Annotated in this window: 50 protein-coding genes and 1 riboswitch (2 of these 51 cut by a window edge); of the genes, 34 read left to right on the top strand and 16 right to left on the bottom strand. The window is 34.7% G+C overall.

All coding sequences use genetic code 11. The features are described 5' to 3' along the window. The 12 genes from EG358_RS00530 to EG358_RS00475 all read left to right on the top strand — a co-directional run. On the top strand, positions 1-2050 hold the 3' portion of the coding sequence (locus EG358_RS00530; protein WP_076562006.1) for a peptidylprolyl isomerase. 92 nt of this gene lie to the left of the window's left edge; 2050 of the gene's 2142 nt are visible here — the last part of the coding sequence; its start codon lies beyond the left edge, outside the window; it ends in the stop codon at positions 2048-2050. 129 nt (positions 2051-2179) lie between these two features. Further along, entirely contained in the window at positions 2180-3130 is a 951-nt protein-coding gene (locus EG358_RS00525; RefSeq protein WP_076562005.1) for an MlaD family protein, read from the top strand. 11 nt (positions 3131-3141) lie between these two features. Continuing rightward, a complete protein-coding gene (locus EG358_RS00520) occupies positions 3142-4473 on the top strand; it encodes a (Fe-S)-binding protein (protein WP_076562004.1) in 1332 nt (443 codons plus the stop codon). 83 nt (positions 4474-4556) lie between these two features. Next, positions 4557-5342, top strand: coding sequence for a (Fe-S)-binding protein (locus EG358_RS00515; protein ID WP_076562003.1), 786 nt, complete (start codon positions 4557-4559; stop codon positions 5340-5342). 33 nt (positions 5343-5375) lie between these two features. Further along, positions 5376-6506 (top strand): hypothetical protein, encoded by a 1131-nt coding sequence (locus EG358_RS00510; protein WP_076562002.1) that lies wholly within the window; start codon positions 5376-5378, stop codon positions 6504-6506. A 24-nt stretch (positions 6507-6530) separates the two neighbouring features. After that, the gene (locus EG358_RS00505; RefSeq protein ID WP_076562001.1) at positions 6531-7019 is read left to right on the top strand and encodes a hypothetical protein; all 489 of its coding nucleotides are present in this window, start codon (positions 6531-6533) and stop codon (positions 7017-7019) included. An 80-nt stretch (positions 7020-7099) separates the two neighbouring features. After that, positions 7100-8242, top strand: coding sequence for a glycosyltransferase (locus tag EG358_RS00500; protein WP_076562000.1), 1143 nt, complete (start codon positions 7100-7102; stop codon positions 8240-8242). Next, a complete protein-coding gene (locus EG358_RS00495) occupies positions 8239-9501 on the top strand; it encodes an MATE family efflux transporter (RefSeq protein ID WP_076561999.1) in 1263 nt (420 codons plus the stop codon). Before EG358_RS00500 ends, EG358_RS00495 begins: the two co-directional genes overlap by 4 nt. 75 nt (positions 9502-9576) lie before the next feature. After that, a complete protein-coding gene (asnB, locus tag EG358_RS00490; RefSeq protein ID WP_076561998.1) occupies positions 9577-11478 on the top strand; it encodes an asparagine synthase (glutamine-hydrolyzing) in 1902 nt (633 codons plus the stop codon). A 34-nt stretch (positions 11479-11512) separates the two neighbouring features. Further along, positions 11513-12019 (top strand): hypothetical protein, encoded by a 507-nt coding sequence (locus EG358_RS00485; protein WP_076561997.1) that lies wholly within the window; start codon positions 11513-11515, stop codon positions 12017-12019. 114 nt (positions 12020-12133) lie between these two features. After that, positions 12134-13402: a serine--tRNA ligase gene (gene serS / locus EG358_RS00480; protein WP_076561996.1), complete on the top strand. Its 1269-nt coding sequence runs from the start codon at positions 12134-12136 to the stop codon at positions 13400-13402. A gap of 134 nt (positions 13403-13536) precedes the next feature. Beyond that, positions 13537-14433 carry a hypothetical protein gene (locus EG358_RS00475; protein ID WP_123889982.1) on the top strand — a complete coding sequence of 299 codons (897 nt, stop codon included), beginning with the start codon at positions 13537-13539 and terminating at the stop codon, positions 14431-14433. 847 nt (positions 14434-15280) lie between these two features. Here the strand turns inward: EG358_RS00475 and EG358_RS19560 are convergent. The 9 genes from EG358_RS19560 to EG358_RS00435 form a co-directional block, all read right to left on the bottom strand. After that, positions 15281-15427, bottom strand: a complete 147-nt coding sequence (locus EG358_RS19560) for a hypothetical protein (protein ID WP_159436394.1) — start codon at positions 15425-15427, stop codon at positions 15281-15283. A gap of 206 nt (positions 15428-15633) precedes the next feature. Beyond that, complete coding sequence (locus EG358_RS00470) at positions 15634-16395, bottom strand: sulfite exporter TauE/SafE family protein (protein WP_076561994.1); 762 nt, start codon at positions 16393-16395, stop codon at positions 15634-15636. Then, positions 16386-16838 (bottom strand): FixH family protein, encoded by a 453-nt coding sequence (locus EG358_RS00465; protein ID WP_076561993.1) that lies wholly within the window; start codon positions 16836-16838, stop codon positions 16386-16388. Before EG358_RS00465 ends, EG358_RS00470 begins: the two co-directional genes overlap by 10 nt. A 10-nt stretch (positions 16839-16848) precedes the next feature. Beyond that, on the bottom strand, positions 16849-18303 hold the full coding sequence (gene ccoG / locus EG358_RS00460) for a cytochrome c oxidase accessory protein CcoG (RefSeq protein WP_076561992.1): 1455 nt from the start codon (positions 18301-18303) through the stop codon (positions 16849-16851). Between the two features lie 94 nt (positions 18304-18397). Continuing rightward, positions 18398-19276 carry a cbb3-type cytochrome c oxidase N-terminal domain-containing protein gene (locus tag EG358_RS00455; RefSeq protein ID WP_076561991.1) on the bottom strand — a complete coding sequence of 293 codons (879 nt, stop codon included), beginning with the start codon at positions 19274-19276 and terminating at the stop codon, positions 18398-18400. Positions 19277-19286: 10 nt separating this feature from the next. Beyond that, positions 19287-19484, bottom strand: coding sequence for a cbb3-type cytochrome oxidase subunit 3 (locus EG358_RS00450; RefSeq protein ID WP_076561990.1), 198 nt, complete (start codon positions 19482-19484; stop codon positions 19287-19289). An 18-nt stretch (positions 19485-19502) separates the two neighbouring features. After that, on the bottom strand, positions 19503-21761 hold the full coding sequence (ccoN, locus tag EG358_RS00445) for a cytochrome-c oxidase, cbb3-type subunit I (RefSeq protein WP_076561989.1): 2259 nt from the start codon (positions 21759-21761) through the stop codon (positions 19503-19505). Positions 21762-21766: 5 nt separating this feature from the next. Continuing rightward, positions 21767-21988 (bottom strand): cbb3-type cytochrome oxidase assembly protein CcoS, encoded by a 222-nt coding sequence (gene ccoS / locus EG358_RS00440; RefSeq protein WP_076561988.1) that lies wholly within the window; start codon positions 21986-21988, stop codon positions 21767-21769. A gap of 109 nt (positions 21989-22097) precedes the next feature. Then, positions 22098-24473: a heavy metal translocating P-type ATPase gene (locus tag EG358_RS00435; RefSeq protein ID WP_174565104.1), complete on the bottom strand. Its 2376-nt coding sequence runs from the start codon at positions 24471-24473 to the stop codon at positions 22098-22100. 90 nt (positions 24474-24563) lie between these two features. On the opposite strand from EG358_RS00435, the gene EG358_RS00430 reads away from it, so the two are divergent. From EG358_RS00430 to EG358_RS00380, 11 genes are all read left to right on the top strand, one after another. Beyond that, a complete protein-coding gene (locus tag EG358_RS00430) occupies positions 24564-25277 on the top strand; it encodes a Crp/Fnr family transcriptional regulator (protein WP_074230373.1) in 714 nt (237 codons plus the stop codon). Between the two features lie 58 nt (positions 25278-25335). Next, positions 25336-26151 (top strand): 3-methyl-2-oxobutanoate hydroxymethyltransferase, encoded by an 816-nt coding sequence (panB, locus tag EG358_RS00425; RefSeq protein WP_076561986.1) that lies wholly within the window; start codon positions 25336-25338, stop codon positions 26149-26151. Further along, positions 26151-26474, top strand: coding sequence for a hypothetical protein (locus EG358_RS00420; protein ID WP_076561985.1), 324 nt, complete (start codon positions 26151-26153; stop codon positions 26472-26474). The genes panB and EG358_RS00420 overlap by 1 nt, the downstream gene beginning before the upstream one ends. 5 nt (positions 26475-26479) lie before the next feature. Then, a complete protein-coding gene (locus tag EG358_RS00415) occupies positions 26480-27157 on the top strand; it encodes an RluA family pseudouridine synthase (protein ID WP_076561984.1) in 678 nt (225 codons plus the stop codon). A gap of 273 nt (positions 27158-27430) precedes the next feature. Continuing rightward, positions 27431-27531, top strand: a riboswitch (TPP riboswitch). A gap of 57 nt (positions 27532-27588) precedes the next feature. Beyond that, on the top strand, positions 27589-27795 hold the full coding sequence (gene thiS, locus EG358_RS00410) for a sulfur carrier protein ThiS (protein ID WP_076561983.1): 207 nt from the start codon (positions 27589-27591) through the stop codon (positions 27793-27795). An 11-nt stretch (positions 27796-27806) separates the two neighbouring features. After that, a complete protein-coding gene (gene thiC, locus EG358_RS00405; protein ID WP_076561982.1) occupies positions 27807-29618 on the top strand; it encodes a phosphomethylpyrimidine synthase ThiC in 1812 nt (603 codons plus the stop codon). Next, on the top strand, positions 29615-30199 hold the full coding sequence (locus tag EG358_RS00400) for a thiamine phosphate synthase (protein ID WP_076561981.1): 585 nt from the start codon (positions 29615-29617) through the stop codon (positions 30197-30199). The genes thiC and EG358_RS00400 overlap by 4 nt, the downstream gene beginning before the upstream one ends. Before the next feature lie 19 nt (positions 30200-30218). Next, positions 30219-30833, top strand: a complete 615-nt coding sequence (gene thiE / locus EG358_RS00395) for a thiamine phosphate synthase (RefSeq protein ID WP_076561980.1) — start codon at positions 30219-30221, stop codon at positions 30831-30833. After that, on the top strand, positions 30830-31606 hold the full coding sequence (locus tag EG358_RS00390) for a thiazole synthase (RefSeq protein WP_076561979.1): 777 nt from the start codon (positions 30830-30832) through the stop codon (positions 31604-31606). Before thiE ends, EG358_RS00390 begins: the two co-directional genes overlap by 4 nt. Positions 31607-31720: 114 nt before the next feature. Continuing rightward, a complete protein-coding gene (gene thiH / locus EG358_RS00385) occupies positions 31721-32839 on the top strand; it encodes a 2-iminoacetate synthase ThiH (protein WP_076561978.1) in 1119 nt (372 codons plus the stop codon). 212 nt (positions 32840-33051) lie between these two features. After that, the gene (locus EG358_RS00380) at positions 33052-33762 is read left to right on the top strand and encodes a HesA/MoeB/ThiF family protein (protein ID WP_076562040.1); all 711 of its coding nucleotides are present in this window, start codon (positions 33052-33054) and stop codon (positions 33760-33762) included. 175 nt (positions 33763-33937) lie between these two features. Here the strand turns inward: EG358_RS00380 and EG358_RS00375 are convergent, their stop codons facing one another. Genes EG358_RS00375 through EG358_RS00365 form a run of 3 tightly spaced genes read right to left on the bottom strand, consistent with a single transcriptional unit; the run spans position 33938 to position 39128 of the window. After that, on the bottom strand, positions 33938-36061 hold the full coding sequence (locus EG358_RS00375; protein WP_076561977.1) for an outer membrane beta-barrel protein: 2124 nt from the start codon (positions 36059-36061) through the stop codon (positions 33938-33940). A gap of 55 nt (positions 36062-36116) precedes the next feature. After that, positions 36117-38243 (bottom strand): TonB-dependent receptor domain-containing protein, encoded by a 2127-nt coding sequence (locus EG358_RS00370; RefSeq protein WP_076561976.1) that lies wholly within the window; start codon positions 38241-38243, stop codon positions 36117-36119. A gap of 36 nt (positions 38244-38279) precedes the next feature. Then, positions 38280-39128: a DUF5694 domain-containing protein gene (locus EG358_RS00365; RefSeq protein WP_076561975.1), complete on the bottom strand. Its 849-nt coding sequence runs from the start codon at positions 39126-39128 to the stop codon at positions 38280-38282. A 169-nt stretch (positions 39129-39297) separates the two neighbouring features. On the opposite strand from EG358_RS00365, the gene EG358_RS00360 reads away from it, so the two are divergent. Genes EG358_RS00360 through EG358_RS00350 form a run of 3 tightly spaced genes read left to right on the top strand, consistent with a single transcriptional unit; the run spans position 39298 to position 41337 of the window. Next, positions 39298-39642 carry a hypothetical protein gene (locus tag EG358_RS00360; protein ID WP_076561974.1) on the top strand — a complete coding sequence of 115 codons (345 nt, stop codon included), beginning with the start codon at positions 39298-39300 and terminating at the stop codon, positions 39640-39642. After that, positions 39639-40667 (top strand): sensor histidine kinase, encoded by a 1029-nt coding sequence (locus EG358_RS00355; protein WP_076561973.1) that lies wholly within the window; start codon positions 39639-39641, stop codon positions 40665-40667. Before EG358_RS00360 ends, EG358_RS00355 begins: the two co-directional genes overlap by 4 nt. Then, positions 40654-41337, top strand: a complete 684-nt coding sequence (locus EG358_RS00350) for a LytR/AlgR family response regulator transcription factor (protein WP_076561972.1) — start codon at positions 40654-40656, stop codon at positions 41335-41337. The genes EG358_RS00355 and EG358_RS00350 overlap by 14 nt, the downstream gene beginning before the upstream one ends. A gap of 49 nt (positions 41338-41386) precedes the next feature. On the opposite strand, the gene EG358_RS00345 is transcribed toward EG358_RS00350, so the two are convergent. Continuing rightward, a complete protein-coding gene (locus EG358_RS00345) occupies positions 41387-43654 on the bottom strand; it encodes an aconitate hydratase (RefSeq protein ID WP_076561971.1) in 2268 nt (755 codons plus the stop codon). Positions 43655-43966: 312 nt separating this feature from the next. Then, positions 43967-46747 carry a bifunctional aconitate hydratase 2/2-methylisocitrate dehydratase gene (locus EG358_RS00340; protein ID WP_076561970.1) on the bottom strand — a complete coding sequence of 927 codons (2781 nt, stop codon included), beginning with the start codon at positions 46745-46747 and terminating at the stop codon, positions 43967-43969. A gap of 349 nt (positions 46748-47096) precedes the next feature. On the opposite strand from EG358_RS00340, the gene EG358_RS00335 reads away from it, so the two are divergent. The 8 genes from EG358_RS00335 to EG358_RS00300 all read left to right on the top strand — a co-directional run bounded on the left by EG358_RS00335 (position 47097) and on the right by EG358_RS00300 (position 56414). Next, on the top strand, positions 47097-47864 hold the full coding sequence (locus EG358_RS00335) for a WG repeat-containing protein (RefSeq protein ID WP_083677083.1): 768 nt from the start codon (positions 47097-47099) through the stop codon (positions 47862-47864). Positions 47865-48133: 269 nt separating this feature from the next. After that, positions 48134-50266, top strand: a complete 2133-nt coding sequence (locus EG358_RS00330; RefSeq protein ID WP_076561969.1) for a TonB-dependent receptor — start codon at positions 48134-48136, stop codon at positions 50264-50266. A gap of 168 nt (positions 50267-50434) precedes the next feature. Next, entirely contained in the window at positions 50435-51199 is a 765-nt protein-coding gene (locus EG358_RS00325; protein WP_076561968.1) for an HU domain-containing protein, read from the top strand. Then, entirely contained in the window at positions 51187-51726 is a 540-nt protein-coding gene (locus tag EG358_RS00320; protein ID WP_076561967.1) for an acyl-CoA thioesterase, read from the top strand. Before EG358_RS00325 ends, EG358_RS00320 begins: the two co-directional genes overlap by 13 nt. A 93-nt stretch (positions 51727-51819) precedes the next feature. Beyond that, entirely contained in the window at positions 51820-52770 is a 951-nt protein-coding gene (locus EG358_RS00315; protein WP_076561966.1) for a 2-hydroxyacid dehydrogenase, read from the top strand. Between the two features lie 128 nt (positions 52771-52898). Beyond that, on the top strand, positions 52899-54161 hold the full coding sequence (locus tag EG358_RS00310) for a serine hydrolase domain-containing protein (protein ID WP_076561965.1): 1263 nt from the start codon (positions 52899-52901) through the stop codon (positions 54159-54161). Positions 54162-54186: 25 nt separating this feature from the next. Then, positions 54187-55956, top strand: coding sequence for an Ig-like domain-containing protein (locus tag EG358_RS00305; protein WP_083677082.1), 1770 nt, complete (start codon positions 54187-54189; stop codon positions 55954-55956). After that, complete coding sequence (locus EG358_RS00300) at positions 55956-56414, top strand: heme-binding domain-containing protein (protein ID WP_076561964.1); 459 nt, start codon at positions 55956-55958, stop codon at positions 56412-56414. The genes EG358_RS00305 and EG358_RS00300 overlap by 1 nt, the downstream gene beginning before the upstream one ends. Before the next feature lie 9 nt (positions 56415-56423). On the opposite strand, the gene EG358_RS00295 is transcribed toward EG358_RS00300, so the two are convergent. Further along, complete coding sequence (locus EG358_RS00295; protein ID WP_076561963.1) at positions 56424-56942, bottom strand: NUDIX hydrolase; 519 nt, start codon at positions 56940-56942, stop codon at positions 56424-56426. Continuing rightward, positions 56942-57671, bottom strand: partial view of a site-specific tyrosine recombinase XerD gene (gene xerD / locus EG358_RS00290; RefSeq protein ID WP_076561962.1) — the 3' portion only. The gene runs 182 nt beyond the window's last position; the window shows 730 of its 912 coding nt (coding positions 183-912); the start codon falls outside the window, past its right edge — the gene reads right to left on this strand; the stop codon is at positions 56942-56944. The genes EG358_RS00295 and xerD overlap by 1 nt, the downstream gene beginning before the upstream one ends.

Raw genomic sequence — 57671 nt, 5'->3', positions numbered from 1 at the left:
CCTTGATAAGGTTTTTGGTAAAAACCCTGATGTTTTAGGAAAAGTAAATGGTGAGAAAATTACTCGTGAAGAATTTAATGACCAGCTTTTCGTATTACAGCAGCAAGCGGATCAACAAGGGCAGCCGAAAAACGGTCTAGAAGAGCAGGCTTGGCAATTATTGGTACAATCGAAGCTGGTAAAACAGCAATTTGAAAAAATGGGCTTTGAAATGACAGATGATCTGTTTTGGAATCAGCTGCAGTTTGATCAAATGTTTGCGCAAAACCAACAGCTTTATGACGAAAAAGGGAATTTCAAGCTTCAGGAATTAAAAAAAGAAATTGAAACCTTACAGAATACAAACCCTGAAGGATACAACCAATGGTTGAAGACTAGAAAAACCATTGAGTACAGAATTATGGCAAGACAGGTATTCACCAATGTTTCTGCCGGAATCACCACAGGTAAAAAAGAAGCTGAAGAATTGATGAAAGAAAGAGATCAGCTTGCTGATATCGATTTTGTAAAAGTAGATTACGCATCATATCTTCAGAAAAATAAAATCAAAGTTACGACTGAAGATTTAGCAAATTATATCAAAGCGCATCCGGTACAGTTTAAAACTGAGCCAAGCAGAAATTTAGGAATTGCATTTTTCCCTTCTCAGCCAAGTCCGGCGGATGAAGCTGCAGTGCAAAAAGAAATTACTAAAATATTCTCAGGCGGTACTGATGCTAGTGATGGAAAAGAAAACTTCCAAAACACAACAAATGATTCTATGTTTGTAATGGCAAATTCAGATATGCCTTACAATAATGCTTATGTTCAGGCAAATCAAATGCCTCAAGCATTACAGGGAAAAATTGAAACTGCTGCAATCGGGCAGGTTTTCGGTCCTTACAAAGAGCAGAATCTTTATGTATTATCTAAATTAATTGATAAAAAACCTTCAGATTCTACATTGTCAAATCATATCTTGATCGCTTACAAAGGTGCTGAAAGATCTACGGCAACCAGAACTAAAGAAGAAGCAAAGAAAATTGCTGACAGCTTACTATCTGTCATTAAAGGTAATCCTGCAAAATTCGCTGAAGGCCTTAAACTTTCTGATGAGCCAGGTGCTGTTGAAAGAAAAGGTAGTGTGGGCTGGACGACTCCTCAAAGTCAGTTTGCTCCAGGATACTTGGCGTTTTTAGCAAATAATCCTAAAGGTTCTACAGGTCTGGCTGAGACTGAATTTGGTTATCATATCATCAATATTGATGATAAAAAAGCCGGAACGATGGGTTACAAAGTTGCTCATATCGTAAAAACAATCAAGCCTTCTGAAGCTACAGAAGCTGAGGTTGATAAAAAAGCAAGAAGATTTATCCAGCAAATTCAAGGGAAATCATTCAATGATTTTGTAAATATTGCTAAAAAATCAAACTATCAATATTCAAATGCTAAATCAGCAAAAAGATTTGACGGTCAGCTTCAAGGTTTAGGAACTGATAAAGACGGTGAAATCATCGCATGGGCTTTTGATAAGAAAAGAGAGAAAGGTGATACAGAGTTTTTCACTGTAGAAGGTACAGGAGATAAAGTAGTTGTTTACTTGAATGGAAAACAAAAAAAAGGTCTTGCTGATCCTGAATCTGTAAGAGATCAGATCGAAACAGTAGTTCAGAATAAATTGGCTGCAAAACAAATTTCTGATAAAATCGGAAAAGCAGGAAGTCTGGATCAGGTTGCTGCAAAATTTGCAACAACAAAACAGTCTGCGCAGGTTAATATGCTTAATCCTTCTGTAGCAGGAGCGATGGAACCTAAAGTTGCAGGTGCTGCGTTTGGTATTGCAAAAGGAAAAGTTTCAAACCCGATCGAAGGTGGTACCGGAGTTTATGTAATCGTTAAAAAGAGTGAAACGATCAATAAGCAACCTGGCGACATAAAACAATTTACAGAGTCTGTTACTCAGAGAAATGCAGGAATGTTTGGTCAGTCTTGGTTAAAGAGCTTACAAGACAATGCAGATATCGATGATTATAGAATTGAGATCTGGGGTAAACTTGGAAATCAACAGTAACATCCTGATTTAAAAAATAAAAAAGCGCCAAAATTATTTTGGCGCTTTTTTTGTATTTGACCCACTGCATTAGAGAGAAACATTAATTTAAAATGTGCTATATTTGCTACATTAGAAAAAATTTAACAAGTGAAATTCAGTAAAGAATTAAAGGCTGGTTTAATCGCACTTTTAGCCATTGTTGGCTTTGTGATTTTATTTCAGTTTATGAAAGGCAGAAGCCTTTTTACTACCGACAATATATTTTACGCAAAATATGATAATGTGGAAGGACTTACACAGTCTTCTCCGGTTTCCATTAATGGTCTCAAAGTAGGGCAGGTTGATAAAATCATCCCTCAGACAGGAAAAGATGGTAAATTGCACTTTGTTGTAAAAATCACCGTAGATGATAATTTTGAATTTTCAAAAAATTCAAATCTTGAGATTTTTGAACCTAGCTTAATGGGCGGTAAAGAAATGAGAGTCAATCTTTTTTACGGTGGTCCTACTGCAAAAGATGGTGATACTTTGAAAGGTGCATTCAAATTAGGAATGATGAACAGTCTTTCATCTCAGGTTGGTCCTGTGAAAGACCAGTTGCAGACTGTTTTGCATAGAGTAGATTCTTTGATGGCAAATGCCAATCAGGTGATGAATGCTCAAAACAGAGAAGAAATAAAAGTATTGCTTCATAATCTAAACAGAACCGTTGGTGCATTAGAAAATACAGCCGGAAGTGTAAACAGATTGGTTGGAAACAACGATCCTAAACTTCAGAAAGTTCTTGACGAAGCAAGTTTAACAATGCAAAGCGGTAAGACAACTTTAGACAAATACGGAAATCTTGCAGAAAGCATTGATACTAAACAATTGAATCAAACAATTGCCAACTTGGATCAAACTGTTGGAAAATTAAACGGTGTGATTTCAGGTATTGACAGAGGTGAAGGTAGCCTAGGGAAGATCATGAAAGATGATCAGTTGTACAACAATCTGAATTCTGCATCTACCAATCTGAATTCTTTGATTGAAGATATGAAGGCTAATCCTAAGAGATATATCAATTTCTCAGTTTTTGGTAAGAACAGTAAAGACTAAACCTCTACACTATGCAGTATCTTGATAATGTATTTTTCCTGATTTTACTTATTGCTGGTTTTGGGCTTTTCGGAAAAAGTCTTTATAAAATCTACAGAAACATCAGATTAGGAAGAGAAATAAACCGAAGTGACAGAAAAGCTGAGCGATGGGAAACTATGGCAAGAGTCGCAATGGGACAGAGCAGAATGGTAAAAAGACCTATTGCGGGCATTTTACACCTTTTTGTATATGTTGGTTTCGTAATTATTAATATTGAATTAATAGAAATTATTGTTGACGGGATCTTTGGAACTCATCGGTTCTTAGCAACAATTTTCGGACATACTTTCTATAATTTTTTCACAGCAACATTAGAAATTCTGGCCATTTTGGTGATCATTGGTGTTGTATTGTTTTTTATTAGAAGAAATTTCTACGGAGTTAAGCGATTAACGATGAAAGAGCTTTTCGGATGGCCAAAAAATGATGCCAACTGGATTTTGATTATTGAGTTTGCTTTAATGGTCGCTTTCTTCACAATGAATTCTTCCGACTTCATTTTACAGCAAAGAGGAGTTTTGGCAGCGCATGGAAGTTTTCCAATTAGTGAAATGACTTTAGTACCATTTTTAGAAATATTCAGCTTTGATACTGTTTTTCTAGAAATCGTTGAAAGAGGAGCTTGGTGGTTTCACTTTATAGGGATTTTGTTCTTTATGAATTACCTTTATTATTCTAAACATTTACATATTATCCTTGCTTTTCCGAGTACCTGGTACGCCAATCTCGATTTGTACGGAAAATTCAATAATCTTGAATCTGTTACCAAAGAAATAAAATTGATGATGGATCCTAATGCAGATCCTTACGCAGCTCCGGCTGAAGGTGCTGAAGAAGCTCCGTCGAAATTTGGTGCGGAAGATGTTTTTGATTTGAATCAGGTTCAGTTATTAAATGCCTATTCTTGTACTGAATGTGGAAGATGTACTTCTGTGTGCCCTGCAAATATTACAGGCAAAAAACTGTCTCCGAGATTGATTTTAATGAAGACCAGAGACCGTTTGGAAGAAGTGGGAAGAAACATCGACAAAAACGGGAAGTTTGAAGATGATGGTAAAAAGTTGTTGAACGATTACATCACAAAAGAAGAACTTTGGGCTTGTACTACTTGCAATGCATGTACTGAGGCTTGTCCGGTGCTTTTAGATCCACTTTCTATTATTTTCGAAATGAGAAGATTCTTGGTGATGGAGCAATCTGCAGCGCCACAGGAATTAAATCTGATGATGACCAATGTAGAAAACAATGCCGCTCCTTGGCAATACAATCAGGCTGACCGTCTGAACTGGGCAAAAGACTAATTAATCTAATAATGTAAAAATGTAACGAGGTAACAATCATTGGTAAACTGTTACACTGTTATATTGATAAATTTGAAACTGATATGGATTTCAATATAAAAACAATGGCGGAATACGCAATGGAAGGCAAATCTCCGGAAGTTCTCTTCTGGGTAGGTTGCGCTGGAAGTTTCGATGACAGAGCCAAAAAGATAACTAAAGCGTTCTGCAAAATTTTAAATAAAATAGGTGTAGAATTCGCTGTTTTAGGACAGGAAGAAAGCTGTACCGGTGATCCTGCTAAACGTGCCGGAAATGAATTTGTTTTCCAGATGATGGCAATGACGAACATTGAAGTTCTGAATGCTTATGAAGTAAAAAAAATCGTTACGGCTTGTCCGCACTGTTTCAATACGCTTAAAAATGAATATCCTAATTTAGGTGGAAACTATGAAGTTATTCATCACACACAGTTCTTAAAAGAGTTGATGAATGAAGGCAGACTGAAGATTGAAGGCGGAAGTTTTAAAGGAAAAAAAATCACATTCCACGATCCTTGTTATTTGGGTAGAGCCAATAATGAGTATGAAGCTCCGAGAATGCTTTTAGAAAAGTTGGATGCCGAATTAGTTGAAATGAAACGTTGCAAAACCAATGGTCTTTGCTGCGGTGCAGGTGGAGCACAGATGTTTAAAGAACCTGAAAAAGGGAAAAAAGATATCAATGTAGAAAGAACAGAAGAAGCGCTTTCTTTCGAGCCGAAGATCATTGCTACAGGTTGCCCGTTCTGTAATACCATGTTGACTGATGGTGTGAAACATTTTAATAAAAATAACGAAGTTGAAGTAAAAGATATCGTAGAACTTTTGGCTGAAGCTGAAGATTTGTAAATATATATTTCCAGAAAGGATAAATCTTGCGTTATGAAATTAAAATGGGGTTTATCCTTTCTTTTTTTTATTATAGGTTTAAGTTTTCTTACTTTTTCCTGCTATCAGAATAGGGTTTACGATTGGGATATGCCTGGATATTTAGGCAGCGTTTATTCCTGGGAATTTCCAGATGATGCAAAAAAAGTACAGGAAAAGGTGTATTCTGATATTGAAAAAGAGGCATCAAAAGCAGAATTTAATGACATCCTGCATTATAATCATGCTAACGAAGTTTTCTACGCAGATTATAAAGCCTTTGGCGAGCAATTGCCTTATTATAAGATTAAAATAGGTTTTAATGCCGCAGTATATGCGTTGTATAAACTAGGGTTTACGGGACCTCACTCGGTTCTTTTAGTCAATATTTTCTCCTACTTTATTTGTGGGTTATTGATGTTTTACGTTTTAAGGCTTTTATTTCCACAAAACTATTTTATTGCACCTTTACTTTCCCTTTTTGTTTTCTGGTTTCCTCCGGTAAGAGACATGGCTCAAAATCCGACACCGGATATGTTCGTTTTTGTCTTTCTAATGCTTTTTATCATTAGTCTGCTGCAAAAAAAATCTGAATTACTACAATTTATTTTCCTTCTTTGCTGTGTTTTGATCAGACCAGATTATGTGCTGTTTGCAATGAGCTATCTTTTTGTAGTTTTCGTTTTTCAATATTTCAAAGAAAATAAACAGATTAATTATAGTTTAATTCTTCAAGGATTTTCCATTGCTGTTATTTATATTGCGATCATTAAATATTACAATTATCCGGGCTGGAAAGACCTTTTCTATGACAGTTTCTTTTACAGAAGACCAGTAATTTCAGCTGAAAAAGCAGAGTTTACCTTTCAGAAGTACTTTGATTTTCTACTATTTAAATTGATCAACTTTAAAAGAATAACTTTGGCTTCAGTGATTTTAGTGGCATCAACTTTCTATTTTTCAAAAGATTGGTGGATCCGGATCTTGTCTTTACTGTTCTTTATCAATATTTATATCAAGTTTGTATTTTTCCCGGACAGTGCCAATTTGAGATTCTTTTTAGGCTTTGTGCTTCTTCTTTTTATTGTATTTCTGTATGCATTGAGCAAAAAATACAATGGTTTCCAACTCAGGAAAAATGCGTAATTTTACTCTTTAAATTTATTCAGAATGAAAATTGAAGAATCTAATATTGTTGAAGCAAACGATTACAGAGTTATTATATATCCCGCATCAAGACCTTTCACTACAAAAGAAGCCAAAGTAATTACAGAGAAATTATACGATTTCTTGGCAGGCTGGGCAGCCCACGGAAAACCGCTTTCGTCATCTTTTAAAATTGAAAAAAATCAGTTTATCGTTATCTGTGTAGACGAAGAAAAAGAAATGGCTTCAGGATGCAGCATCGATGCTTTAGGCAAAATAATGAGAGAGATCGATGAAGAATACCAGTTGGGATTATTCGACAGAATGAAAGCCAGCTTCGTAGAAAACGGAGAAGTAAAAACCTTAAAGCTTATCGATTTTAAAAACAAAATCAGAAGCGGAGAACTTTCAAAAGACATCGAAGTTTTTGATTTCTCAAAAAACACGTATTTAGAATTTTTAGGAAACTTTTTATTGCCTTTCAGCAAAAGTTGGGCAGTTACGATAAAATAATTCCTTAATGAAATAATGAAAATTCCTCTTGGTTTCTGATTCATAGAAACTGATGAGGAATTTTTTGAATACGCACTTCTATGCCAAAAATTCTATTCTTAACCACTGCACATAATTTTGATGATGACAGAATCTTTTTTCATCAGGCAAAAGAATTGGTTATAAATAATTTTGACGTTAAGATTTGTAGTTTAACAAGCTATTTTAAAGGGGAAATTGATGGTATTGAGATTGAGTCTTTTGATATTTTAAACGAATCTGTACAGACAAAAATTCAGAAATTTACGGAAGTCTGCAATTCTTTTCAGCCGGATTGTATCATTTGTTCTGAACCGATTGCCGTAATTGCGGCTAAAAAATTCAGTAAAACGAAAAAAGTAAGTATCGTTTACGATATCACAGAATGGTATCCTGCAATGTCGATGCTTCAGAATTACAATTTTCTGATGAAATGGGTTCATGGATTCAAATTTTTTCTGATTCAGCTGTACGCTGGTTTTTTAAGTACTTATTTTATCTTTGGTGAAGAAACTAAAAAGTTTCCATTGGCTTATTTTTTTCCTTTTAAAAAGAAAATCATCCTGCCGTATTATCCTCACGAACGATTCGTTTCTGAAAACATTAAGGAATTAAAGCCAAATGAAATAACGCTTTGTTACACAGGCGCAATTTCAGAAGATAAAGGAATCGGAAATTTTTTCAATGCAGTTGAAGAACTTCATAAAAGAAATCCTCAGTTAAATATCAAAATTTTGATTGTTGGTTCTACGAGAAAAATAGAGGACGAAATTTATTTCTCGGATATTCTTGCCCAATCTTCAGTCAAAAATATCGAAATCAGAAAACCGACTTCTTTCGAAGAATTTACAAAAGCTTTTGCTGATGCTGATATTTGTTTTGACTTAAGGAATTTTAATTTTGAAAATCATCATTCGCTGCCTATTAAACTTTTCTATTATATCGGAGCGGGAAAACCCATTATCTATTCAGATTTAAAAGGAATCAGAAAGCATATTGATGTTTCTGATTTTGGATATTTGGTGAATCCAAATTATTCTAAAAAGATTGCAGATTATATTGAAGCTTATCTTAACGAACCAAAACTTTATCATCTTCATGCAGCCAATGCCAGAAAAGAGTTTATGCAAAATTACAATTGGAATGTCATCAAGAATTCTTTTGTTAACTTTATCAAAAATTCTTTACCAAAAAACAATCCATGAAGCAGCTTAAAGTTGTTCAGACTTTTATTTCGAGGTTCTTAATTTTGATTTTGAGCTTTGGTCTGGTCATCTTTTCTACCAACATGTGGGGAAGTGAAGGAAAAGGCACGATCTCAATTGTCATTGCCAATGTAGCTCTGGTAAGTTTTTTTAGCAGTATTTTTTCCGGAAGCAGCACATCTTATTTCGCAAGAAAATTTAAGGTAGAGCAGGTTCTGGTTTACTCTTATCTCTGGTCGCTCATTGTAGGAACTGCGGTTCCTTTGATATTCAGTTTTGCGGCCATTCAGAATGAGTTTCTATATTATTTGATTGGTATTTCTGTTTTTTCATCACTTTTATCAACCAATATTAGTCTGTTTATTGGGACGCAGAATATTCGGTTTTTCAATATTTATACTGTTTTACAGCAGTTTTTTCATGTTTTATTTATCGCAATTTTGATTTATATAGTTAAGCTGAAAGATGTTTCGGTTTACTTTTTAGCTCAGATTTTCTGCTTAGCATTTCTGTTTTTGACGAGTCTTATTCTAATCCTGAAGAAATGTAAATTTTCAGAATTTTCATTTTCAAAATTTGTATTCATCAATATGTTCGAATACGGTTGGAAAACTCAGTTGAGTGCATTCATTCAGTTTTTAAACTATAGGCTTTCTTTTTATTTTTTAGAATACTTTGAAGGAATTGCTGTTGTCGGAATCTTTTCTATCGGAATCACATTTTCAGAAGCAATATGGACGATCACAAGAAGTATTGCGGTCGTTCTCTATTCTGATGTTGTAAACAGTGAGAATAGGGAAGAATCTATTGTTAAAACCAAGTCTTCGTTAAAACTTTCATTCACATTAATGCTTGTTTTTGTCTTAGGAATTCTGATTATTCCGGACTTTGTGTATCCTTTTATTTTTGGAAAAGAATTTAATGAAACCAAACTCATTATGCTTTTATTAGCTCCTGGAATTTTAGCAATTGCAGTAAGCGATATGATCGGTTATTATTTTTCAGGAATTAAAGAGTTGAAAATATTAAATATAAAATCGATTGTAGGATTATTTATAACGGTTATTTTTTCATTTTTTGCTATTCCAAAATGGGGAATTTGGGGAGCTTGTTTTGTAACGACCTTATCTTACGTAGTTTCTGCAACGATATTATTCTGGAAATTTTATCAGTCTACCGAATTTAAAATAAAAGATTACATCATTTCTAAAGATGAAATTAATACGTTGATTAAAACTTTTTCTAAAAAAGGTCATTGATGTTTTCTTGGTTAGAATTAATGTAACGTACTAAAATCAAATCCTTATTTTTACCAATCGAAAAAGTTTTAAAATATGTGCGGCATCTGCGGTTATTATTCATTCAGGAAAGAAATTTCGTCTAAAAATATTTTAGAGATGAATAATGCAATTCGTCACCGCGGGCCGGATGATGAAGGTTTCTGGATTTCTGATGGTTTTTATGGTAAATCTTTCTCTGGAAAAGATTCAATACAAAAAATTAAAGAAACTTTTCCTGTTTTAAATGAATTTTCTTCAAAAATTGCTTTAGGTTTTCGCAGACTTTCCATTTTAGATTTATCTGAAAAAGGTCATCAACCGATGCTTTCAGATAATGATAAAATTACGATTACATTCAATGGAGAGATTTATAATTTTAAAAAACTCCGCAAAGAGCTTGAAATTTTAGGTTATCATTTTAAAAGCAATTCAGATACAGAAGTTATTTTAAAATCGTACGAAGAGTGGGGAACGGAAATGTTTTCCCGATTTGACGGTATGTTTGCCATTGCTTTAGTCGATTTAGAAAAACAAAAGTTGATTCTTGGAAGAGATAGAGTAGGTTTAAAGCCTTTGTTTTATTTTAAAAATGAAAATGTTTTAGTTTGGGCTTCCGAAATAAAATCTATTCTGAAAAATGAATACATCAAGCCAGAAATCAATTGGAATGGAGTTTACACTAATTTTCTTTTTCAAACCACGTTAGCGCCGGAGACGTGTTTTCAAAATATATTTTCATTAGATCCTGCTTCTTTCTTAGTTTTAGATTTAAATGATTTCTCAATATCAAAACAACTTTATTGGAATTTTCCGACTAAAAAAATAGAAAATATTACGGCAGAAGAAGCGGCTGCAAAAGTAGATGGTTTACTTGCTGAAAGTATTAAAGAACAGCTTTTTGCTGACGTTCCGGTCACAAGTATGATGAGTGGCGGAATAGATTCAACCTTGATTACTGCGAAAGCTAAACCATTCAAAAGTGACATCAACGCATTTACCATTTCTTATCAATTTTCGGAAAGCGAAGTGAAAAATGCTTCTTTAATGGCTGAAAAAATTGATATTCAGCATGATGTGAAAAAAGTTTCTGATGAAGAGATTTTAAACCAATTAAAAGAAAATGTTCAGCATTTTGAAGAACCATACAGCAGTCTTGAAGTCCTGATGAACGCTGCAGAATTTGCAAAGAATAAAGGATTTAAAGTTGTCTTAAGCGGAAATGGAGCCGATGAGCTTTTTGCGGGATATTCTCATTCTATAAAGCTTAATAAATGGCTTTCGATGAGAAAGTTTAATGCGGTCCGCCATTTTATTTTTACCAATGATGATTTTTCAAGAAAAGTAAAAAATTATTTTTCTCAGGACGATATGCTTGATTTTTTCAGACAAAGTCAGGTTGGTATGAAACCTTTTGAGGCTAAAAGCATTTTTTCTGATGTTGTTTTTAATACAATTAAAACGAATTTAAAAGATAAAAAATTATCTGAAACCAAAGATTATCAAGGTCTTTTTGAGTATGATATGAAATATTCACTTTCTTCACACCATGTTTTCAGAGATGATTTGAGTGCAATGAAATATGGTGTTGAATTTCGTTATCCTTATTTGAGCAACGATTTGATTGATTATGTTTCCTCTTTACCTGAGAAATTACGATACAACGGAATTAAGAATAAACCACTTTTAAGGAAAGTTGCAGACCAATATCTTCCTGCAGAAATTCTGAAAATGCCAAAGCGTGGATTTTCTTTTCCACTTGCTCATTTTATTAAAACCGAGCCGAAAGTAAGAGAATTTATTCTTGAAAATCTGAATAGCTTAAAAAAGAGAAATTTCTTCAAGCCAGAAATTATTGATCAATGGTGGAACAATGAAAAAAACGAGTACGATTGTGTGAAAATCTGGCAATTGGTGACTTTTGAGCTTTGGTATCAGAAATATTTTGAAAATCAATAAACTTATTTTTCATTAATATTTTATCTTTGTAAGAATGAAGAAAATATTTCTTGTTTTAACGCTTATCAGTCTCACTCTTCTCAGTTGCGGAAGTGATGAAGATTCTCTGCAGAAAATAGATCAGCTTTTAAGTATTTATATCAAAGATTCATCAGGAAATGACCTCTTGAAACCGACAGAAATAGGTTCTTATACCGGGGTTTCTTTTATTGATGAACTGGCAGAAAAAGATAATGTGAATGTAAGCTATAATCGTAAGATGCTTGCTGATTCCACTTACTATCTGGAGTATCTTGCAGGAGCAACAAGACAGTTTGTAGAAGATGATTCGGATGGAAATAAAATTTATAGATCTGAAATTCAGGTTTCTTTGACCAAGAAGATATCCGAAACGCAGAATGCTCCTGTAGTTGAAGATAAGCTCGAAATATTTTATCGTTCGTCACCAACTGTTTTTGAAGTTTCGAGAGTACTTTATAACAACCAATTGGTGTTTACAAAAGTTCCCGACCAGCCAAATGTGGCAACAGTCATAAAATAATCTTAAATTTGCATAATTGCGGGATGTGTGATGCAGGATGATGGAAGTTATCAAAAAGCTTCTTCATCAAATTTAGCATTAAACACCCATCATCAAACACCCAACAACTAACTTATGTTACAGGTTAATTTTTTGCGCGACAATAAAGAACGCGTTTTAGAAGGTCTTAAGAAAAGACAATTCAAGAATCTTGAATTGGTAGACGAGGCTATCGTTACCGATGAAGAAAGAAAAAAAATTCAGTTTGAATTAGATTCTCAACTTTCAGAGATCAATAAAATCTCCAAAGAAATTGGTATTTTAATGAAAGAAGGAAAAAGAGAAGAAGCTGAAGCATCCAAATCTAAAACAGCACAGTTCAAAGAGTCGAGTAAAGAATTACAGTTACAGCTTGAAGGCATTGAGAAATCTTTGCTTACTATTTTGTATCAGATTCCAAACGTTCCTTACGAATTGGTAAAGGCTGGTGTTTCTGCAGATGATAACGAAATTATTTATCAGTCTCATGATGTGGAAGGTTTAGGAGAAGGTGCGATTCCTCACTGGGAACTGGCAAAAAAATACAACCTGATCGATTTTGAATTGGGAGTAAAAATCGCCGGAGCCGGTTTTCCTGTGTATTTTGGGAAAGGAGCGAGGCTTCAGAGAGCTTTGGTTCAATATTTCTTAGATAAAAATACGGATGCAGGTTATCTTGAAGTTAATCCTCCGCATGTTGTGAATGAAGCTTCAGGTTACGGAACTGGGCAATTGCCGGATAAAGAAGGGCAGATGTATTACATCAATGCAGATGATTTATATCTGATTCCAACAGCGGAAGTTCCGGTGACGAATTTATACCGTGATGTTTTGTTGGACGAAAAAGATCTTCCAATTAAAAACACAGCATTTTCACAATGCTACAGAAGGGAAGCGGGAAGTTACGGAGCTCACGTAAGAGGTTTGAACCGTCTTCACCAATTTGAAAAAGTAGAAATTGTAAGATTAGAGAAACCTGAGAATTCTTATGCTGTTTTGGAAGAAATGGTAGAACATATCAAGTCTATTTTAGAAGATCTTGAGTTGCCATACAGAGTATTAAGACTTTGTGGTGGTGATACAGGTTTTGCCGCTGCAATGACTTATGATTTTGAAGTTTGGAGTGCCGCTCAGGAAAAATGGTTGGAAGTAAGTTCAGTTTCTAATTTTGAAACTTTCCAGGCAAACCGATTGAAGTGTCGTTACAAAGCAGACGGAAAATCTCAGTTAGTGCATACGTTAAATGGTTCTGCAATGGCTTTGCCAAGAATTATGGCAGCTTTGCTTGAAAATAATCAGACAGCAGAAGGAATTAAACTTCCTAAGAAAATCGCTGAATATGCGAGATTTGAATTGATTAATTAAAATTTAGAATTTATTTTATATAATGAAACCACCGAATTTCGGTGGCTTTTTTTTGGTGAAATGTATGTTGTTGATTTTCAATATTAATTCTTTTTTTATTGAAAAAAATAAGTACTTTAGTCACAAATTTTTAAATGATGAAATACAAATTTTTATTTTTTACCTTAATGGTAATGATTCTTAATTCATGTGGCGGAAGTGATTCTGATGATTCTACATTTATCAATGTTTCAAATCCTATTCCTTCGACACCTCCAAAAACAATCAGTTTACGTACAACAACAGAAATATTTCCAACGACGGCAATATTCAGAGGTAATATTGTACAACAAGATGGACAAGGTGAAACACCTGGTTTTGTGTATGCAACGACACCCAACCCTACAGTTATCAACAATGCTTCTGTGACAACTATCGCACAAGGTCCTACAAACTTTGAGGTAAAGTCTGGAACGTTACAACCAAATACAACATATTATGTGAGAGGGTTCATAAAAACAGGTGAAGGTATTTATACATACACTGCGGAAACAAGTTTTAAAACAACTGGTTATTTCGGACCAGGTGGAGGATACGTAGGTTACGACAAAGGAGAAATCACTGATGGTTGGAGATATATGGAAATTCACCCTCAAGGTGCTTATTATGGAACGTCTGCACAAGGGGCAAGATGGGGAGATCTTAATTTGTTTATTTCTGGAACTTATCCTGATTTTGGTAAAGGTCTGGAGAATTCAATAATAATTGCTGCTAATAATCCGGGAGTTAACTGTGCTGCAAAAGTTTGTTTAGATCTTGTAAGAAATGGAATGTCTGATTGGTATTTACCATCAAGTCAGGAATTACTTATCCTTTCACAAGAGCTTAAAAAAGCTAATATATCAATAAATGGTTATGGTAGCGGTTGGACATCTACTCAGAAATCTGATATTTCGGCATTTGATGTAAAATACGAACTATCTGGTAATATTCAAATTTCTGATTTGGTAAAGTCAAGTGATATGAAAGTTTATCCAGCTAGGAGATATTAAATTTGATTGATGATTTTTAATAAATATAAAAGCTGTCTAATATGGGTAGCTTTTATTCTATACGATTGAATTAATTTTTATATGCGTGACGTTGAAAATTTATACTGGTAACTTTAATAAAGCAGATGCATGCTATTTTTAAATGAGAAGTATAATTTTATTATCCTTCCCTTTCTACTTCAACGTCCAAGCTACAAAATTATTCATCACTTCTTCCCAATGTGGTTTTTCGTGATTGACTTTTCCGTTTTCCACTTTAAAGAAATTGTGTTTGAAATTTAAATATCTTTTCAGTGTAAGGTTGTTGTTGTTTTCTCTGATGAAATAAAGCGGAACGATGTCGTTTAAATCACTTGCAATATCATGAGTTCCGTAGGCTAAATAAATTGGTTTTTTTGAATTGTAACCAATCGTTTAATAAAGGTACTGAGAAAGATTTCCAGGCAAGAAGTTCTGGTCTTTGTGCTAACTTTTTTGGGTTGTACGCATCTCTGAACATTTGATATTCCTCTTCAATTCCTTTATTGGCCTCTTCCCAAGAGATTTGTTTTTTTTCTGCATTTTTTCGATACGCTCTGATGCTCTGATCAATTCTTCCAAATGGATTTGCTGAAAATAATCCCAGTTTAGAAACATTTTTATTAGCAACCGCAACTTTAGTCGCAACTTTCGAACCTTGAGAAGAACCCGCAACAATTAATTGCGAATGGTCTACCCATTTTGCTTATTTAAAAATTTGAGAACTTTTTGAGCGCGATTTGCGTAATTTTCTAAATAATCTGCTTTTTGGAACTCTAAAGTGGGCTGATTTTCATTTTTAGAATTACCATAATACCAATAAGATTCATTAATATCTTTTTTCGTCAGTTATTAAAGGTGTTTTAGGCATTGAAATGATAACCAAGTGATAATTTTTTACAATATTGGCAATGTCAAAATTGGTAATTCCGCCTCCAATTAGCCAAAGTCCTTCTTCTTTCGAATTGACATACATTGGATAGGGTAAAGACCCTTGGCACCATAAGAATACCGGTTTTTTATGATCTAATTTTGTGTCATAGACAATAATTCTATAGGATCATTTTTATCTGAAATCTCGAAAGCTATAGATTGATTATTAATTATTTTTCCTTGTTGAGAGAGAAAAAAATGAGACAGAATTATAAATAAAAAACTAAATGTATGTTTCATAATGATTAATTAATGACACGTTACCGCATTATGTTTATGATTAGGATCTGTATTGTGACAATTCACATCATGTTCCGGAGAAACTTTCATTGCTTCCGATGGCGGAGAGATGTAAGGGATTCCAAGTTCAAGGCCTCGTAGAATAAACAATCCACCAAGGATAATCATTACAACAGGAATTGCTTTTAAAATTTTAGTTCTAAATGCCTGATTCATCAGATTTCCGACTAAGACGACAGTAAACATAAATGGAAGTGTACCCAATCCAAATAATGCCATAAAAGAAGCGCCCTGCCAAATTCCGCCACTTGCAAGACTTGCCGTTAAAGCCATATAGACCATTCCGCATGGTAAAAATCCATTCAGAATACCTGTGGTGAATCTTGAGCGGTAATCTGCTTTCTGAAGCAGTTTTCCAAGGTTTGATTTAACTTTAAAAAGAAATTTGGAAATAAAAGGAATTTTTGAAGCAAAATCTTTTCCACCAAATGAAAATAATGCCATGATGATCAGCAAAACCCCCACTCCGATGGTAAGATATTGCTGAAAGCCTGCCATCTCAAATCCCTGACCTACAATTCCCAGAATTGCACCTAAAAAAGCATAAGTGACAATTCTCCCGAACTGATACGTGAGATTTTGAAGATAGTAATTCGTAGCCTGCTTTTTGGTTAAACCCATTGATAACGCTATGGGACCGCACATTCCGATACAGTGAAAACCGGATGCGAAGCCTAAACCAATTGCAGATATGATCAATGCTATTTCCATATCACGTCATAATCGAGTCTGTAGTCGATTTTATCTTTTATCCAATGGAGTCTTAAAGTATAATTACCATTTTTCAAAACCGAAGCAGGAATAACGAATGCCCGATTTGCATCTAGCTTAACCGTCTTTTTAACATCCAGATTTTGATCATCAGATCTGTTTAAGACAAAACTTACCACAGAATTTGAGTTGTCGATACCTTCTGGAAAGGTCAATTTAATTCCTTCAGCGGATTGAGAATACGCCGGTTTTTCTTCAAGTAAGTCTGCTCTTTTCTTAGCATCAATTACAGACTGGTAAAGAAGTTCTTCTTCATAATATTTGTCGGTCACCATTTCAGAGTTTTTCTGTCCGTTTGGAAAAAGAAAAATCATTGATAAAATAAATATAATAAATGAGGCTAGAGCTAAAAAAATACCGTGTCCCCAAGTGAAATTTTTCATAATTTAAAATTTAAAACTGTAATTTAAAAGGTCCTTCGAAATACGTTTGATAAGAATCGATCAATTTTCCTTTCATATCATAAACGCCGATAGTGATGTTTTGTTTAGACAGATTCATTTCCGATTCCGGAAAGCTGATGTTGATCGTCCCTTTAGAAATCTTGTCACGTTCTACAGTAATTTTGCTCGATGCGCTGTACCCTACTTCTGCATGAGCAGGCTCGATTACTTTGATCGTAACAATTTTTTTGTCGTTTGTTTTATTAAGGAAAGTATAGTTGTATGTATTGAGTATTTTCCCGTCTTTTACAAAGAAGGTACTTCCCGCAGGTTTAATGAATTTTGCTTCCATCTCGCCACGACTTGAGAGTAAATATCCTAAAAATCCTACCAATAAGACCAAAACGACTGCAAAGCCTTTCATTCTTCCGGTAAATTTGTACGGAGCGCCGGTTTCTATTTCCTTTTCAGATGCATAACGCACCAAACCCTTCGGTAAACCAACTTTTTCCATCACTTCGTCACAAGCATCGATACATGCCGTACAGTTTACACATTCCAGCTGTTGCCCGTCTCTGATATCAATTCCGGTAGGGCAAACTACCACACACTGATAACAATCGATGCAATCTCCTTTTCCTGCTGCTTTTCGGTCTTCACCTTTTCTCCATTTAGAACGGTTTTCACCTCTTTTATAATCGTAAAATACATTGATGGTTTCCTTGTCAATTAAAACACCCTGTAATCTTCCGTAGGGACAAACCAGTGTACAAACCTGCTCTCTGAACCATGCAAACACAAAGTAAAAAGCAGCCGTAAACAGAATCATCACCATAAAGTTGGTAGGATGAGTAAATGGCCCTTCTGAAATAATGTTTAATACCTGCTCATATCCTACAATATACATGAACATAAAGTGGGTAATGATTAAAGAAATTATTATGTAAACCGCCCACTTTAAACTTCTTTTCCAGATTTTTTCTGTATTCCACTCCTGTCTGTCAAGCTTCATTTGCTTATTACGATCTCCTTCAATCAGGTATTCTATTTTACGAAAGACAGATTCCAAAAAAATTGTCTGAGGACAAATCCACCCGCAGAAAATTCTTCCGAATGCAATCGTAAAAATAATAATGAAAATAAGAGATGCAATAGCGCCTAGTGTAAGGATAAAAAAATCTTGCGGATAAAATGGCTGTCCTGCAATAAAAAATTCTCTATCGATAACGTTAAATAAAAAGAACGGATTTCCATTGATTTTAATAAACGGAATGGCAAAATATACAATTAGCAGCGTATAACTTACGAGGTTTCTGTAATTGGTGTATTTACCTTTTGGTTTTTTTGGAAAAACCCATTTTCTTTTCCCGGATTGTTCCATTGTGCCTATAGAATCTCTATAGGTCTCAGGGTCTAAAACCTGCCCCTGTCCACCGCGAGCGATGTCTTCATCTATTTTTGACATTTATATTAGGTTTTAAAAAACGAAAAAACATAATTCGTTACTATTTTTATCTAATAACAAATTATGTTTTTCATATGCTTTATATTTTTTTTAATTACTGTTTTTCCCAATGAGCTTCATCACCGTATGGTGGTGCGCCTCCTTCTTTAGGTGTAATTGGTTTTTTTAGCTGGTTGATAGAGTAAACATACGCTGCTACTTTTTCAATATCACCTCCTGGAAGAACTCCATTTTTGCCCCAAGCCTGCATTGCTGTTCCTGTAACACCATTTTCAACTACGTGAAATACGTTTTTGAATAATGTTTTCTCAGGTTGGTTATGCCAGAAATTATCTGTAAGGTTTGGTCCGATACCTCCCTTACCACCATCTGAGTGACAAGATACACAGTTGGTTTTGAAAATTTCTTCACCTGCCGCAATATTATCTTCAGAGAAAACTGCCGATTCTATTGTTACTGGTGGTTGATCTGCAAGATATTTTGCAATTGCAGCTTCTTGTTCTTTATATTCTTTATCGTATTCGCTTATTGGGTGTGCAAAATCTGTAAAAGCATAAGCACAAATATAAACGATACAGAATACAGTTCCGAAATAGAATAGACCTAACCACCATTTTGGTAATTGATTATCTAATTCCATAATTCCATCGAAACCATGGTCGATAAGAATATCTTTTTCGTGAGTGTCTGATTGCTTTTTGAAAGCTGCATCATATTGTCTTCTAAGAAAAGGAATTTTCTTTTCATTTAAATAAGCAGATTTCTCTTCAGCCGTTAATTTTTTAAATTTATTGTTCTCAATCAAATCTCCGATAGCGCTGTGAATGTATGCCAAAATAGCACTGATCACAACAGTTCCCCAGAAATATGGTGAAGCTAAAAACGAGTAGCTCTGAACAAATAAATAATAAAATATTACTAATAATACTGTTATTATTAAAATGTTTACAACAACCGGTGTTCTTTGTCTCATAATAAATAGTTTAATTTTTTAAATTAAAATCATCTTCGTCATCCCCAAGTGGAGCGTGCTCTTCTTCTTTGTAATATTTTTTAGGCCTGCTAAAAACATAGATTATCAAAGCTATGAAAAACAACATAAAGAAAATCAGAGCCAATGTTTGATACAAACCTGCATTTTCAGTATTGGATAATATATCTTTAAAATTTTGAGGAATCATAGTAAGCTTTTAATATTATTAGTTACTAGCTGTTTTTATTTCTGTCGTTTTAATGTCTGTACCTAATCTCTGAAGATAAGCGATAAGAGCGATAATCTCTTTTTTCTCTAGTTCTCCCTGTGGTCTTTTAGCATAAGCTTCTTTAAGGTCAGCTGCCTCTACAAAGATATCTTTTACAATTTTCGCAGCCTGATTATCTGCCCATTTATCTGCAGTATCAATCTGAGCTTTTGTATAAGGTACATCGTAGGTGTTTTTCATAAACTTGATTTTGTCTACCATTTGAGAACGGTCAAGGTTATTTGAAATCAACCAAGGGTAACGTGGCATAATAGAACCTGCAGACGTTTGTCTTGGGTTGTACATATGCTTATAGTGCCAAGAACTTGGGTTTTTACCACCTTCTCTATGCAAATCTGGTCCAGTTCTTTTCGATCCCCAAAGGAAAGGTCTGTCGTAAACAAATTCTCCAGCTTTAGAGTACTGTCCGTTTTTACCGTTAAATCTTACGATCTCATCTCTGAATGGTCTTACCATTTGTGAGTGACAAGCGTTACAACCTTCACGGATATATAAATCTCTACCTTCTAATTCTAATGGTGAATAAGGTTTCACCGCAGAAATTGTAGGTACACTTTTCTTTAATGATAAAGTAGGAATGATTTCTACCATACTACCTATAGAAATGGTAAGTAATGCTAAAACTGTCATCAAGATTGGCATTCTTTCTAGCCAAAGGTGAAGACCTTCTCCTTCTTTACGTCTGTTGCTGATGTTAGCCAAAGCAGGTGCTTCTGCAGGAACTTCTTTTTGGAAAGATCCTTTTTTGATTGTCATGTAAACATTCACCACCATTAAAAGACCTCCTGATAGATAGAATAATCCACCTACGAATCTCATTTTAAAGTAAGGAATAATTGCGGTAACGGTATCTAGCCAGTTTTTCCACAATAAAGTTCCGTCCGGATTAAATTGTTTCCACATCAAACCTTGCGTAAATCCAGCGATATACATTGGTACAGCATAGAAAATAATTCCTAAAGTACCCAACCAGAAATGCCAATTCGCTAATTTTACAGACCACATTTTGGTTCTCCACATGATCGGTACCAAATAATAGATAACACCGAATGCCATGAAACCATTCCATCCTAATGCTCCTAAATGTACGTGACCGATAACCCAGTCTGTAAAGTGACCAATTTTATTGATATTTTTTGTTGCCAAAAGAGGTCCTTCAAATGTTGCCATACCATAACAGGTAACAGCAACTACGAAGAATTTCAAAATAGGATTTTCTCTTACTTTATCCCAAGCTCCTCTTAAGGTAAGAAGACCGTTTAGCATACCTCCCCAAGATGGCGCAATAAGCATGATCGAGAAACCAGTTCCCACTGCTTGAGCCCATGCTGGTAAAGCAGTATACTGAAGGTGGTGAGGACCAGCCCAGATATATACGAAAATCAATGACCAAAAGTGAATGATTGATAGTTTGTATGAAAATACAGGTCTGTCAGCAGCTTTAGGTAAGAAATAATACATTAAACCTAAAACCGGAGTCGTCAATACGAATGCTACCGCATTGTGACCATACCACCATTGTACGATGGCATCTTTTGCTCCTGCATAAGCTGAATATGATTTCCAGCCAGAGAACGTTAAAGGTACTTCTAAGTTGTTGAATATGTGAAGCATCGCTACAGCAACCCAAGTTCCAAGATAGAACCAAATGGCTACGTAAAGGTGTCTTACTCTTCTTTTTGCAATCGTTAAAATCATATTCGCTCCGAAAATGATCCACGAAACTGCGATTAATATATCGATTGGCCACTCGTGCTCAGCATATTCTTTTGAGGTGTTGATCCCCATAAAGAATGTGATAAACGTAGCAACGATCATAAATTGCCATGTCCAAAAATGAATCCACGATAAAGTATCGCTGTACATTCTTGTTTTTAATAATCTTTGAGTAGAGTAATAAACCCCCACATAAACGATATTACATACGAATGCAAAAATTACCGTATTGGTGTGTAACATTCTTATTCTACCAAACCCTAACGCACCGTTGGTATTAATTAACCCTTGTATGTTTCCTGATGCAAGACTGTTGATTGTTGTATCGTCAGTTCCAAACAAAAACTCAGGAAGCTCAGGATAGAAAAGCATCAATGCTGCCGTAAGTCCAAATACGAAACCTATAATTCCAAAAACTATGGTCGCGTATAGGAATGCACGAACAATACTGTTGTCATAACTAAACTTTTGTGTCTCCATATTAACTATTCACTTTTTTCTTCAAATTTATTATTATCTCCTTTTTCCTTATCGTTTTTGTTGCCAGGTTCTTCTTTTTCCTTTACTTCACCGGAATCAAAAAGTATTCGTACAGCTGGAGACTCGTCGTCCTCAAACTGCCCTTTTCTGGCGAAAACTATAAATACGACCAGAAAAACTACAGCCAAAGAAACGCTGCATAAGATCATTAAATATAGAATATCCATTTGACAACAAAATTAACCTATTTTCGGGGTTCAAAATTAGTGAAAAATAATGACAATTATCACGAAATACGGGCTTTCTCTAATTTAAAATCAGTCTAAATAAGGGCTTTTAAGGCTGTTTTTTGAAATACTTCCTTCCGAGAATCCAGGTAGAAATCGTGGTGAATGAAATGACGGTAATCGAACTTGCAGGCATAATTAAAGCTGCAAATAATGGGCTCATATTTCCGGTTACAGCAAAGGTTAAACCTACAACATTGTATAGGAAACTAATAAGAAAGGTGAGTTTTACGATGGTAATTGAGCCTTTACAAACATTCAGATAATGGTCGAGCTGCGATACTTTTTCTCCGTTCATGATGACGTCTGAAGATGGCGTAAAGCTGTTGCTGTCGTCGGAAATTGCGATTCCTACGTTGCTTTGTTTTAAAGCTCCGGCATCGTTTAATCCGTCACCAAGCATGATAACTTTTAATCCTTTATCCTGAAGCTCTTTGATGTAATTCAACTTATCTTCAGGGTTTTGGTTGAAAGCCATCGAGCTGTAATTCGGAATGATCTCTTTAAGCTGATTTTCTTCAGAAGCATTATCACCGCTCAAAATAAAGATTTTATAATTGGTCAGTTTTGTAAACAGATTTCTAAGATTTTCCCGGTATTCATTTTTAAAAATAAATTTTCCGATAAACTCATTGTTTTTGCTGATGTAAACTGCGGTTTCAAGATTTTTCGACTCTTGATTGTTATATTTTGCAGAACCTATTTTGTAAATATTTCCTCGTACGCTCGCTTCGTATCCTTTTCCTGAGATTTCCTCAAAGTTGTCAACAGGGAAATAGTCATCTTGTACTTCCAAAAATTCATACAGAGATTTTGAAAGCGGATGATTTGAGTTTTTGACTAAACTTTTAATATTTAATAAATCAAATTCCTGAATTTCAGAACCTTCGTATCTGATGTTTGATTTTTTTCGGTGTGTAATCGTTCCGGTTTTGTCGAAAACTAAAGCGTCAACTTTTGCAATTTTCTCAATCGTTATTGTGTCTTTTACATAAAATTTATTTCGACCTAAAATTCTCATAATGTGACCGAAAGTAAATGGAGAAGACAATGCTAAAGCGCAAGGACAAGCGATAATCAAAACGGCAGAGATAACCTGGAACATTGTTTCCAAATCAATAAAATACCAATAAATTCCGGCAACAAGTGCGATTCCTAAAATAATGAAGGTAAAATATTTACTAATTTCATTGATTAAGGTGTCAAGTCCGGTCTCATGTTTTTTGAAAGCTTCTTTATTCCAAAGCTGGGTAAGATAACTTTGATCAACGTTTTTAATAACTTCAAGTTCGAGAGATGAGCCAATTTGTTTTCCTCCGGCAAAGATTTTATCACCTGGATTTTTAGAAATGCTTTCGCTTTCGCCTGTAATAAAACTGTTGTCTATATTACCGTTTCCGCTAATCAAAATAGCATCAACCGGAATGATTTCGTGATTTCTTACTAAAATTCTATCACCGATTTTAATCTCTGAAAGTAAAATGTTTTCCTGTTTTCCGTTAAAATCAACTTTAGTTACAGCAATTGGATAAAACGATTTGTAATCTCTGTCGTAAGAAAGCGAACTGTACGTTCTTTTCTGGAAAATTTTCCCTAAAAGCATAAAAAAAAGAAGTCCGCACAGGGTGTCAAAATATCCTGGACCGTAATCGGTAGCGATTTCGTAAATACTTCTTCCAAACAGAACAAAAATCCCCAACACAATGGGTACATCAATATTGACGATCTTGTTTTTTAGACCATACCAAGCAGATTTATAATAGTCTGATGCAGAATAAAACACAACCGGAACAGCAAGTAAAAACATTAAGATTCTGAATAAACCTTTGTAATGTTCCATCCAGTAATCTTCTCCGCCAATATATTCCGGAAACGCCAAAAACATTCCGTTACCAAAAGCAAATCCGGCGATTGCCAGTTTTATAAGTAGAGATTTGTCAAGATTATCTTCATTCTTGTCAACCGTCTCAAGGTTGATTGCGGGTTTGTAGCCAAGATTGGTTAAGAATTTAGCTAAATCGCTTAATTTTAATTCGTTATGGTTAAAAGAAATCTGCAGGGTCTTCCTTGTAAAGTTAACCTGAGAATAGTGGATGTCTTTATGTAAAGTGTGTAGGCTTTCTAATAGCCAAATGCAAGAAGAACAGTGGATTACCGGAATTCTGAACGTGACAAGACTTGTATTGCCTTCAGAAAAATCTGTAATTCTGTCAAAAATTTCCTTGGTGTCGAGATAGTCAAATTGAGAAGAGTTTTCTTCAGGCCTGATTCCTGCTTTTTTGTTTAATTCGTAAAAATTACTGAGATTATTGGTGTTCAGAATTTCATAAACAGATTTACAGCCTGTACAGCAGAAAATTTTTTCGTCAAAAGAAATTCTTTCCTTTTCTATCCCTTGTCCGCAATGAAAACAGTTCTCGCTCACCTTCATAAATTATTGACTTACAAAATTATAACATTTTTTTTTGTTTATAGAGTTTAAATGTTCTATTTTTGTGATAAATGTCATATTACAATGTCGCAGGAACAACAGATTGCTATTGAAGAAAGATTCGCGAGGGTTTTTAATGATAAATCCTTTAAAGAAAGACTTTCCAATACTGATTATGAAAGATATATCAACGCAAAAAAGAAACTCGTTTTTCAAAAACACGATATCGTCTTTGACGATGGCGAAACTCCCAAAGGGGTTTACGTAATAGAAAAAGGGGCTGCTAAATTGTCCAAATCAGGATCTTTTGGTAAAGATCAAATTCTTAGATTTATAAAAGAAGGTGATATTATAGGATATCGTGCATTGTTGTGTGGAGAAAATTTTCAAGCAAAGGCTGAAGCAATGACGGATGTTGAATGCACATTCTTACCTGCAGATATTTTTATGGACTTATTAGAAGTAGATCCACAGTTATCTTTTGTGATGCTTCAGAAAATATCTTACGAATTGGGAGAATCTTCCAATACCATTACTTTCCTTGCGCAGAAAACGGTAAGAGAAAGACTGGCAGAAATCCTTATTCTTTTAGAACAAAAGTTAGGAACTGATCCTGAAGGTTTCATCAAAATTTCTTTGACAAGAGAAGAAATTGCCAATATCATCGGAACGGCTACCGAAAGTGCTATCCGATTGATCTCCGAGTTTAAAGGGGACAGTCTCATCGAAGTAGACGGCAGAAACATCAAAATTCTCAACCACGATAAATTAATGAAACTAGGACACGTAGTTTTGTAAATTCAAATATCTAAGTCGGCGGAAGCTGACTTTTTAACTTAAAACAATCATATACATTATGTCTGTTCATTCCGAAATTAAAAGAGTTACTACAGAAACTTTGCGAAAAATGAAATTCGACAAAGAGAAAATAACAATGCTTACCGCTTACGATTTTACAACGGCAAAGATGGTCGATGCCGGTGGGGTTGATACCATTCTTATCGGTGACTCTGCAGCGAATGTAATGGCGGGTTTTGAAACTACACTTCCTATTACATTGGATCAGATGATTTATCACACTCAAAGTGTGGTAAGAGGCGTAGAAAGAGCATTGGTAATTGCTGATCTACCTTTCGGAACCTACCAAAGTAATCCTGATATTGCATTAGAATCTGCAGTTAGAATGATGAAAGAAGGAGGTGCTCATGCGATTAAAATTGAAGGTGGAAAAGAAATTTCGAAATCGATTAAAAAAATAATCAACGCCGGAATTCCTATTATGGGACATTTGGGATTAACGCCGCAGTCTATTTATCAGTTTGGAACGTATAAAGTGAGAGCTAAAGAAGAAGCTGAAGCTGAAAAATTGATCAACGATGCAAAATTGCTTGAAGAATTGGGCTGTTTTGGAGTTGTTCTTGAGAAAATTCCAGCAAATTTGGCAAAAAGAGTGACGGAAAGTATCTCGATTCCAACAATCGGAATTGGAGCCGGAGCTCACTGTGACGGACAGGTTTTGGTGTATCATGATATGGTGGGAATGAATAAAGGTTTCTCTCCAAAATTCTTAAGAAGATACCTCGATTTATATACAGAAATAACAGGAGCAGTTTCTCAATACGTAAAAGATGTGAAAAATGCTGATTTCCCTAACCAAAATGAAAGCTATTAATGAAAAGTAATTTACAGGCAACACAAGGAATTTTATCAATTTTAGCAATCATTTGTTTAGCAGCGGGTTGGTTTAAAATTTTCCCGGATAATATTAACTATCTTCTTTCGGCAAGATTATTTTATATTTTAATTGGAATCAGTTTTATCGTTCAGGGAAGAATGTTGATGCATACCAAGTTTATGTATCCTATGTACGCTGCGGCAGGTTTGTGTATCATCGGCGCATTTTTACCAATCGATTCAAGTCTTAACGTCATAAAAACGATTGGTCTTTTAGGCGGAGTGGTTATTTCTTTTGTGAGCAGATCACAGAATCGTTAGTTTATATGGAAGAGCAGATTGTTTTTGAGGATAATCATCTTTTAGTTATCAATAAAAAAGTAGGGCAGCTCGTTCAGGGCGATAAAACCGGCGACGAACCTTTACTTGATTCTATTAAAGATTTCATCAAAAAAAGAGATAATAAACCCGGAAATGTTTTTCTGGGTTTGGTACATCGTATCGATCGCCCAACTTCTGGTTTGGTGATTTATGCTAAAACTTCAAAAGCGCTTTCAAGATTGACTCAAATGGTGAAAAACCGTGAAATTAAGAAAACGTATTGGGCGGTTGTTGCTAAAGAAATGATTCCTCAAAGCCAAAGATTGGTTCATTATCTTCAGAAAAACGAAAAAAATAATAAAGCAATTGTCTTCACAAAAGTGACCGAAGGGGCAAAAGAAGCAATTCTTACCTACAATATTATTAAAACTCTGGATAATTACCTTCTTTTGGAAATTGACTTGGAAACCGGTAGACATCATCAAATCAGGGCACAGTTATCAAAAACCGGAGTTCCTATTAAAGGTGATTTAAAATATGGTGCGCCCCGTTCAAATCCTGATGGAGGAATTAATCTTCACGCCAGAAAACTTCAGTTTATACATCCTGTTACAAAGGAGGAGGTAACAATCGTTGCCCCCGTTCCGCAGAATGACGCAATCTGGAGAGCTTGTGAAGAGTAAATATTTAAATAATATAAAATTAGAAAATGGAAACTGGAGATCATCTTGTTTCCATTTTTTTTTGTATTGAAATTATCTTAATTATGGACTTGCAGAATATTTCATTTCACTTATAAGCATGAATGCACGAATATTATTACGTTAAAGATGAAAAAACATTCGTGTATTCGTGGCAAAAATATTTTCAAGCATTTAAAGCTTCCAAGCTTAATCTTCTAAACTTCCATCTCCTTCAAAAAATTTTGCCCATTTTAAAAAAATGTCTAACTTCGCTCCCAACTTTAGGGGTGTCTGTTGACAAAACAGGCTGAGACTTTACCCTTTGAACCTGATTTCTAGATCATACTAGCGTAGGAAAAAGTGAGATGACTTTGCTGTACATTCTATTGTACAATGATGGGCATTCCTAAAGTATATTTAAAAATTTAGGAATGGAGCTCACAATCAATCACACACTAAGAAATTTTGATATACTTCCCAAAACGCTGGAAGCACTTATCGCTATGGAATTACCTGAAAAGAAAAAAGGAATTGCCGTAGCGCTCAACAATCGTATTATTCCGCAGTCATTCTGGGCGGAAACTATTCTCAACAACCAAGATTCAATTTTAATTATCACTGCTACTCAAGGCGGTTAAAAAATATTTTTATGGCTCATAAAATCACACGTTCGCCGTTTCCGAACTCAAAAAAAATCTATGTTGAAGGGAAAATTCACCCAATCAATGTAGCGATGCGCGAAATACATCTAAGTCCGACAAAATTAACCAACGGAAATTTAGAAGAAAATCTTCCTGTCACCATTTACGATACTTCAGGACCTTACACCGATGAAAATTTTGAAATTAATATCGAAAAAGGACTTCCAAGAATTAGAGAACAATGGATTTTGGATAGAAATGACGTCGAAGTTTTAGACAGAATTACCTCAGAATACGGAAAAGCCCGTCTTGCCAATTCAAAATTAGACGAACTGCGTTTTTCGTATAACCATCAGCCAAAAGTTTCCAGAGAAGGAAAAGAGGTTACCCAATTGTATTATGCAAAACAGGGGATTATCACTGCTGAAATGGAATATATTGCCATTAGAGAAAATCAACGAATCGAGCAATTAGATTCTGTTTCAAAAGAGATGGCTTTTCAACATCAGGGAAATAGTTTTGGCGCAAGAACTCCGAAAAGCAAGATCACTCCAGAATTTGTAAGAGACGAAATTGCAGCCGGAAGAGCGATTATTCCCAATAATATTAATCATCCCGAAAGCGAACCGATGATTATCGGGCGAAATTTTTTAGTTAAAATTAATGCCAACATCGGAAATAGTGCTGTTTCATCGAGCATTGAAGAAGAGGTAGAAAAAGCAGTTTGGGCTTGCAGATGGGGAGCCGATACAATTATGGATCTGTCAACCGGAAAAAACATTCACGAAACCAGAGAATGGATCATCAGAAACAGTCCGGTTCCGATTGGTACCGTTCCGATCTATCAGGCATTAGAAAAAGTAAAAGGAGTTGCAGAAGATTTAACCTGGGAAATTTTTAAAGATACGTTGATCGAACAGGCAGAACAGGGAGTTTCTTATTTCACGATTCATGCCGGAGTTTTGTTGAGATATATTCATTTGACCGCAAAACGTGTGACGGGAATTGTTTCCAGAGGTGGTTCTATCATGGCAAAATGGTGTTTGTTCCATCATAAAGAAAACTTTTTATATACTCATTTTGAAGAGATTTGCGAGATCATGAAGAAATATGACGTTGCTTTTTCTTTAGGCGACGGTCTTCGGCCGGGTTCAATTGCTGATGCGAATGATGAAGCACAGTTTGCCGAATTGGAAACTTTAGGTGAACTGACAAAAATTGCCTGGAAGCACAATGTACAGGTGATGATTGAAGGTCCGGGACACGTTCCGATGCACATGATCAAAGAGAATATGGATAAGCAATTGGAGGTATGTGATGAAGCACCGTTTTACACATTAGGCCCTTTAACGACGGATATTGCACCGGGATACGATCACATCACTTCAGGAATTGGTGCAGCTATGATTGGCTGGTTTGGTTGCGCGATGTTGTGTTATGTGACCCCGAAAGAACATTTGGGACTTCCCAATAAAGAAGATGTAAAAGTTGGAGTTATTACCTATAAACTAGCTGCTCATGCTGCAGATTTGGCGAAAGGTCATCCAGGTTCTCAATACAGAGACAACGCTTTAAGCAAGGCGAGATTCGAATTCCGTTGGGAAGATCAGTTCAATCTTTCTCTTGATCCGGATACGGCAAGATCTTATCATGATGAAACGCTTCCTGCAGACGGAGCAAAAATTGCGCATTTCTGCTCAATGTGCGGACCAAAATTCTGTTCAATGAAAATCACGCAGGAAATTCGTGAATCTGCAGAAAAAGGAATGTTTGATAAATCGCAGGAGTTCATCGAAAAAGGGAAAGAAATTTATATATGATTATCGTCATCACTCCCGAAGAAGTTGTTCAAAATGAAACTGAGATTATTAATGAATTATTTCAGGAAGGTTTGAATTTACTTCACATCAGAAAACCTTTTATCAATTCAGAAGAAATGACGGATTTTATTCAAAAGATAGATTCAAAATTTCATCAAAAATTAGTTTTGCACAGTCATTATGATTTAGCGAAAGATTTTAATATTTCAAGATTTAATTTCAGGGAAGTTGACAGACAAAACGGTTTGTTTCAATCTTTCACAGATAAAATAATTTCAACGTCTGTTCATGATATTGAAACTTTTAATCTATTAAGTGAAGATTGGGAGTATGCTTTTATCAGTCCGGTTTTTCCAAGTATTTCGAAAAAAGGATATGGTGAAAATTCGAATATTTTGAATGATATTAAAAAACGAGATCATCAAAATGTACAACTGATTGCTTTAGGAGGAATTAATGAAAATAATATCAAAGAAGTTTTTGAAAGTGAAGTAGATGGAGTGGCTTTGTTAGGAGCAATCTGGGGAAATGATGAACCTTTAGGTGTTTTCAAAAAATGCAGACAGAATGTAATTTATTAAGATTTATTCAAATTTAAAAATGGAAAAGCTACAATATATTTCTCAAGGTTTTACAAAAGCCGAACAGGAAATAAATATAAAGAAAGCCTTAGATGGCGGCATAAAATGGATTCAGGTTCGCTGGAAGAATGCACCAGAATATGAATTTATCAGGCTTTGTGAAAATTCAAAAAAACTTTGCGCAGATAATCGATCTGTTTGTATCATCAATGACTATGTTCAGATTGCAAAAGATATCGATGCAGACGGTGTTCATTTAGGTTTAAAAGATACTTCGATTGATATTGCAAGACAGATTTTAGGAGAAAATAAAATTATCGGTGGAACGGCAAATTCCATTTCTGATGTTTTGCAAAGAATGAATGAATCATGTGATTACATCGGTTTGGGACCTTTACGATTTACTTCAACTAAAGAACAGCTAAGTCCGATTTTGGGTTTTGAAGGATATCAAAAAATTATTCAGACTTTAAAAGAAAAATCATTAGCAATACCAAAGATATTCGCCATTGGCGGAGTGGTTTTGGAAGACATCCCACTCTTACAACAAATCGGAATTTATGGAGTTGCTGTTTCGGGGCAAATCACCAATCAACCTTCTATTACCAAAGAATTTAAAACAGTTTTACAATGAACAATCAACCGTTAATTATAGCAGACAGAACTTTTGAATCGAGATTATTTTTAGGAACCGGAAAATTCGGAAATCTTTCAGAAATGACCGATTCTATCATCGCTTCGGGAAGTGAACTGGTGACAATGGCTTTAAAAAGAATCGATTCGCAATCTTCAGAAGATGACTTGTTCAATGCTTTAAAACCTACAAAATCTCACCTTTTACCAAATACTTCGGGAGCAAGAACTGCTAAAGAAGCGGTTTTGGCAGCGCAATTGGCAAGAGAAGCCTTGGAAACCAACTGGGTGAAATTAGAAATTCATCCTGATCCAAAATATTTGTTACCTGATCCGATTGAAACATTGTATGCAACGGAAGAATTGGCAAAATTAGGATTTATCGTGATGCCTTACATTCATGCCGATCCGGTTTTGTGCAAACGTTTGGAAGATGCAGGAACAGCTGTTGTAATGCCTTTGGGAGCGCCGATCGGGACGAATAAAGGTTTAAGAACTTTAGATTTTTTAGAAATTATTATCGCCCAAAGCAATGTTCCTGTTGTTGTTGATGCCGGAATTGGCGCACCTTCTGATGCCGCAAAAGCAATGGAAATGGGAGCTGATGCGGTTTTGGTAAATACTGCAATTGCTGTTGCGAGAGATCCTGTAAATATGGCATTGGCTTTTAAAGAAGGCGTAATTGCGGGAAGAAGAGCTTTTGAATCTGGTTTGGGAGCTATTGGAAATCATGCGCAAGCATCAAGTCCGTTGACTTCTTTTTTGTTTGATTAAACTATGATTTTGCATAAGAATTAGAAAGTCCTAACGGGACGATTTAATAAAGGATAGGATAAAATCCTATCAATAAATAATAGACAACGCGTCATTTGGATTAAACCGAATATTATGAAAAGTTTTAAAGATTTTTTTGAAAAATATCAATGGGATGAAGTGAAAGTAAAACTTGAAAAAGTGACATTGTCTGATGTGGAAAACAGTCTTCAAAAAAAAAATAAAACGATAGAAGATTTTCTGAACTTTCTCTCACCGGTTGCTGCTCAGAAATTAGAAGTAATGGCAATAATGACGCAACAACTCACTCAAAAACGATTCGGGAAAACGATCCAGTTATATTCACCGTTGTACCTGAGTAATGAATGTCAGAATATTTGTACATACTGTGGTTTTAGTTTAGATAATTCCATTAAAAGAAAAACACTTTCTGATACCGAATTGATGATTGAAGCGACAGTTTTAAAATCAATGGGAGTAAATCATGTATTGCTGGTAAGCGGAGAAGCAAATAAAACAGTTGGAATTGATTATTTTCTGAATGCTGTCCGTTTGTTGAAATCCCATTTTGTAAATATTTCGATTGAAGTTCAACCTTTGTTGGAGGAAGAGTACCGAAAGCTTCATGAAGCGAGTGTCAATGCTGTTTTGGTTTATCAGGAAACCTATCATCAGGAAGTTTACAAAGAATATCACCCTAAAGGAAAAAAATCAAATTTCAATTTTCGTTTGGAAACACCTGACAGAATTGGAAAAGCTGGAATTCATAAAATGGGATTAGGCGTTTTGCTTGGTCTGGAAGATTGGCGGGTTGATAGTTTTTTCAATGCACTTCACATCGATTATCTTCAAAAACAATATTGGAAAAGTAGATATTCAGTTTCATTTCCGAGATTAAGACCTGCAGAAGGAATTATTGAGCCTAATTTCATGATGTCAGATAAAGATCTACTTCAATTAATCTGTGCGTACCGAATTTGGAATGAAGACTTAGAGATTTCCATTTCAACCAGAGAAAACGAAAAATTTAGAGATCATATCATTTCTTTGGGTGCAACAGCGATGAGTGCAGCTTCAAAAACAAATCCAGGAGGTTATGCGGTTGATAAAGAGTCTTTAGAACAATTTGAAACCAGTGACGAAAGAAGTATGGATGAAATTAAAAATATTATTAAAAAAGCAGGATATGATCCAATCATGAAAGATTGGGATTCTGTGTATAGTGGGGTTTAAAGGTTGAAATTTTAAACAATCTAAAAATAAAAACTCTATCAGAAATATAACGAACGTCACTTCGAGTAGATTTTGCAAAAAATCGTATCGAGAAGTTTTGTTTAATGAAAGTTCTCGATACATTTTTCTCCATTCCATTACGAAAAACAGTCGAACTGAGGGTGAGGCTAAAAACAAATCTCGAACAACCTGATTCAAATAAAATCAAAAAAATGAAAAACGAAGATATTTTCTCAAGATACAGCCGACAGATTTTTATTGAACAAATCGGGTTAGAAGGTCAGCGAAAAATAATGAATGCTAAAGTTTTGGTAATTGGAGCAGGAGGTTTAGGAAGTCCGGTCATTCAATATTTGGCTGCGGCGGGAGTTGGAACTTTGGGCGTTGCAGATTTTGATGAGGTTGAATTGCACAATTTAAACCGACAAATCATTCATAAGGAAAGTTCTGTAGGAAAATCAAAAGTGAAAAGTGCAGAAGAGTTTGTGAAAAATCTTAATCATCAGGTCAATTTTATAGGGTTTGAAAGTAAAATAGATCACTCAAATGCTGAAGAAATTATTTCTCAGTTTGATATGATTATTGACGGTTCTGATAATTTTAAAACGAGATATTTAGTTAATGATACTTGTGTAAAGCTTAGAAAACCTTTAGTTTACGGGAGCATTCTAGGTTTTTCCGGACAGGTTGCAATTTTTAATTATAAAGGAAGTAAGAATTTAAGAGATATTTTCCCGGAACCTCCTTTTGATGAAGATCTTCCCGATTGCGACAGTCTTGGTGTTTTAGGAGTGCTGCCGGGGATTGTAGGAAGCATGATGGCAAACCAAGCTCTGAAAATAATAACGGATTTACAATTAAATTTAAATCAAATCACATTAATCGACACTTTAAACTGGAGATTCCAGACAATTGATTTTTAAACCTAAATCTCACAAGTTAAAATTTCCCTCCTTTGAAGGGTGGAGAAAATTAAAAGAATTTTTGACGGGGTGGTTTTACTATTGTCAATTTTAAAAGTGAATAGTTTTTTTAAATAAATTAGGCATAATAAAAAACGGACTAAAGCCCGTTTCTATTGATAAATATTATATTTAATTATTGTCCTTGCTGCAGAATTCCACCATTGCTGTCGCTTTGATTGGTTGTTTTAATCATATTCGGATCTTCTTTTGCCAGCTTATTTTTGGTTGGGATTTTATAATTCACCGTAATTCCGAAACTTCTGCTGTCGAATTTGTTTGAAGTAAATACTTTTCCGTCTAAAGAATTTGCCACAATGACACTTTTATTCTGATTAAAAATATCTCTCGCATACAACGAAAGATTAAGACGGTCGGCCATAAATTTTTTAGATATCGTCAAATCAAAAGCATTGTTTAAAGGTTTTTCAATTTGAAAATAATAGAAATTTCCTCCTTTTGGGATCACATTATAATTTGCCTGAAGTCTGATGTCTTTTGGAAGAATAAACTGTCCCATTAAGCTGAAAATCCAGAATCCTTTTGTCTTTATATCTGGCATTTCCTGAACCTGATAACCTGTATAAACATAGAGTAAATTCATTTTATCAGGATTCACATTAAACTTCATCAGCTCGCTGAAAGGTGTTGTAAACAACATAAACGGAATTGGCATTCCAAAGTTAAAGTTATGCGTTCTGATGCTGTTCACCTGTACCTGCTCATTCTTGATCACATTGTTTTCTCTGGAAACTTTCTGTACAATCTGATCTTTTACCCAGCTTGTATTATAGCCGATATAAGCATAATCAAATGCGCTGATTTTAATTTCAGCATTGTCGAAAATAGTAGGTTGTAAGTTTGGGTTACCGCTAGACGTAACTGTTTCTGTTATAAGAGTATTGTTATTTGGATTTAAGAGCGAAACACTTGGCAGAGTAATTTTTTTGTTGTAATTGACATTAACGAAAAGCTGTTTCATTACATTATACTGCACACTTGCATTTGGAAAAACTTTAAACTTTTTGAATGGATTTAAATTGCTTTCCTTTAAAATGCCTTTATCATAGAATCGTGTAATTCCCGTGATATCATAGTTTTCGGCTCTAGCTCCCGCAATGAAATCAAACTTTTTCAAAGTTGCCTGAAACTCCAAGTAGGCAGAAGTGGTTTGTCTTGTGTAATCGAGATTAATAAGACTTCCATTTTTCGTCTCAAAATTTTGCTGATCATACAATCCTCCAAAACTCATCTTTCCTTCGTCTAAAATTTTCAGAGGTTGAGAATAATCAATTCTGAAATTATATAGATTAAATAGAGAAGAGTTGTTTAATGATTGAGCTCCAAACTGGTTAAATTCTGAATCACTGTTGGTGTAAATGGCTTTAAAATCAAGTTTCTTATTTTTATCCTCAAATTTTTTCTGATACGTTGCCGCAACTTCCTGTCTCAAACCATTATTATTTGTATAATTAGATGTTGACGTATTATTTAAAAAATTGTCACTTGTAACATCTGCATTTCCGTTGTTGTGATTGATGTCGTAGTTTAGTAATAATCTGTCTTTTCCGAGTTCAAAAGTGAAAGCAGAATTCATATAATACGTGCGCCCTAAAGAATTGGAGTGATTTCTGGTAAGCGCATCCAATTCCGAAAGCGATAAACTTTCACGGTAATATTGACCTAAGTTCACCTGCCACCCAAACCATTTGTTTCTTGAGTTTAAAGCGATTGAATTATTAAATCTGCTTCTGTATTTATCATAGCTTGAAAAGCGGTAACCTCCGTTGTAAACTGCAGTCAGATAATTTTTTGCTGATTTGCTTGTAATGATATTTAAAATAGCACCTCCGGAAGTTGCAGGAAATTCGGCACCCGGTTGTGTAATGATTTCGATTCTTTCAACAGAGTTTGCGGGCATTCCTTCCAAGAAAGCATTCAGTTCGTTACTTGAAATATTCAGTGGTCTTCCATCCATATAGACATCCAGAGGTTTTCCTTGGTACATCATTCCCACCATATCAGAAACTACTAAACCCGGAAGTTTTTTCACTCCTTCCATCAACGAGCCTGAATTTAAGCTTGGCTGCTCAGAAAAGTCAAAAATTGTACGGTCGGCTTTTTGTTCAACGGCCTTTTTAGTTTTAGTAATAACGACACCTTCAATTTCTTTTTCTTTGGTTTCTTTATTATCTTTGGTTTCCTGTGCAAAACCTAAAATTGAACCTAAAATTGAGAGAGTAAATAAAGTTTTCTTCATGATGTGAGTAAATCTAATCAGTTAGACGATAGAAAATCTTATTTGTTACAAAATTTTATTGTGCTCTGTCTTTTTCCTCAAAACTAATGCTTTTTATACTCCTTTTCTTTTTGTTGTTTCCTAATGTGTAGTTGATGTTTAAACGGAAACTTCTTCCGTCCCAATAATTATTAAAATGTTGGCTGTTATCTTTGAAATACATATCACCACGATATTTCTGAGCAAAAATATTAGTGACGGTTGCATTAATCTGTAACTGTTTTTCCATTAATGAAACTTTTATTCCGGAGGTAAGATTAGAAAAATTATGAAAATAGGAATTGACATTTTTATAAGGTAAATCCTGACTATAATTTAGAAAAAAGAAAACTGTTTTGTTTTTATTGATGGTGAATGTATTATTGATCGAATAACTAATCGAATGCCCTTTCTGAGTTTCAGCTTCGATATTAAATACTTTCGAATCGGTAGAAGATCCGTTCAGTGAAAGACTTGTTTCCCAAAATTTGAACAATTTATCTGTATAAGAAGCATTAAAACCGTAAAAATTATTGTTGTAATAATTAAGATAAGTCCCAATCTGTGAAAGTCCATCGATTAAAGCAACTTGCCCGAAACCATTTTTAAGTTTCAAATAATAAATACTTGCAGAAAATTTACTGTTGTAAGTATATCCCAATTCCAGGTTATTAATATATGAAGGAGTCAACAAAGGGTTTCCTGAAGAATAGGAGTAAGGATTTTCATACCACCTGAAAGGATTAAGATTGCTCATACTCGGTCGGTTGATTCTTCTTGAATAAGAAAGGCTGAAGACATTTTTATCTTTTTTATAAGAAACAAAAGCCGATGGAAACCACTGTCCGTAATTGTATTTGTTTTCTAAGTTTGTTGACGGAGTAAAGCTTTGCGCCTGAGTATTTTCATAACGAAGCCCAGCTTTGGTTTCCCAGTGTTCCCCAAAACTTTTGGCATAACTAAAATAAGCAGCGTAGTTTTCTTCACGATATTCAAATAAATTGGCTCTTTGGAAATCTGGAATATGCTGATCGTTGATGATATTAAAATATTGCAGATCGGTAGCATTTTTAAACTGATTAAATTTAAGTCCGGTCTCAATGGTACCAAAAGAAAATGGAAGTTCCAGATCTCCCTGCAAAGAAAAAACCTGTGGCTCAACAATTGATTTTGTATTAACGTTTTGAACTGAATTGTCACTCAATTTCAATGTTGAAAAGTTAACGTCTGTATCAGAATTATTTTTAAAAAAGTTTCCTGCAAAACTCAATTTTTTTCCGAGAGAATCTAATTTCAGATCATAATAAGCACTCAAAGTATGAGTTGGAGTTTTTTCACGGTGAAAAGTTTTTGTTAAAAGATTTTCTACAGATAAATCGGTGTCTACATTTCGTGTTTCGTTTACAATATCCATCCCGGATTTCTGATGAGAAAAAATATATTCTATTCCGATTTCGGAGTTTTTATTGAGCTTGTACGAAAAGTTTAGGTTAGGCGTTAATTCTTTCCACATATCTTTTCTTACAGAACGGCTGTAATTTTGAGAAGCTCCTAGAATACTGTAGTTTTCTTCTGAACGCTTTGCTCTGTCTGCATAGCTTGTTTTTAACGATAAGCTAAGTTTTTCGGTTTGATAATTTAATGTCCCAGTCGAATTTCCGCCTGAATAGGTTCTTTGGTTCAATCCTGTATTTACTGAGCCACTCCAACCCAAGTTTGGGTTTTTCTTAAGGATAATATTGATCAATCCGCTGTTTCCCTGAGCTTCATATTTTGCGGGTGGAGTAGTGATCACTTCTATTTTGGCGATGTTTTCCGAGCGTATGGTTTTCAGATAATTAACAAGATTAGTTCCTGAAAGATTCAGCATTCTTCCGTTGACCATTACATTGACACTGCTTTTTCCGGTAATGGATATATTTCCTAAATTCTCGTCTACTTTCAACATCGGAACATTGGTTAATGTTTCTGCGCCATCCATTCCTTGTGAAGCTACAGAAGCTTCAACATTAAAGATAAGTCTGTCAGCTTTTCTTTCAAGAAGAAGTTTTTTCTTTCCCTCAATCGTAACAGATTCGATAGTTTTCAGTTGTAAAGTATCTTGTTTTTGAGCAAAAGAAAAAGTATATAAGAAGGAAACAGCAATGATGAATGTCTTTTTCATGAGAAATGGATGGTTTAGATTGATGAGGTAAAAAGATTATTTTTTTGAATCTAAGTTTGAAAATTCAACATATTCATATTCTGGCGAAGAGGTAAAAAGCTGTCTGAGAACGGTAGCATGACCATTTCCTGCAATTACCAAGATTCTGTCTTCTGCATTTTTTGGAATGTCCTGTATTTTTCTGAACATTCGAAGATTTCTGTTATACCAATATAGAGCAAGAAGATCTGCACCGTCGTGTTCTCTCAATTTAAAATCGCCTGTCAAATACGCTCCGTATTCGTATTGATGATATTCTTTGCTGTTCATATATTTGAACATGTCAAGAAGAGATTTAAAGTTTTTTCGCTCAGTATTTTTAATAAAAGTATTGTATTGTTTAGAAATACGGTCGTCACTTAAGAAATCATAATCTTTAAGCATATTTTTAAAATATACTGAATCTCTCTTACCAAATTTTTCTGTAAAATCATCCAAAACGGAATTCGCATCAATGCTGTATAATTCATTAATTTTAAGTTCTGTTGCGATGCGCATTGCCAGTTGGTAACGCTCGTCTCTTTGATCTCTGTATTTCCCGTCTTTATATTCTTTTAATTTTTCGTTGGCTTTCCAATCTGGCCAAGCTTCAATGGCGATTTTTGTGGGCTTAAATTTTTTAATGTAATTAACAAGTTCTGTTACTTCAGCGGCTGTTTTGGGTTTTAAAACATCTACCTGATCATTTTTTTCAGTTTTATGAGCATCCTGATTGGGATAGTCAAAATGAAATGAACCGACAACCAAGACTTTAGTTTTAGGATCAGGAAAATATTCTGAAGGTTTTTTCTGTCCGAATAAAAATGTTGATATTGTCATTAACATGATTAATATTGATGTTTTCATAATAATTTGTTTTAAATATTTTTGACAAATTTAGATTTCACCACGCTTTGATAAAACAGCGTTTCGATCAAGTGGAAAATATATCAGTTTAAAATATTTTCATCGGAAAAAAAGGGGTGTTTGTAGATTTTGGAAGGTCTGGTTATGCTATTGTATTTATTTTTGGTGAATGAAAAATATAATTCTCCTTTTCAGTTTCATTTTGATGCAATCCTTTGGTAATCACAAGGTAGATGTTTGGAAAACAATTACGATTGCTCCGAACGAAAGCATTAACATTAATAAAGTAAAAGCACCTGTGACTTTAGAAATAAAAAATCTTTCGGATAAAAAGATAGCTTTAGTTTCTGGGCTGAAAACACCTTCTGAAATTTTGGGTAAGTCTGAATTTAAATACAGACTGCCTAAAAAAAGCACGTTGAAATTAGAGAACAGAAATACAGTTCCGGTTTCAATATATTTGCATTATTACTCTTCTCAAGCAATCATCGTTAACGACAAAGAATTAAAATGAAAAAAAAGCAAATCATCTTTTTGCATCTTTTATATTGGTTATTTTTTATTTATTACCAATTTAGATTTGCATTTGTACCGGAAGATTCAAATGTAGAACTTCAAAGTTATATTTTAAGTTATTCTTTTCTATTCGTTAATCTGGTAACTTTTTATGCTAATTATTTTATTTTAATGCCTTGGGTATATAAGAAGCAGAACATGTATGCAATCATTGGCGGGATTGTAAGTATAATTTTGTTTTTTAGTTTGTTACGATATTCTATCGAAGAGGTTCTTTTTCCTATTATTTTTGGTTTTAGAAATTATAATGAGAAAACAACTTTAGTTTACTATATTTATGATAATATTTTCTTCAGTTACAATGCTATTTTTGTGGCTACTTTAATTTGGTTATTGAATAATGCATTAAAAACAGAAAGAGAAAAGCGTCAGTTAATTGAAGAAAATAAAAATTCGCAACTTCAGGCCTTAAAAACCCAAATCAATCCGCATTTTATTTTTAATACTTTAAATAATATTTATGCTTTAGTCTATAAAAATTCAGATAAAGCGTTGCCCGCCATTGAAGAATTGGGACAATTATTAAGATACAGCACAAAAGATCTTGAGAAAGATTTTATTACTTTAGATAAAGAAATTGGTTATCTAGACAGTTTAATCGCTTTAGAAAAATTGAGAATTAAAAATCCTGAATTATTAAATGTTGAAAAAAAGCTGTCGCATCCAAAACTTAATATTTCGCCGATGCTTTTGGTTCCTTTCGTTGAAAACGCTTTTAAACATGGGGATTTCAGAAATAAAGGTTTTGATATGAAAATTTCAGATGAAAATAAAGTTCTGCATTTTTATCTTTTAAATTACAAAAAAGAGAAAATGAAAGATATTATTTCCGGAATCGGGATTGAAAATGTAAGAAAAAGGCTTGAAATTTTATACCCTAAAAAATACGAGCTGAATATGATCGAAACGGAAACCAATTTTACCATAGATTTAAAGATTGATTTGAAGAATGAAGAAAATTAAATGCATTATTGTTGATGATGAACCATTGGCTGTTTCTCTACTCGAAAATTATGTTGAGAAAATTCCGTTTCTTGAGCTTGTTTTCTCCTCAGAAAATCCAATTGATGTTTTAGAATTTATTCAGAAAAATGATGCAGATCTTGTTTTTTTGGATATTCAAATGCCGGAATTAACGGGAATCAATTTCATGAAAATTGTTGGTAATAAAATGAAATATATTCTTACGACCGCATATTCCGAATACGCTTTGGAAGGATATGATCACAATATTGTTGATTACCTTTTAAAACCGATTTCTTTCGACCGTTTTAATAAAAGTGTTTTGAAGGCTCGGGAGCGTTTCCCTTTAGCAGAAGCTAGTGAAGTCGGTCATTTTTTCGTAAAATCTTCCGGTCACCAACATCGTATTAATTTTGACGACGTTCTGTATGTGGAAAGTATTAAAGATTATGTCAACATCAAAACCGAATCTCAGGAATACATTGTTTTAGATACTTTAAAATCGCTCGAAAATCAGCTTCCGGCAAATTTTATACGGGTTCATAAGTCTTTTATTTTAAATCTAGATAAAGTGAAAAGCTTGAATTCGAAGAAGATAATTATAAATTCTGAACAAGAAATCCCGATCGGAGAAATGTATAGATCGAATTTTTTAGATAAACTGAAATAAAAAAGCAACTTCATGTGAAGTTGCTTTTTATATATGATAAAAACTAAAATTAGTTTTCCTGTTGTTTAATTAAATTCAAAGCAGAACCAGCTTTAAACCAATCAATCTGTTGAGCATTATAGGTGTGGTTTGCCATAACAGTGTCTTTAGTTCCGTCTGTGTGAATGAATTCTAAAGTCAACTGTTTTCCCGGAGCAAACTGATCCAAATCTAGGAAATTTACAACGTCATCTTCCTGAACTTTATCGTAATCAGCTTCATCCGCAAATGTAATTCCCAACATTCCCTGTTTTTTAAGGTTTGTTTCGTGAATTCTGGCAAATGATTTTACCAAGACTGCTTTTACACCAAGATGTCTCGGCTCCATTGCAGCGTGTTCTCTGGAAGAACCTTCACCGTAGTTTTGGTCTCCGACAACAATTGTAGGAATTCCTGCAGCTTTGTAAGCTCTTTGTACAGCCGGAACTTCGCCATACTCACCAGTTAATTCATTTTTAACGTGGTTGGTTTCCATGTTGTAGGCATTTACTGCACCGATCAGCATATTATTTGAAATATTATCGAGGTGACCTCTGTATTTCAACCAAGGTCCTGCCATAGAAATATGGTCGGTGGTACATTTTCCGAAAGCTTTTATTAGAACTCGTGCACCGGTAATATTTTTGCCGTCCCAAGCCGGGAATTCTTCTAGTAACTGAAGTCTGTCTGAAGTTGGACTTACATTGACCTGAACACTAGATCCGTCTTCCGATGGTGCCTGATAACCGTTATCATCTACCGCAAATCCTTTTGGTGGTAATTCAGAACCGCTTGGTTCATTCAGTTTTATTTGCTCTCCGTTTTCAGCGGTTAGCGTATCCGTAATTGGGTTAAAATCTAATCTTCCCGAAATTGCAATAGCTGCGACCATTTCAGGAGAAGCTACGAATGCGTGAGTGTTAGGGTTTCCGTCAGCTCTTTTCGCAAAGTTTCTGTTGAAAGAGTGAATAATCGAGTTTTTCTCGCCTTTATCAGCGCCTTCTCTGTCCCACTGCCCAATACAAGGTCCGCAAGCGTTTGTAAAGATTCTTGTATTTTCAAACTTTCTGAAAGAATCTAGGAAACCATCTCTTTCTGCTGTGAATTTCACCTGCTCAGAACCCGGATTAATTCCCAAAATTGCTTTTGGTTTTACTCCTTTTGCTACTGCATCTTCAACAATGGAAGCTGCTCTAGACAAATCTTCATACGAAGAGTTGGTACAAGAACCAATTAATGCCCATTCAACTTCTATCGGCCACCCATTTGCGATTGCTTTTTCTCTAAATTCAGATACAGGTGTTGCTAAATCTGGTGTGAAAGGTCCGTTGAGATGTGGAGTCAATTCAGAAAGGTTAATTTCTATTAATTGATCAAAATATTGTTCAGGGTTTGCATATACTTCAGCATCACCCGTTAAATGTTCAGCAATTTTGTCGGCTGCATCTACAACGTCCTGTCTTCCGGTAGAAGCAAGGTATCTTCTCATAGAATCGTCATATCCGAAAGTAGAAGTCGTGGCACCCACTTCAGCACCCATGTTACAGATTGTACCTTTACCAGTCGCTGAAAGAGATTCTGCTCCTTCTCCAAAATATTCTACGATACATCCTGTTCCTCCTTTTACGGTAAGAATTCCGGCAACTTTTAGAATAACATCTTTAGCGGAAGTCCAGCCAGACATTTTTCCGGTCAATTTTACACCGATTAATTTTGGCATTTTTAATTCCCAAGCCATTCCTGCCATTACGTCTACCGCATCAGCACCACCAACTCCAATGGCAACCATTCCAAGACCTCCTGCGTTTACCGTGTGAGAATCTGTTCCGATCATCATTCCTCCCGGAAATGCGTAGTTTTCTAAGACAACCTGGTGAATAATTCCGGCTCCCGGTTTCCAGAAACCGATACCGTATTTATCACAAACGGAACTTAAGAAGTTGAAAACTTCAGAGTTTTTATTAATTCCTTCCTGTAAATCTGCTTCAGCACCTACTCTTGCCTGAATCAGGTGATCGGCATGAGCAGTTGAAGGAACGGCTACCTTAGCTTTTCCAGCCTGCATAAATTGTAAAAGTGCCATTTGCGCAGTGGCATCCTGCATTGCAACTCTGTCCGGAGCGAAATCCACGTAAGAATTTCCTCTTTCGTATTCTTGTGTTGCATTTCCTTCCCACAAGTGTGTGTAAAGAATTTTTTCTGAAAGTGTCAATGGTTTTCCTGTAATTTGTCTTGCTGCAGCAATTCTTTCAGGATAACGCTCGTACACTTTTTTGATCATGTCAATGTCGAAAGTCATATCTTAATTTAATTTTTCTATTTTTTCATAAGTTTTCCCATCTTTAGATAAGATTTAAAAGGAAAAAATATACCATAATTCATTCATCAAATATTATTCCTCTGACCCATAAGATGAGATAAATATGATGAATGATTGAGATTATTTATACCTATCAAGTTAAGGAAAAATAAAATTTGAATCGTTGACATAAGTTAAAATAATTTAAGTTGCTCTTAAATGGAAACATTCTAAACAAAAAAATGGAAGACTTCAAAAAGAAATCTTCCATTTTTATATTTAAAAAGCCTTTCGACTACATTTTAAAATCTATTAGTGACCAACGGTAACCAATTCTTTGATAGATGGAACGAAAGTCGTTAAATCGATACCTTCAACCGCAGCTTTGTATTCGTCGATATTTGGAATTCTACCAATAATCGCAGACAATACAACTACCGGAGTCGATGCTAATAAAGATTCACCCTTTTTACGTTCCGAATCTTCCACAACTCTTCCTTGGAAAAGTCTTGTAGAAGTTGCCAAAACAGTATCTCCTTTTTCAGCTTTCTCCTGGTTACCCATACAAAGGTTACAACCTGGACGCTCAAGATACATCATATTTTCATACTGAGTACGAGCTTCACCTTTTGGAGCATTATCATTAAATTCAAAACCTGAATATTTTTCTAATAATTCCCAATCACCTTCAGCTTTTAGTTCGTCAATGATATTATAAGTTGGAGCCGCTACAACCAATGGTGCGTTGAATTCTACTTTACCATTTTTCTGTTCAAGATTTCTCAACATCTGAGAAACGATTTTCAAATCGCCTTTGTGAACCATACAAGAACCTACGAAACCAAGGTCAACTTTTTTCTCACCACCGTAGAAAGTAAGGTCTCTGATGGTATCGTGCGTATATCTTTTAGAAACGTCGTCGTTGTTTACATCCGGGTCAGCAATCATTGGTTCAACAATAATGTCTAAGTCAACAACTACTTCAGCGTAATATTTTGCATTAGCATCTGGAGTCAACGCCGGTTTATCACCAGTTCTGATTTCCTCGATTCTCTTGTTTGCTTTATTAATTAGACCTTGAAGAACGTGATTATGGTTATCCATTCCTTTGTTAATCATAATCTGGATTCTGCTTTTCGCAATTTCCAATGATTCAATCAAAGTATCGTCTTCAGAAATACAGATTGAAGCTTTCGCTTTCATTTCTGCAGTCCAGTCTGTAAATGTAAATGCTTGGTCAGCAGGAAGAGTTCCAATGTGAACTTCGATAATTCTACCTTGGAAAACATTTTCTCCGTCAAATTGCTTCAGCATCTGAGCCTGAGTTGCGTGAACTACATCACGGAAATCCATATGCTCTTTCATATCACCTTTGAAAGTTACTTTCACAGATTCAGGAATCGGCATTGATGCTTCACCAGTTGCCAAAGCTAAAGCTACAGTTCCAGAGTCAGCTCCGAAAGCAACACCTTTAGACATTCTTGTGTGTGAATCACCTCCGATGATGATTGCCCATTCGTCAACCGTAATATCATTAAGAACTTTATGAATAACGTCTGTCATTGCGTGATATTCACCTTTCGGGTCACGAGCTGTGATCACTCCGAAATCGTTCATAAATTTCATTAATTTAGGAATATTAGCCTGCGCTTTTTTATCCCAAACTGAAGCAGTGTGACAACCTGACTGATAAGCTCCGTCTACGATTGGAGAAATCACGGTTGCTGCCATTGATTCCAATTCCTGAGAAGTCATCAAACCTGTCGTGTCCTGAGAACCAACAATGTTTACTTCTACACGAACGTCTGAACCTGCGTGTAATAATTTACCTTCAGTAACACCTACTGCATTTCTGTTGAAGATTTTTTCAACAGCAGTCAAACCTTGTCCTTCAATAGAAATTTCTTTAGAAGGAGCGAAAACTGTAGGAGCTGTAATTCCTAAAGTTTTTGCAGCAAAAGTCTGGATTTTCTTACCAAAAACAATGGCGTAAGAACCACCAGCTTTGATGAATTCTAATTTTTGAGGAGTAAATGATTTTGAAATATCTTTCAATTCAACATCTCCGTTGTATAATTTCTTTTCTTTGGTATTGATTGTAAGAACGGTTCCTGTAGCAACAGAATATTTTTCTTCCAAAACAATGTCGCCATTTTCATTACGAACAGGGTTTCCGTTTTCGTCAACTTTTTTCACCCAGTTTTGTAGGTCAATTCCGATACCTCCGGTTACATCAACAGTGGTTAAGAAAATTGGCGAAATACCATTTGTTCCGGCTACAATCGGAGCGATATTTACGAATGGTACGTAAGGGCTTGCTTGTTTCCCTGTCCAAAGTGCAACGTTGTTTACACCCGACATACGAGAAGAACCAACTCCCATTGTTCCTTTTTCTGCGATAAGCATTACACTTGCATCAGGATGTTGAGCTTGAAGCATTTTGATTTCGTCCTGCGCTTCAGGTGTGATCATACATTTACCGTGAAGTTCTCTGTCAGAACGAGAGTGTGCCTGATTTCCGGGAGACAATAAATCTGTTGAAATATCACCTTCACCAGCGATGAATGTTACTACTTTAATTTCTTCTGCAACTTCCGGAAGTTTAGTAAAAAACTCTGCTTTTGCATAGCTTTCAAGAATATCTTTAGCGATTACATTACCAGATTCGAAAGATGCTTTCAAACGTGCTGTGTCAGCATCGTATAAGTAAACCTGAGTTTTAAGAACTTCAGCAGCCGGTTTTGCAGTTGCTTCATCATTTCCTAAAGCTAAATCAAGTAAAACCCCAATTGAAGGTCCACCTTTCATATGAGATAGTAATTCGAAAGCGTAAGTTGGAGTAATTTCTTCAACCACAGATTCGCCAAGAATAATTTCCTTTAAAAACTTAGCCTTTACGCCTGCAGCACTTGTGGTACCCGGCAAAGTATTATAAATAAAAAATTTAAGAGAATCAGCTCTATATTCGTTTGCTGTATCTTTAATCTGCTCAATAATTGCGCTTAATAGATCTGCGCCGTCAATTGGTTTTGGGTGAAGCCCCTGATTTTTTCTTTCTTCGATTTCTTGGATGTAATCCTGATAAATATTCATAATTCTAGAAGTCTTTTCATTTTAAATGCGCCTTCGGGATGTAATGAGATTCCTAATACGCATCACTTTCAATTGTTTTACGATTTATTCGTAAATCTTTCTAAGTTTGTTATCGGAAATTGAAGCTGTCTATTGAAAATCTTTTCTGATATAAATTTAACAGATAAGAACTGATGTTATTTTTTTTAGATTTATCAAAAAAATCTTCAAAATTTAGTTTTCCGTTATTAAACACTTGAAAATGTTTCCAAATTTACGAAATTTTACTATTTTGTAATGTTGAAATTATTTAGATTCTTTATAAATATGAATTTTATATTTTCTATTTTTGACACAAAATAAACATACAATGATTTTAAGGAAATTGAAGTTGGGTTTTTTGATAACATGTTCTGTTTTTGCTTTTTCGCAATCTAAACCTTTGAAAAAAAGCAATATAAGTGTATCTAAAAAAGCTGTAAAATCAAATATTGTTAAAAATACTGTAGCAAAACTTCCAGTAGTTAATGAGGAGTTGCCATTGCTGATTCCGCAAAAAAAGAACGGAAAATCCGGGTTTGTCAATCAAAAAGGGAAATTTGTAATTCAGCCTGAATATGATTTGGTGATGTTTTTTGGTGAAGATTGTAATCTTTTAAACTCGCCTAACGAGAAAGTTAAAAAGTTCGGAAGCGGAGATTTTGCTACTGTAGAAAAGGGCGGTATTGCGTTTAGAATTAATAAATCAGGAAAAAGAGTTTACCAATATAACAGTAATGATCTGGGAAGATGCCAGCAAGAATTGAAAAAAGCATTGTTTCATGCTTATATTCTTAGTGGAAAGTATGGAATTATCGAAGATTCGAAGTTTAAAAATCCATCAGACCGCAATCAGTTTACCATTTATCCAAGTTACCAGTATCTTTACATTTTGGAGGGTGACGATGCGTCGAATCCTATGATCATAGCCACGTATAACGATAAATTTGGTGTGATTGATGTTAATAACAAAATCATTATTCCATTTGAGTATTCAGATATAAAAAGAAATTACAGCTGGAAATTGGGTAAAATGTTTGAAGTCACAAAAGATGACAAGAACTATTATTATATAGATTCTTACAACCGATCTTATTAGTTTTAGTGTGAAATTAAATCCTAAATCAAAATATTTTTAATTCACATATTTTTAGTAATTTTGCCGCTGAAATAAAGGGGTGCTCTAGTCGGGGCTGAGATTATACCCAATGAACCTGGAACGGGTAATGCTGTTTAGGGAAATTTGAAAATGTAACAACGTAGCAATATAACAATATACCAATTGCATTGCTAGACTGGTAAATTAGTAAATTGTTACATTACTTTAATCGCCCCTTTTATTCCATTAAATTTTTAAAATTTATAAGAATGAAAGGATTATTTTTTTTAGGACTTACCGCAAGTTCATTGAGTTTTGCTCAAACTCTCAATAATGATTCTCTGAAAATCAGAGAAATTGAAGCCGTCAACTTTACCAGAAGACTTCCCGTTGCCAAAGAAATTATCAATGTTCAGAAAGATCTTGACGGACGAAATCTCGGGCAGGATCTTCCTATTCTTTTGAAAAATCAAACTTCTATTATTTCCACTTCTGATGCCGGAAACGGAGTCGGCTACACCGGATTTAGAATTCGTGGAGTTGCAGGAAGAGGGATTAATGTGATGATGAATGGTGTTCCGTTCAACGATTCCGAAAGTCAGGGAACTTTCTTCGTGAATGTTCCGGATCTTACCAGCTCGGCTTCACAAATCGTGATTCAAAGGGGTGTGGGGACTTCCAATAACGGGGTTTCTGCCTTTGGAGCAAGTATCAATGTGATTTCTAAGGAACCGGAAGAAAAGTTTTATATTAAAACAGATGACAGTTACGGATCGTTTAATACCTACAAATATTCAGCTGAAGTAGGTTCCGGTAAATTTTGGAAAGACCGTCTTTCTGTGATGGGAAGATATTCATATATTCACTCTGATGGGTATATAGACAGAGCTTTTTCAGATTTAAATTCTTACAATTTCACAGCCTTATTTGAAGAAGGAAAAACAAAACTTCGCTTGATGGCTTTTGGAGGAAAAGAAAAAACGTATCAGGCTTGGAACGGAATCGACAGGCAAACCTGGGAAACAACTCCTAAACTGAACTATTCTGGTCAGTACACAGATCTTTTTACAGGCGAGGAAAAATTTTATGATAACGAAACCGATAATTACAGACAAAATCATTATCAGTTTTTATGGGAACAAAACATCAACGAACGCTGGAATCTTGAAACGACTCTTCATTATACTAAAGGAAGAGGGTTTTATGAGAATTACGTAAGAGTAAACGAAGAAGATGAGGAAGCAACACATTATTCCAATTACAATCTTCCGGTATTCGAATTGAATGGAGCTCCTGTAGATCAAACCGATTTTATCAGAAAAAAATGGTTGAATAATGATTTTTATGGCTTGGTTTCTACTTTGTATGGGAAATTTGAAAATCTAGATTTGAATTTCGGATTGGTTGGAAATCAGTATTACGGAAGACATTATGGGAATGTTACCGGAGTGTATTTTCCAAATATTGATGAATATGAATATTACCGTAATCGTTCGGTGAAAACTGAAGTTGCAGCTTTTGCCAAAGCATTAATCAAAGTGAATGATTTTGAATTCTTTGGAGATCTTCAGTTGAGAAATATTGATTATGATACAAAGATATTAATGGAAGGTGATGGAGAAGGCGCTAATCTTAATAAAAACTGGCTATTTTTTAATCCAAAAGCGGGAGTTAATTATAAACTAGGAAACGGAAAAGTTTTCTTCTCTTATGCTCATGCGCAACGCGAGCCCAATCGTGATGATCTAATATCAAACAATGATGTGAAATCAGAAAAACTACATGATTTTGAAGCAGGAATTGAAAAGCAATTTGGAAAAGTCGCTTTTACAGCCAATCTTTATTATATGTATTACCTGAATCAGTTGGTTTTAAACGGTCAGATCAGTAATATCGGAGAGTTTATCAGAACCAATTCCGGGAAAAGTTACAGAAGAGGTTTAGAAATTGGAGCTTTGGCAAAACTTTCAAAACAATGGGAGATTTCTGGAAACGTAAGTGTAAGCCAAAACAGAAATCTTGATTTCAGAATTAAAAATAAAAAAGAAATTACCGAGCTTGGGAATACAGAAATTTCTTTTTCACCCAATTTGATTGCCAATCTTAGCCTGAAATTTAACCCGACAAAAAATTTCCAGCTTGCTTTAATGAATCAGTTTGTTGGAAAGCAATATTTAGATAATACAGAAACCCAGAATTTACAGCTTGATGATTATTTACTTACAGATTTTAATGCACAATACGACTTTAAAATTGCAAAACATGAGGTTGCCTTAAAGCTTTTGGTTAATAATATTTTTAATCAGAAATATGTAAACAACGGTTACGTTTACAATGGTCCTGTTTATTTTTCTCAGGCAGGAACCAACTTCATGTTCGGAATCAGCTGGAAAATCCAATAATTAAAATTCAACACCATTTCATATCATTATATTTCAAGTTAGTTCAGATTAAATTTTTAAAGACTGCTTCGGCAGTCTTTTTTAGTTTTAATTTTTAACTTATTGCTTATTATACATTATAAATAAATCTCTCAAAAAGTCATGAAAAAGTCATAAATTTGCCACCAAATGAATATTTCAGCTTACATTTTAGACTATCTGAAGCAATTTGGAACCGTTACCGTTCCAAAGTTTGGTGTATTTTCTCTGGAAAATTCTAAAGCGGTCATCAACTCAGAAAACGGAAGTATTCTTCCTCCTTCTTCAAAAATAGCATTCCATTCTGATTATCAGGTTTTATCTGACGATTTGATAGGATTTATCAGCAATAAAAAAGCAATTTCAAAAGAAGCTGCTGAGAATGAATTGCAGATTCAGACAGATTTTTGGAAGAAAAAACTTCAGGCCGAGCAGGTTTTGGAGATTCAGAATTTAGGAACTGTTTTTATTGAAGACGGCCAGCTCCATTTCAAAGGAAATCGCCTGGAATCTGATCATCCGGATTTTTATGGTTTGGAAGAAATTCGTTTTTCTGATATCAACGAAGGAGAATCTTTCGAGAGCCCTGTAAACAAAGAAAAAGATTACAAGTTTAATAAATCTATTCTTTGGATTTTCCTTTTCATCATTCCGGTTTTGGGGATATTGTATGTAGGATATACTCAACAGGAACTTCTCTTCGGGAAAAAATCTTTTGATGATGTTTCGGTGCAAACCAAAACGAAGAGAATTGAAAAGAAAATGCCGGTAAAAATAGATTCGGCGCAGATAAAAAGAGCAGATTCTGTAAAAGCTTTTAAAGCGGATTCTTTAAGAAAAGATTCAATAAAACAGGCTGCAAAAACTTGGAAACCCAATTCCAATAAAAGTAAATCAAAAAAATGGCAAAAATAAAAAAAGCGTCAGAATCTTTGACGATAATGACCAATATCGTACTTCCCAATGATACCAACCAACTTAGAAATCTTTTTGGAGGTGAGTTGTTGGCAAGAATGGATCGTTGTGCTTCCATTTCGGCAACCAGACATTGCGAAAGAAGAGTGGTGACAGCTTCTGTAAACCATGTTTCATTCGACCACCCGATTCCGGAAGGAGGTATTGTTGTAATGGAATCTAAAGTTTCTCGTGCATTTTCTACATCGATGGAGATTTATGTAGATGTTTGGTTAGACGATCCGATTAATCATAAAAAGATTCAGACCAATAAAGGTATTTACACTTTTGTGGCGGTTGATGAATTCAACAGACCGATTCCAATTCCAGATATGGAGCCGGAAACTGACGTTGAAAAAGAACGTTATGCTGCAGCATTGAGAAGAAAAGAACTTTCTTTAATTCTTTCCGGAAGAATGAAACCTTCGGATTCTGTGGAGCTTAAAAAATTGTTCCAGGAACAGCCACAACCAGAAACGGATAAATAATTGTTTTATATCTTAAATGCTTTTAATTTTGTTGAGTGTAATGCCTCTGCAAAATTAAAAGCATTTATTTTTTTGATTCTAAGTGTTTAAGCTATGAAAATCCTTCTTTTAGATAAAAACCATCCCCTTATTACCGAACAGCTTTTAGCTAAAAACTTTATTTTAGAAGAAGATTTTACGTCTTCGTATGATGAGGTTTGTGATAAAATTCACAATTACGATGGGGTAATTATTCGAAGCAGAATTCCTTTAGATCAAAACTTTTTAGAAAAAGCAACTCACCTAAAATTCATTGCAAGAGTAGGAGCGGGCATGGAAAATATTGATATTCCTGTTGCTGAAAAATTGGGAATTCAATTGATTAATTCTCCAGAAGGAAACAGAGATTCTGTTGCCGAGCATGTGGTGGGAATGTTATTGATTCTAATGAACCGTCTTTTCATCGCTTCAAATGAAGTAAAAAAAGGAATTTGGCTGCGTGAAGAAAACCGTGGTGATGAATTGTTGGGGAAAACAGTGGGTCTTATAGGTTATGGAAATATGGGAAAAGCTACCGCAAAAAGACTTTCGGGTTTCGGCTGTAAGGTAATTTTTCATGATATTCTTCCGGGTCTTTCAGATGAATTTGCAACGCAGGTTTCTTTGGAAGAGCTAAAACAAAAAGCAGAAGTTTTAAGCTTACATATTCCCATGACAAATGAAACTCATTATTTAATTGACTCAACTTTTATTAATGAAATGAAAAATGAGTTCTATTTTGTGAATACGGCAAGAGGAAAAAATGTAGAAACGAAATATTTAGTTGAAGCGGTGAAGTCAGGAAAGGTAAAAGGTGCATGTCTTGATGTTTTAGAATATGAGAAGGCATCTTTTGAAAAATTAGATACTTCGACTTCGCTCAGTACAAGAGAAAATGAAGATCTGCAATATCTTTTAGACTCAGAAAAAGTAATCGTGACCCCTCATATCGCAGGCTGGACGCATCAAAGCAAGGAAAAGCTGGCGCAGGTGATTGTAGATAAAATTATAGCATCGTTTGGCTAGTTTAAAAATCAGCAAATTAGATTACTCTTTTGGGGTGTGAAATTTTGTGTTAAATAATTCATAATTGATAACGGCCTTTTCATATTTGAATAGAGTTTTGTTAAATTGCCGTTCATTTTTTTGAGCTCATGAAGAAGTTAAACCTTGTATTTATCACTACTCTATTTTTATTCCTGTTTTCCTGTAAAAATAAATCTGAAAAAAATTCTGAAGCAGCAGAATCTACGACCAATCTTCCCAATTACGGAAATGTAGATTTAACCAAAGTGTTTGCTTCCGGAGATTTTAGTCTTGTAGATAAAGATTATGCGGTAAATTATATCGACCAATATTATAAAAAGGTTTGGGAAAGAGGTAATTTGAGTGGAAGCTTTTTGGTAGCACAAGGAGATCAGATTTTATATGAAAATTACAGAGGTTTTGCACGAGAGGGCAATCAAAATCCTATAAACAAAAATACGCCGTTGCATGTTGCTTCCGTTTCAAAAACCATGACAGCAATGGCAATGATGAAATTAATCGAGGCCGGAAAAATAAAGCTTTCCGATCATTTGACGCAATTCTTTCCCGGATTTCCTTATCCGAATGTAACAGTTCAGACTTTATTAGACCAAAGAAGCGGTCTTCCAAAATACGAATACTTCATTACCAAAATTCAGCCGGCTCCTGCAGAACTTTCAAAAACGTACATCACCAATCAGGATGTTTTGAATATGATCATCAAATACAAACCTGAGCTGGCGAGAGATACCGATACCGGTTTTATGTATTGCAATACCAATTTTGCGCTTTTAGCCTTATTGATTGAAAAGATTACTAAAACTCCTTTTCCGCAGGCGATGCAAGAAATGGTTTTCACTCCATTGAAAATGAATAATACCTATATCTTTCAGGAAAAAGATATTCCTACCGCGTCGCAGTCATTTTATTATGGTGGAAATAAGTTGTATCCTTTAGATCGTTTAGATCTTATTTATGGGGATAAAAATGTGTATACAACGCCAAGAGATCTTTATAATTTTTCTAAAGCCATGTTTTCTAAAGATTTTTTAAAGCCGGAATTGATGCAGATGATTTTTGCGCCTTACAGCAATGAGAAGGCAGGACAAAACAATTATGGCCTAGGCTTTAGAATGAAAATTTTTGATAACGGAGAAAAACTAACCTATCATAACGGTTGGTGGCACGGCACAAATTCTGTTTTTGCTCACCTTTTAAAATCTAAAGTTACCATCATAGCTATCGGAAATAAATATTCGGGCAAAGTGTATTCAGCTCTGGCTTTGTCGGGTCTTTTTGAAGATTTTCCGCCTCAGAAAGATAAGCTTCACAGCATTATGAATGATAATCAGGACACTTTGAAAACAGGAACTGAAGTTTTTGGAGAATAATGTTTATTTTTGCTCAAATAATTTCATGAAAAGATTTCTTCTCTTATTCATTATCGGAATTCTTGTACAGTCTTGTGCGAGAGTGGGGTCACCAGTCGGCGGTCTTAAAGATACCTTGGCTCCAGAGGCTATAGGCTCAAATATAGATTCCTCGAGAGTCAATGTGAGAAGAGATATTAAAGAACTTCGTATAGATTTTAATGAATATATTACCTTAAAGGATATTAATAAAAATCTTAATATTTCGCCACCTATAAAGAATATCAAAAGAATTCTCCCTTCAAATATTGCCAATAAGTTTTTAGTGATTCAGTGGACCGACACTTTGCAGGCCAATACAACGTATAATTTCAATTTTGGAAATGCGATTGTTGATAACAGTGAAGCAAATGTTTTGAGGTATTATAATTTTGCTTTTTCTACAGGCGAAAAGCTCGATGATTTATACATCAGCGGGGAGGTTACAGATGCTTTAGCTTTAAAAAAGAAAAGCAGCTCCGATAATAAAATGGTGGTTGGTCTTTATCAGTTGAAAGACAGTATGGATTACAGACAAAAGCCCTATTATATCACAAAAGTAGATGATGACGGTTATTATGAGTTAAATTATCTTGCAAAAGGTAAATACAAAATTATTGCTTTTGATGATGATAATGAAAACTCTATCTACAACCCCGGAAAAGAAAAAATTGGATTTCAAAAAGATACCGTTGTTGTTGAGAAATCTATTTCAGGCTTAAATTTAAAATTGTATCCTTCTAAGAAACCATTTAAAACCCCTGAATTAAAAGAAATGCCGGGAGGAATTTTGATGACTTTTGAGGGAAATCCTGAAGAAGTAAAGGTTCTATCTATAAGTGAAAAACTGAAAGACATCAAAGTTACCCACACTCCAAAATCAGACTCTGTAAAGATTTGGTTTGATGCTGTGAAAAGCGATGTTGGACAAACCGTAAACGAAAAACTTGAGTTCAGCTATGATACAGCTGCGAAGAAAGATACTGTTGTTTCTTTTTATAAGTACAACAAAAAGAACGTGATGGATGTTGTTAGTGAAAATGGTGGAGCTTTATTGCCTCCAAAAACTGATTTCAAAATCTCGTCCAATTATATTATTGATAAAATTTATCCTGAAAAATGGACTTTGACGATTGATAGCACAACGGCACAACCATTTACTGCAAAAATATCTGAAACAAATCCTTATCAGATTTTAGTAACGTCGGATTTCATTTCCGGGAAAAAATATCAGCTGACAATTCCGAAAACTACAATTTCATCTTATTATGAAAAAAATTCGGAGTCAAAACGTTTCGATTTTGAAGTTGATAAGATCGAGAATTATGGACTTTTAAAAATTGAGCTTCAAAATGCTCCTACTAAAAAATATTGGTTGCAGCTTGTAGATTCTTCAGAAAAACCGATATATCAGAAGTATACAAGCGGGAATTCGGTAACGTTTGATATATTGAAACCCGGCGAATATATCATTCGGATTTTGGTGGATAATAACGAAAACCGTTATTGGGATGCTGCAGATTTCGAAAATTCAACTTTTGCGGAAGATTCGTATACTTATTACAAGACTGCGGTTATCCGACCTTTATGGACATCAACCGAAACCTGGGATCTAAACGATAAAAGAGTGCTTGACATCAGTAAATTTGGTACAGCTTCGAGTCCTGCAAAAGCTCAGTCTGATGAGAAGAAATCGACAACCAATCCTATGAATAATTCTATTCAGAATAATAATTCTGGAACCAGAGGAAATAGAGACCTTCAATTAAGAAGATAATGCAGAAGTTTAAAAAAATAGTTTTTTGGTGTTTGGTAGGGTTTGCAATCATTCAGTTTATTCCGATTGATCGAGTAAATAAGCCGGTAGATCAAAGCAAAAACTTTATTAAGATTGAAAATGCTCCGAAAAAAGTAGTTATATTACTTAAAAATGCATGCTATGATTGTCATTCCGATGAAACGGTTTACCCTAAATATGCATATGTCGCTCCGTTTTCCTGGTCGATTAAAAGCCATGTGAACGATGGAAGAAAATATTTAAATTTCTCTGTTTGGGAAACATACAATAAAGATTTGAAGCACAAAATGCTTACCCGAGCAATAGAGATGGTTGACAATAAAATGATGCCAATGCCTGCGTATATCATTTACCACGAAGAAGCTAACCTCTCAACCAATGAAAGGAAGCTTTTAAATGTTTATTTTCAAGAAGTCCTAGACTCTAAAAAATACTAGAAAATACTTCTAATTAAAATCTTTTAAATACTGTTCAAAGAATTTCTTTTGAGAATCGAAAGCAATATCTTCAAGATTGATTTCTGAAGCTTTAATCCATTGAGTTTCCGAAATTTCAGATAGTGCTATATTAACTTCGAACTTTTCTGGAACACGATATTCATAAAACAAATCAATCGTATTATAATCAATTTCTTTGTATTGGTAAACATTGGGAAGACTCGTTAGATATCTCAGGTTTTTAATATCAATTTCAAGTTGCAATTCCTCCAAGAGCTCTCTTTTGCATGTGTTTTCTGCACTTTCTTTGGGGTCAACAAATCCTCCTGCCAAATCAAGTTTCCCTTTTTTAGGCTCCTGATTTCTTCTGGTTAAATAGATTTCATCTCCGCAGCGAATGACGACAGCAACAGCTCCGGCAACATTATTATATAAAGTGAAGCTGCACTCAGGGCAGCTCCACTTTTTTTCTCCGTTCCAATTGAGGGTTTGGTTTCCGCAATTCGGACAAAATTTTAGTATTTTCATTAAGCAGTATTAGAATTTCTCGGGTGAAAATTTAATATCACATCCCGAAGTTCTTCAGTTTTTAAATGGGTATAAATCCCGGTTGTCGTAATGCTCGAATGCCCCAACATTTCCTGAATATAACGCAAGTCTGCACCGTTTTGCAATAAGTGCGTAGCAAACGAATGTCTGAAGGTGTGTGGAGATATTTTCTTGCTTACTCCCGCTTTATCGGTTAGTTCTTTTATAATTATAAATACAATCACGCGAGACATTGAAGTTCCTCTGCTGTTAAGGAAAAGGGTGTCTTCATGCTTCTTGTTAATTTTATTTCTAAAACGTACTTCTGTAATATATTCTTTTAAAAGGTTTGCTGTATATTCGGCTAAAGGCACAAAACGTGTTTTGTTTCCCTTTCCTACAACTTTGATATAGTTTTCTTTAAAATTAATATTTGATATTTTAACATCTATTAATTCTGAAACTCTTAATCCACAGCCGTATAGAACCTCAATAATACAGTGATTTCTTTTGCCAAGGTCTGAACCTATTTCGATAGCTTGAATTATTCTTTCAATATCAGCAAGGCTTAAAGTATCGGGTAAATAAAGTCCTAATTTTGGTCCTTCTAAGAGTGTTGAAGGATTGTCATTTCGAATTTCGTCTTCCAGTAAATATCTGAAAAAAGCTTTAATGGAAGAAATCCATCTCGCTTGTGACCGTTCGCTGAATTTTTGTTTAGATAAATTA

Origin of the sequence: Chryseobacterium indoltheticum (assembly GCF_003815915.1) — a bacterium.
GTDB classification, from domain to species: Bacteria; Bacteroidota; Bacteroidia; order Flavobacteriales; family Weeksellaceae; genus Chryseobacterium; species Chryseobacterium indoltheticum.
Note: the sequence above shows the minus strand (reverse complement) of the source record. Positions and strands in the feature narration are given on the sequence as shown.

Excerpts from the sequence above, each read along its gene's own strand:
- thiH (WP_076561978.1), top strand. The coding sequence starts at position 31,721 with ATGAAAAGTTTTAAAGATTTTTTTGAAAAATATCAATGGGATGAAGTG.
- asnB (WP_076561998.1), top strand. The coding sequence starts at position 9,577 with ATGTGCGGCATCTGCGGTTATTATTCATTCAGGAAAGAAATTTCGTCT.
- EG358_RS00350 (WP_076561972.1), top strand. The coding sequence starts at position 40,654 with ATGAAGAAAATTAAATGCATTATTGTTGATGATGAACCATTGGCTGTT.
- EG358_RS00355 (WP_076561973.1), top strand. The coding sequence starts at position 39,639 with ATGAAAAAAAAGCAAATCATCTTTTTGCATCTTTTATATTGGTTATTT.
- thiE (WP_076561980.1), top strand. The coding sequence starts at position 30,219 with ATGGAAAAGCTACAATATATTTCTCAAGGTTTTACAAAAGCCGAACAG.
- EG358_RS00455 (WP_076561991.1), bottom strand. The coding sequence starts at position 19,276 with ATGAGACAAAGAACACCGGTTGTTGTAAACATTTTAATAATAACAGTA.
- EG358_RS00495 (WP_076561999.1), top strand. The coding sequence starts at position 8,239 with ATGAAGCAGCTTAAAGTTGTTCAGACTTTTATTTCGAGGTTCTTAATT.
- EG358_RS00310 (WP_076561965.1), top strand. The coding sequence starts at position 52,899 with ATGAAGAAGTTAAACCTTGTATTTATCACTACTCTATTTTTATTCCTG.
- EG358_RS00295 (WP_076561963.1), bottom strand. The coding sequence starts at position 56,942 with ATGAAAATACTAAAATTTTGTCCGAATTGCGGAAACCAAACCCTCAAT.
- EG358_RS00360 (WP_076561974.1), top strand. The coding sequence starts at position 39,298 with ATGAAAAATATAATTCTCCTTTTCAGTTTCATTTTGATGCAATCCTTT.
- EG358_RS00450 (WP_076561990.1), bottom strand. The coding sequence starts at position 19,484 with ATGATTCCTCAAAATTTTAAAGATATATTATCCAATACTGAAAATGCA.
- EG358_RS00515 (WP_076562003.1), top strand. The coding sequence starts at position 4,557 with ATGGATTTCAATATAAAAACAATGGCGGAATACGCAATGGAAGGCAAA.
- EG358_RS00330 (WP_076561969.1), top strand. The coding sequence starts at position 48,134 with ATGAAAGGATTATTTTTTTTAGGACTTACCGCAAGTTCATTGAGTTTT.
- EG358_RS00315 (WP_076561966.1), top strand. The coding sequence starts at position 51,820 with ATGAAAATCCTTCTTTTAGATAAAAACCATCCCCTTATTACCGAACAG.
- EG358_RS00485 (WP_076561997.1), top strand. The coding sequence starts at position 11,513 with ATGAAGAAAATATTTCTTGTTTTAACGCTTATCAGTCTCACTCTTCTC.
- EG358_RS00365 (WP_076561975.1), bottom strand. The coding sequence starts at position 39,128 with ATGAAAACATCAATATTAATCATGTTAATGACAATATCAACATTTTTA.
- ccoS (WP_076561988.1), bottom strand. The coding sequence starts at position 21,988 with ATGGATATTCTATATTTAATGATCTTATGCAGCGTTTCTTTGGCTGTA.
- thiS (WP_076561983.1), top strand. The coding sequence starts at position 27,589 with ATGGAGCTCACAATCAATCACACACTAAGAAATTTTGATATACTTCCC.
- EG358_RS00320 (WP_076561967.1), top strand. The coding sequence starts at position 51,187 with ATGGCAAAAATAAAAAAAGCGTCAGAATCTTTGACGATAATGACCAAT.
- EG358_RS00500 (WP_076562000.1), top strand. The coding sequence starts at position 7,100 with ATGCCAAAAATTCTATTCTTAACCACTGCACATAATTTTGATGATGAC.
- thiC (WP_076561982.1), top strand. The coding sequence starts at position 27,807 with ATGGCTCATAAAATCACACGTTCGCCGTTTCCGAACTCAAAAAAAATC.
- serS (WP_076561996.1), top strand. The coding sequence starts at position 12,134 with ATGTTACAGGTTAATTTTTTGCGCGACAATAAAGAACGCGTTTTAGAA.
- EG358_RS00470 (WP_076561994.1), bottom strand. The coding sequence starts at position 16,395 with ATGGAAATAGCATTGATCATATCTGCAATTGGTTTAGGCTTCGCATCC.
- EG358_RS00380 (WP_076562040.1), top strand. The coding sequence starts at position 33,052 with ATGAAAAACGAAGATATTTTCTCAAGATACAGCCGACAGATTTTTATT.
- EG358_RS00335 (WP_083677083.1), top strand. The coding sequence starts at position 47,097 with ATGATTTTAAGGAAATTGAAGTTGGGTTTTTTGATAACATGTTCTGTT.
- EG358_RS00375 (WP_076561977.1), bottom strand. The coding sequence starts at position 36,061 with ATGAAGAAAACTTTATTTACTCTCTCAATTTTAGGTTCAATTTTAGGT.
- EG358_RS00325 (WP_076561968.1), top strand. The coding sequence starts at position 50,435 with ATGAATATTTCAGCTTACATTTTAGACTATCTGAAGCAATTTGGAACC.
- EG358_RS00370 (WP_076561976.1), bottom strand. The coding sequence starts at position 38,243 with ATGAAAAAGACATTCATCATTGCTGTTTCCTTCTTATATACTTTTTCT.
- EG358_RS00345 (WP_076561971.1), bottom strand. The coding sequence starts at position 43,654 with ATGACTTTCGACATTGACATGATCAAAAAAGTGTACGAGCGTTATCCT.
- ccoN (WP_076561989.1), bottom strand. The coding sequence starts at position 21,761 with ATGGAGACACAAAAGTTTAGTTATGACAACAGTATTGTTCGTGCATTC.
- panB (WP_076561986.1), top strand. The coding sequence starts at position 25,336 with ATGTCTGTTCATTCCGAAATTAAAAGAGTTACTACAGAAACTTTGCGA.
- EG358_RS00415 (WP_076561984.1), top strand. The coding sequence starts at position 26,480 with ATGGAAGAGCAGATTGTTTTTGAGGATAATCATCTTTTAGTTATCAAT.
- ccoG (WP_076561992.1), bottom strand. The coding sequence starts at position 18,303 with ATGTCAAAAATAGATGAAGACATCGCTCGCGGTGGACAGGGGCAGGTT.
- EG358_RS00420 (WP_076561985.1), top strand. The coding sequence starts at position 26,151 with ATGAAAAGTAATTTACAGGCAACACAAGGAATTTTATCAATTTTAGCA.
- EG358_RS00505 (WP_076562001.1), top strand. The coding sequence starts at position 6,531 with ATGAAAATTGAAGAATCTAATATTGTTGAAGCAAACGATTACAGAGTT.
- EG358_RS19560 (WP_159436394.1), bottom strand. The coding sequence starts at position 15,427 with ATGTATGTCAATTCGAAAGAAGAAGGACTTTGGCTAATTGGAGGCGGA.
- EG358_RS00475 (WP_123889982.1), top strand. The coding sequence starts at position 13,537 with ATGATGAAATACAAATTTTTATTTTTTACCTTAATGGTAATGATTCTT.
- EG358_RS00300 (WP_076561964.1), top strand. The coding sequence starts at position 55,956 with ATGCAGAAGTTTAAAAAAATAGTTTTTTGGTGTTTGGTAGGGTTTGCA.
- EG358_RS00340 (WP_076561970.1), bottom strand. The coding sequence starts at position 46,747 with ATGAATATTTATCAGGATTACATCCAAGAAATCGAAGAAAGAAAAAAT.
- EG358_RS00430 (WP_074230373.1), top strand. The coding sequence starts at position 24,564 with ATGTCGCAGGAACAACAGATTGCTATTGAAGAAAGATTCGCGAGGGTT.
- EG358_RS00520 (WP_076562004.1), top strand. The coding sequence starts at position 3,142 with ATGCAGTATCTTGATAATGTATTTTTCCTGATTTTACTTATTGCTGGT.
- EG358_RS00390 (WP_076561979.1), top strand. The coding sequence starts at position 30,830 with ATGAACAATCAACCGTTAATTATAGCAGACAGAACTTTTGAATCGAGA.
- EG358_RS00400 (WP_076561981.1), top strand. The coding sequence starts at position 29,615 with ATGATTATCGTCATCACTCCCGAAGAAGTTGTTCAAAATGAAACTGAG.
- EG358_RS00465 (WP_076561993.1), bottom strand. The coding sequence starts at position 16,838 with ATGAAAAATTTCACTTGGGGACACGGTATTTTTTTAGCTCTAGCCTCA.
- EG358_RS00510 (WP_076562002.1), top strand. The coding sequence starts at position 5,376 with ATGAAATTAAAATGGGGTTTATCCTTTCTTTTTTTTATTATAGGTTTA.
- EG358_RS00305 (WP_083677082.1), top strand. The coding sequence starts at position 54,187 with ATGAAAAGATTTCTTCTCTTATTCATTATCGGAATTCTTGTACAGTCT.